Annotated in this window: 49 protein-coding genes, 1 tRNA gene and 2 pseudogenes (1 of these 52 only partly in view); 14 read left to right on the plus strand and 38 right to left on the minus strand. The window is 70.6% G+C overall.

The window, feature by feature from the left end; all coding sequences use genetic code 11:
* The 7 genes and pseudogenes from rplS to BT364_RS23590 all read right to left on the minus strand — a co-directional run.
* Nucleotides 1–108, minus strand: the 5' portion of a protein-coding gene (gene rplS, locus BT364_RS23560; protein ID WP_072487231.1) for a 50S ribosomal protein L19. Its footprint begins 243 nt before the window's first position; only the first 108 of its 351 coding nucleotides appear in the window; it begins with the start codon at nucleotides 106–108; its stop codon lies off the left edge, out of view.
* A gap of 128 nt (nucleotides 109–236) precedes the next feature.
* The gene (gene trmD / locus BT364_RS23565; RefSeq protein WP_072487232.1) at nucleotides 237–1,058 is read right to left on the minus strand and encodes a tRNA (guanosine(37)-N1)-methyltransferase TrmD; all 822 of its coding nucleotides are present in this window, start codon (nucleotides 1,056–1,058) and stop codon (nucleotides 237–239) included.
* On the minus strand, nucleotides 1,058–1,639 hold the full coding sequence (gene rimM, locus BT364_RS23570; protein ID WP_072487233.1) for a ribosome maturation factor RimM: 582 nt from the start codon (nucleotides 1,637–1,639) through the stop codon (nucleotides 1,058–1,060). Before rimM ends, trmD begins: the two co-directional genes overlap by 1 nt.
* A 79-nt stretch (nucleotides 1,640–1,718) precedes the next feature.
* Nucleotides 1,719–1,958, minus strand: coding sequence for an RNA-binding protein (locus BT364_RS23575; RefSeq protein WP_005311361.1), 240 nt, complete (start codon nucleotides 1,956–1,958; stop codon nucleotides 1,719–1,721).
* 2 nt (nucleotides 1,959–1,960) lie between these two features.
* The gene (gene rpsP, locus BT364_RS23580; protein WP_072487234.1) at nucleotides 1,961–2,404 is read right to left on the minus strand and encodes a 30S ribosomal protein S16; all 444 of its coding nucleotides are present in this window, start codon (nucleotides 2,402–2,404) and stop codon (nucleotides 1,961–1,963) included.
* A gap of 157 nt (nucleotides 2,405–2,561) precedes the next feature.
* Entirely contained in the window at nucleotides 2,562–3,155 is a 594-nt protein-coding gene (locus tag BT364_RS23585; protein ID WP_072487235.1) for a hypothetical protein, read from the minus strand.
* A 228-nt stretch (nucleotides 3,156–3,383) separates the two neighbouring features.
* Nucleotides 3,384–4,334 (minus strand): annotated as a pseudogene (locus BT364_RS23590) (hypothetical protein).
* Nucleotides 4,335–4,573: 239 nt separating this feature from the next.
* Here BT364_RS23590 and BT364_RS23595 point away from each other — a divergent pair.
* Nucleotides 4,574–5,434 (plus strand): class I SAM-dependent methyltransferase, encoded by an 861-nt coding sequence (locus BT364_RS23595; RefSeq protein WP_072487236.1) that lies wholly within the window; start codon nucleotides 4,574–4,576, stop codon nucleotides 5,432–5,434.
* A 16-nt stretch (nucleotides 5,435–5,450) separates the two neighbouring features.
* On the opposite strand, the gene ftsH is transcribed toward BT364_RS23595, so the two are convergent.
* The 6 genes from ftsH to nsdA form a co-directional block, all read right to left on the minus strand.
* Entirely contained in the window at nucleotides 5,451–7,364 is a 1,914-nt protein-coding gene (gene ftsH, locus BT364_RS23600) for an ATP-dependent zinc metalloprotease FtsH (RefSeq protein WP_072487237.1), read from the minus strand.
* A gap of 222 nt (nucleotides 7,365–7,586) precedes the next feature.
* Nucleotides 7,587–9,134, minus strand: a complete 1,548-nt coding sequence (ffh, locus tag BT364_RS23605) for a signal recognition particle protein (RefSeq protein ID WP_072487238.1) — start codon at nucleotides 9,132–9,134, stop codon at nucleotides 7,587–7,589.
* A gap of 117 nt (nucleotides 9,135–9,251) precedes the next feature.
* Nucleotides 9,252–11,708 carry a [protein-PII] uridylyltransferase gene (locus BT364_RS23610; protein WP_072487239.1) on the minus strand — a complete coding sequence of 819 codons (2,457 nt, stop codon included), beginning with the start codon at nucleotides 11,706–11,708 and terminating at the stop codon, nucleotides 9,252–9,254.
* 29 nt (nucleotides 11,709–11,737) lie between these two features.
* Nucleotides 11,738–12,076 (minus strand): P-II family nitrogen regulator, encoded by a 339-nt coding sequence (locus BT364_RS23615; protein ID WP_072487240.1) that lies wholly within the window; start codon nucleotides 12,074–12,076, stop codon nucleotides 11,738–11,740.
* Complete coding sequence (locus BT364_RS23620) at nucleotides 12,073–13,425, minus strand: ammonium transporter (RefSeq protein ID WP_072487241.1); 1,353 nt, start codon at nucleotides 13,423–13,425, stop codon at nucleotides 12,073–12,075. The genes BT364_RS23615 and BT364_RS23620 overlap by 4 nt, the downstream gene beginning before the upstream one ends.
* Nucleotides 13,426–13,793: 368 nt before the next feature.
* Nucleotides 13,794–15,269: a transcriptional repressor NsdA gene (gene nsdA, locus BT364_RS23625; protein ID WP_072487242.1), complete on the minus strand. Its 1,476-nt coding sequence runs from the start codon at nucleotides 15,267–15,269 to the stop codon at nucleotides 13,794–13,796.
* 431 nt (nucleotides 15,270–15,700) lie between these two features.
* On the opposite strand from nsdA, the gene BT364_RS23630 reads away from it, so the two are divergent.
* Entirely contained in the window at nucleotides 15,701–16,360 is a 660-nt protein-coding gene (locus tag BT364_RS23630; RefSeq protein WP_072487243.1) for a bifunctional DNA primase/polymerase, read from the plus strand.
* 98 nt (nucleotides 16,361–16,458) lie between these two features.
* Here BT364_RS23630 and ftsY read toward each other — a convergent pair whose 3' ends face one another.
* A complete protein-coding gene (gene ftsY / locus BT364_RS23635; protein ID WP_072487244.1) occupies nucleotides 16,459–17,670 on the minus strand; it encodes a signal recognition particle-docking protein FtsY in 1,212 nt (403 codons plus the stop codon).
* Nucleotides 17,671–17,779: 109 nt separating this feature from the next.
* Between ftsY and BT364_RS23640 the strand changes: the two genes are divergently transcribed.
* Both BT364_RS23640 and BT364_RS23645 read left to right on the plus strand, forming a co-directional pair.
* On the plus strand, nucleotides 17,780–19,195 hold the full coding sequence (locus tag BT364_RS23640) for a purine-cytosine permease family protein (protein ID WP_072487245.1): 1,416 nt from the start codon (nucleotides 17,780–17,782) through the stop codon (nucleotides 19,193–19,195).
* Between the two features lie 57 nt (nucleotides 19,196–19,252).
* Nucleotides 19,253–20,227: an LLM class flavin-dependent oxidoreductase gene (locus BT364_RS23645; RefSeq protein ID WP_072487246.1), complete on the plus strand. Its 975-nt coding sequence runs from the start codon at nucleotides 19,253–19,255 to the stop codon at nucleotides 20,225–20,227.
* Here the strand turns inward: BT364_RS23645 and BT364_RS23650 are convergent.
* The 4 genes from BT364_RS23650 to BT364_RS23670 form a co-directional block, all read right to left on the minus strand.
* Nucleotides 20,224–21,642, minus strand: a complete 1,419-nt coding sequence (locus tag BT364_RS23650; protein ID WP_072487247.1) for a sugar porter family MFS transporter — start codon at nucleotides 21,640–21,642, stop codon at nucleotides 20,224–20,226. The genes BT364_RS23645 and BT364_RS23650 overlap by 4 nt on opposite strands.
* Before the next feature lie 223 nt (nucleotides 21,643–21,865).
* Entirely contained in the window at nucleotides 21,866–25,450 is a 3,585-nt protein-coding gene (gene smc / locus BT364_RS23655) for a chromosome segregation protein SMC (RefSeq protein ID WP_072487248.1), read from the minus strand.
* Nucleotides 25,451–25,789: 339 nt separating this feature from the next.
* The gene (locus tag BT364_RS23660; RefSeq protein WP_018551753.1) at nucleotides 25,790–26,002 is read right to left on the minus strand and encodes a hypothetical protein; all 213 of its coding nucleotides are present in this window, start codon (nucleotides 26,000–26,002) and stop codon (nucleotides 25,790–25,792) included.
* A 440-nt stretch (nucleotides 26,003–26,442) separates the two neighbouring features.
* On the minus strand, nucleotides 26,443–26,724 hold the full coding sequence (locus BT364_RS23670; protein WP_072487249.1) for an acylphosphatase: 282 nt from the start codon (nucleotides 26,722–26,724) through the stop codon (nucleotides 26,443–26,445).
* 90 nt (nucleotides 26,725–26,814) lie between these two features.
* On the opposite strand from BT364_RS23670, the pseudogene BT364_RS23675 reads away from it, so the two are divergent.
* Nucleotides 26,815–27,150 (plus strand): annotated as a pseudogene (locus BT364_RS23675) (CAP domain-containing protein); the annotation flags it as partial.
* 74 nt (nucleotides 27,151–27,224) lie between these two features.
* On the plus strand, nucleotides 27,225–27,656 hold the full coding sequence (locus tag BT364_RS23680) for a winged helix-turn-helix transcriptional regulator (RefSeq protein WP_072487251.1): 432 nt from the start codon (nucleotides 27,225–27,227) through the stop codon (nucleotides 27,654–27,656).
* Here BT364_RS23680 and mutM read toward each other — a convergent pair.
* From mutM to BT364_RS23720, 8 genes are all read right to left on the minus strand, one after another.
* Complete coding sequence (mutM, locus tag BT364_RS23685) at nucleotides 27,590–28,471, minus strand: bifunctional DNA-formamidopyrimidine glycosylase/DNA-(apurinic or apyrimidinic site) lyase (protein WP_072487252.1); 882 nt, start codon at nucleotides 28,469–28,471, stop codon at nucleotides 27,590–27,592. The genes BT364_RS23680 and mutM overlap by 67 nt on opposite strands.
* A 93-nt stretch (nucleotides 28,472–28,564) precedes the next feature.
* Nucleotides 28,565–29,389, minus strand: coding sequence for a ribonuclease III (gene rnc, locus BT364_RS23690; RefSeq protein ID WP_072487253.1), 825 nt, complete (start codon nucleotides 29,387–29,389; stop codon nucleotides 28,565–28,567).
* A gap of 19 nt (nucleotides 29,390–29,408) precedes the next feature.
* A complete protein-coding gene (rpmF, locus tag BT364_RS23695) occupies nucleotides 29,409–29,582 on the minus strand; it encodes a 50S ribosomal protein L32 (protein ID WP_003965982.1) in 174 nt (57 codons plus the stop codon).
* Nucleotides 29,583–29,584: 2 nt separating this feature from the next.
* A complete protein-coding gene (locus BT364_RS23700) occupies nucleotides 29,585–30,259 on the minus strand; it encodes a YceD family protein (RefSeq protein WP_072487254.1) in 675 nt (224 codons plus the stop codon).
* A gap of 163 nt (nucleotides 30,260–30,422) precedes the next feature.
* Nucleotides 30,423–31,499 carry a cell division initiation protein gene (locus BT364_RS23705; protein ID WP_072487255.1) on the minus strand — a complete coding sequence of 359 codons (1,077 nt, stop codon included), beginning with the start codon at nucleotides 31,497–31,499 and terminating at the stop codon, nucleotides 30,423–30,425.
* Nucleotides 31,500–31,597: 98 nt separating this feature from the next.
* Nucleotides 31,598–32,077 carry a pantetheine-phosphate adenylyltransferase gene (coaD, locus tag BT364_RS23710; protein WP_218172450.1) on the minus strand — a complete coding sequence of 160 codons (480 nt, stop codon included), beginning with the start codon at nucleotides 32,075–32,077 and terminating at the stop codon, nucleotides 31,598–31,600.
* Nucleotides 32,078–32,103: 26 nt separating this feature from the next.
* A complete protein-coding gene (gene rsmD, locus BT364_RS23715) occupies nucleotides 32,104–32,688 on the minus strand; it encodes a 16S rRNA (guanine(966)-N(2))-methyltransferase RsmD (protein ID WP_072487257.1) in 585 nt (194 codons plus the stop codon).
* Nucleotides 32,689–32,795: 107 nt separating this feature from the next.
* Nucleotides 32,796–36,023, minus strand: a complete 3,228-nt coding sequence (locus BT364_RS23720; RefSeq protein WP_072487258.1) for a helicase-related protein — start codon at nucleotides 36,021–36,023, stop codon at nucleotides 32,796–32,798.
* Nucleotides 36,024–36,044: 21 nt separating this feature from the next.
* Between BT364_RS23720 and BT364_RS23725 the strand changes: the two genes are divergently transcribed.
* Entirely contained in the window at nucleotides 36,045–36,422 is a 378-nt protein-coding gene (locus BT364_RS23725; RefSeq protein WP_072487259.1) for a hypothetical protein, read from the plus strand.
* A gap of 10 nt (nucleotides 36,423–36,432) precedes the next feature.
* Here BT364_RS23725 and BT364_RS23730 read toward each other — a convergent pair whose 3' ends face one another.
* The gene (locus BT364_RS23730; protein WP_072487260.1) at nucleotides 36,433–38,052 is read right to left on the minus strand and encodes a DAK2 domain-containing protein; all 1,620 of its coding nucleotides are present in this window, start codon (nucleotides 38,050–38,052) and stop codon (nucleotides 36,433–36,435) included.
* A gap of 258 nt (nucleotides 38,053–38,310) precedes the next feature.
* Between BT364_RS23730 and rpmB the strand changes: the two genes are divergently transcribed.
* Complete coding sequence (rpmB, locus tag BT364_RS23735) at nucleotides 38,311–38,496, plus strand: 50S ribosomal protein L28 (protein WP_030928661.1); 186 nt, start codon at nucleotides 38,311–38,313, stop codon at nucleotides 38,494–38,496.
* Between the two features lie 86 nt (nucleotides 38,497–38,582).
* Here the strand turns inward: rpmB and thiD are convergent, their stop codons facing one another.
* Entirely contained in the window at nucleotides 38,583–39,389 is an 807-nt protein-coding gene (gene thiD / locus BT364_RS23740; protein ID WP_072487261.1) for a bifunctional hydroxymethylpyrimidine kinase/phosphomethylpyrimidine kinase, read from the minus strand.
* 10 nt (nucleotides 39,390–39,399) lie between these two features.
* A complete protein-coding gene (locus BT364_RS23745; protein WP_072487262.1) occupies nucleotides 39,400–40,371 on the minus strand; it encodes a thiamine-phosphate kinase in 972 nt (323 codons plus the stop codon).
* 324 nt (nucleotides 40,372–40,695) lie between these two features.
* On the opposite strand from BT364_RS23745, the gene BT364_RS23750 reads away from it, so the two are divergent.
* The gene (locus tag BT364_RS23750; RefSeq protein ID WP_072487263.1) at nucleotides 40,696–40,929 is read left to right on the plus strand and encodes an Lrp/AsnC family transcriptional regulator; all 234 of its coding nucleotides are present in this window, start codon (nucleotides 40,696–40,698) and stop codon (nucleotides 40,927–40,929) included.
* A 20-nt stretch (nucleotides 40,930–40,949) separates the two neighbouring features.
* The gene (locus BT364_RS23755) at nucleotides 40,950–41,432 is read left to right on the plus strand and encodes a DUF3515 domain-containing protein (protein ID WP_371268639.1); all 483 of its coding nucleotides are present in this window, start codon (nucleotides 40,950–40,952) and stop codon (nucleotides 41,430–41,432) included.
* Between the two features lie 48 nt (nucleotides 41,433–41,480).
* Here the strand turns inward: BT364_RS23755 and BT364_RS23760 are convergent, their stop codons facing one another.
* From BT364_RS23760 to BT364_RS23770, 3 genes are all read right to left on the minus strand, one after another.
* Nucleotides 41,481–42,638, minus strand: a complete 1,158-nt coding sequence (locus tag BT364_RS23760; protein ID WP_072487265.1) for a D-alanine--D-alanine ligase family protein — start codon at nucleotides 42,636–42,638, stop codon at nucleotides 41,481–41,483.
* A gap of 103 nt (nucleotides 42,639–42,741) precedes the next feature.
* Nucleotides 42,742–43,752, minus strand: a complete 1,011-nt coding sequence (locus BT364_RS23765; RefSeq protein ID WP_072487266.1) for an NAD(P)H-dependent glycerol-3-phosphate dehydrogenase — start codon at nucleotides 43,750–43,752, stop codon at nucleotides 42,742–42,744.
* Nucleotides 43,749–44,501 (minus strand): lysophospholipid acyltransferase family protein, encoded by a 753-nt coding sequence (locus BT364_RS23770; protein ID WP_072487267.1) that lies wholly within the window; start codon nucleotides 44,499–44,501, stop codon nucleotides 43,749–43,751. Before BT364_RS23770 ends, BT364_RS23765 begins: the two co-directional genes overlap by 4 nt.
* 149 nt (nucleotides 44,502–44,650) lie before the next feature.
* Here BT364_RS23770 and cofC point away from each other — a divergent pair, with 149 nt between their 5' ends.
* A complete protein-coding gene (cofC, locus tag BT364_RS23775) occupies nucleotides 44,651–45,388 on the plus strand; it encodes a 2-phospho-L-lactate guanylyltransferase (protein WP_072487268.1) in 738 nt (245 codons plus the stop codon).
* A 10-nt stretch (nucleotides 45,389–45,398) separates the two neighbouring features.
* Nucleotides 45,399–45,602 (plus strand): hypothetical protein, encoded by a 204-nt coding sequence (locus BT364_RS43210; protein ID WP_072487269.1) that lies wholly within the window; start codon nucleotides 45,399–45,401, stop codon nucleotides 45,600–45,602.
* 110 nt (nucleotides 45,603–45,712) lie between these two features.
* Here the strand turns inward: BT364_RS43210 and BT364_RS23785 are convergent, their stop codons facing one another.
* From BT364_RS23785 to leuC, 4 genes are all read right to left on the minus strand, one after another.
* On the minus strand, nucleotides 45,713–46,378 hold the full coding sequence (locus BT364_RS23785; protein ID WP_072487270.1) for an HU family DNA-binding protein: 666 nt from the start codon (nucleotides 46,376–46,378) through the stop codon (nucleotides 45,713–45,715).
* Between the two features lie 143 nt (nucleotides 46,379–46,521).
* A complete protein-coding gene (locus BT364_RS23790) occupies nucleotides 46,522–46,749 on the minus strand; it encodes an SCO5555 family protein (protein WP_072487271.1) in 228 nt (75 codons plus the stop codon).
* A 104-nt stretch (nucleotides 46,750–46,853) separates the two neighbouring features.
* Nucleotides 46,854–47,462, minus strand: coding sequence for a 3-isopropylmalate dehydratase small subunit (leuD, locus tag BT364_RS23795; protein WP_072487272.1), 609 nt, complete (start codon nucleotides 47,460–47,462; stop codon nucleotides 46,854–46,856).
* 5 nt (nucleotides 47,463–47,467) lie between these two features.
* Nucleotides 47,468–48,892: a 3-isopropylmalate dehydratase large subunit gene (gene leuC, locus BT364_RS23800; protein WP_072487273.1), complete on the minus strand. Its 1,425-nt coding sequence runs from the start codon at nucleotides 48,890–48,892 to the stop codon at nucleotides 47,468–47,470.
* 174 nt (nucleotides 48,893–49,066) lie between these two features.
* Between leuC and ndgR the strand changes: the two genes are divergently transcribed.
* The gene (gene ndgR / locus BT364_RS23805) at nucleotides 49,067–49,783 is read left to right on the plus strand and encodes an IclR family transcriptional regulator NdgR (RefSeq protein WP_072487274.1); all 717 of its coding nucleotides are present in this window, start codon (nucleotides 49,067–49,069) and stop codon (nucleotides 49,781–49,783) included.
* Between the two features lie 69 nt (nucleotides 49,784–49,852).
* Here the strand turns inward: ndgR and BT364_RS23810 are convergent, their stop codons facing one another.
* Complete coding sequence (locus BT364_RS23810) at nucleotides 49,853–50,350, minus strand: DUF4188 domain-containing protein (RefSeq protein WP_072487275.1); 498 nt, start codon at nucleotides 50,348–50,350, stop codon at nucleotides 49,853–49,855.
* 89 nt (nucleotides 50,351–50,439) lie between these two features.
* Here BT364_RS23810 and BT364_RS23815 point away from each other — a divergent pair, with 89 nt between their 5' ends.
* Nucleotides 50,440–51,081, plus strand: a complete 642-nt coding sequence (locus BT364_RS23815; RefSeq protein ID WP_072487276.1) for a MerR family transcriptional regulator — start codon at nucleotides 50,440–50,442, stop codon at nucleotides 51,079–51,081.
* A gap of 85 nt (nucleotides 51,082–51,166) precedes the next feature.
* On the opposite strand, the gene BT364_RS23820 is transcribed toward BT364_RS23815, so the two are convergent.
* A tRNA-Glu gene (locus tag BT364_RS23820) sits at nucleotides 51,167–51,239 on the minus strand.

Below are 51,239 nucleotides of genomic sequence, written 5' to 3' on the forward strand. Positions count from 1 at the left end.
GTTGCCCTCGATCACTCGGACGTGGACGTTGACGGTGTCACCGGGGCGGAACGACGGGATGTCGGTACGCAGCGATGCGGCGTTGACGCCATCGAGCAGGGAAGCCATGTTGTCTGCTTTCTTCGCCGATGCCACAGGTCATCGACGGGAGAGAGTGAGAAATGGGGGTGCTGATCGCGTCGGGCGGACGTCGTTCCCCCTGTGGCAGGGGCGTACACCGGACGTACAGCAGCGGCCTATTCTTCCACGGCCTCGGGCCTGCGCCAAAATCGGCCACCGGGCTCGGGTGTCCAGCCGAGGATGGAGAGCATCTCGCGGTCCTTCTTGTCGAACCCCGCGGCGTCGCAGCGCTCGATCAGATCGGGCCGGTTGAGGGCGGTACGACGGAACGCCTCGTCCCGGCGCCAGCGGGCGATCCGCCCGTGGTGACCGCTGAGCAGCACCTCGGGGATCTCCCGGCCGCGCCACTCGGGGGGCTTGGTGTAGACGGGCCCCTCCAGCAGATTGGCCATCGCGCCGGGGGCGAAGGAGTCGTCCCGGTGCGATTCGGCGTTGCCGAGCACCCCGGGCAGCAGCCGGGCGACCGCCTCCGTGATCACCAGTACCGCTGCTTCCCCACCGGCCAGCACATAGTCGCCGATGGACACCTCGATCACCGGCATCCGGGTGGCGTACTCGTCCATCACTCGCCGGTCGATGCCCTCGTAGCGGGCCGGCGTGAAGATCAGCCACGGCCGCTCGGAGAGCTCGACGGCGAGCTCCTGGGTGAACGGACGGCCGCTCGGCGTCGGCACCACGAGCACCGGCGAGTGCGCCCCGGCCTCGTATCCGCCGGCCAGGGCGTCGTCCAGCGCCTCGCCCCACGGCTCGGTCTTCATGACCATGCCGGGGCCGCCGCCGTACGGGGTGTCGTCGACGGTGTTGTGCCGGTCGTAGGTCCAGTCGCGCAGGTCGTGCACATGGACGTCGAGGCGCCCGCGTGCGCGGGCCTTGCCGACGAGGGAGACGTTCAGCGGTTCCAGGTACTCGGGGAAGATCGTGACGACATCGAGGCGCATCAGGCGTCCTTCCCGGCCGCGGGAGCCCCGTCGTCGCCCTCTTCGTCCCGCGCGGAGGCGATCACGGCCTGGCTCGCGTCGATCAGGCCGGGCGGCGGGGTGATCACCGCGCGCTGCTCCGCCAGATCGATCTCGGTGACGATCTCCTCGACGAACGGGATCATCACCTCGCTGCCGTCCGGCCGCTCGACGATGAAGAGGTCCTGGGACGGCAGGTGGGTGATCTCGGTGATCCGGCCGATCGCGGTGCCGTCGGCGAGGACCACGTCGAGGTCCATCAGCTGATGGTCGTAGAACTCCTCGGGGTCCTCGGGGAGTTCCGCCGGGTCGACCTCGGCGATCAGGAGCGTGTTGCGCAGGGCCTCGGCAGCCGTACGGTCGCGGACGCCCTCGAAGCGCAGCAGCAGCCGTCCGCTGTGCACCCGGCCGGTCTCGATCGTCAGCGGTCCGGCGCCGGCCGGTTCGGTGGCGAGCACGGCCCCGGGCCCGAGCCGCAGCTCCGGCTCGTCCGTACGGACCTCGACGGTGACCTCGCCCTTGATGCCATGGGCACGGCCGATCCGCGCGACTACCAACTGCACCTTGTGTCTCTCCTGTCGTACGACGACGGGCCGGGGCGGGCGCATGGCCCTCCCCGGCCCGTGCCGGTGTTCAACTCTGTCAGCGAACCTGATCCACATCGACGAGGTCGACGCGGATGCCACGGCCGCCGATGGCGCCCACGACGGTGCGCAGCGCGCGTGCGGTGCGGCCGTTGCGGCCGATCACCTTGCCGAGGTCGTCGGGATGGACCCGGACCTCCAGCACGCGGCCACGGCGCAGGTTGCGCGAGGCGACCTGCACATCGTCAGGGTTGTCGACGATGCCCTTCACGAGGTGCTCGAGAGCCTCCTCGAGCATGCTCAGGCCTCGGTCGACTCGGCGGGCGCAGCCGCGTCAGCAGCCTCGTCCGCCTTCTTGTCGGACTTCTTCGCCTTCTGCGTGATGGCCTCGCCCTTGGACTCGTCGCCGCCGTCCTTGGTCAGGGCCTCGAACAGGGCGCGCTTGTCGGCCTTGGGCTCCGGCTGCAGCAGCGGCGCGGGGGCCGGGAGACCCTTGTGGGCCTGCCAGTCACCGGTGAGCTTCAGGATCGCGAGAACCGGCTCGGTCGGCTGGGCGCCGACGGACAGCCAGTACTGCGCACGCTCCGAGTTGACCTCGATGCGCGAGGGGTTCTGCACCGGGTGGTACAGGCCGATCTCCTCGATGGCCCGGCCGTCACGGCGGGTACGGGAGTCGGCGACGACGATGCGGTAGTGAGGCGAACGGATCTTGCCCAGACGCTTCAGCTTGATCTTGACTGCCACGGAAGTGGTGTCTCCTGGTCTATGACGTGGTTGGGCACAACGAAGATGCCACGTGGGGTTGCGGTACTCGGGTGCCCGATGGACGCGTCAGCCGGAGGAGAGAGGGGTCCTGTGCGACTGTCGAGTACAGCTAGCCATTGTGCCACACCGCGTCGGGTCACCCCACCGCGACTGCGGCTTCCGGGATTCGGAAGGGCTTTCCGCAGCCTCCGCAGACGATCGGCGCCTGCGCCAGGACCGACGGGACGACCCGCACATTGCGCCCGCAGTCGCAGACGGCCTTGACGCGGACGCCGCCACCGGAGGAGCCGTGCCGGGCGGCCGGCCCGCGGAAGGAACGCTTGGTGTCGGCGGCGGTCGCGACCGTGTGCGCCTTGAGGGCGCGCTGCAGCCGCTCGATCGTCGGGCGGTACCGTCGCTTGGCCTCGGGGTTGAGGGCGACGAGCGAGAAGCCGCTGCTGGGGTGGGGCTCCTCGGCATGGTCGAGGCCCAACTCCTCGGCGATCGCGAGGAATCTGCGGTTGTGGTAGCGGCCGGCGCGCGAAGTGTCGCGGACGCCTCGCGCGGCGGCGATGCCGTGGACTGCCTCATGCAGCAGTCGCTCGAAGGAGAGCTCGGCGCCGCAGGCGGACGAGGACTCTCCGATCAGGGACTCGGGCGCGGCAAGATCCGGCAGCTCGGGGTGGTACCGCTGAATGTCGGCCCACGCCTGCGCCAGCTCTGCGGCAAGTACAGGTGGTGTCGTGCTCACGTCGTGACAACGAGCACGAGTGCCCCGGTGTTCCGATTCCGGGCCATCCCAAATAATTTGCACGTACCAGTCAGTTGCCCTTGATGCGCCCCGACGAGGGCGGGTGCGCAGAACTGCGGAGAAGCCTCACAGCTCGCACCAAGGTGGTACGTAGTGACGCGTACGCCGGGCGCGCAGGCGGCCACCGTACGCCGGGGCGCCGGACGTCCGGGGCGGCGGGGTGGGGCGTCAGTAGGCGCGTGCCACCAGGGCGACAGTACCGGGCGCGTCGTCGGAGTCGGGCACCGACCCGTCCCCGGCGACCAGGCACCGTACCGACACCCCGTGTTCCGCGAGCCGGGCCTCCCCCGCCGGGCCGAGGGCCGACCAGGCGATACGGGCCCAGCCGCCCGCGACCGCCGCCTCCACGGCCTCCTCCACGGTCGCGACCTCGCTGGTGGCCGACTCGCGCCGACTCCGGGACTCCCGCAGCAGCGCCGCCTGGTCCTCCTCCAGGACCGCCGGGAGCAGAGCGGGCAGGGCCTCGGCCGGGACCGGCTCCTTGCCGCCGGGAACGCGCCGGGCCAGCATCGCGGTGGTCTTGCGACCGAGGACCACGTCGATGCCCAGCACATTGACCATGAAGTCGGCGTACACCTCGCGGTGGATGTACGCGGCGAATTCCCGGACCTCCTCGTCGGTGGCATGGGCGGTGTGGCCCTCCTACCAGAGGAATTCCGTCGTACGGAGGAACACCCGCGGGCGCATCTCCCAGCACACGACGTTCGCCCACTGGTTGATCAGGAGCGGCAGATCGCGGTAGCTCTGCACCCACTTCGAGAAGTATTCATTGATGATCGTTTCGGAGGTCGGCCGCACCACCACGGGCTCTTCGAGCTCTTTCCCGCCGCCGTGGGTGACCGTCGCGAGCTCCGGTGCGAAGCCTTCGACGTGCTCGGCCTCGCGTGTCAGGTAAGACTGGGGGATGAAGAGCGGGAAGTAGGCGTTGCGGGCGCCGGCCTTTTTGATCCGGGCATCCATCTCCTGCTGCATCCGCTCCCACAGGCTGTATCCGTACGGCCGGATGACCATGGTGCCGCGCACCGGGCCGTTGTCCGCGAGTTCGGCCTTGTTGATCAGATCCTGGTACCAGCGGGGAAAGTCCTCGGCCTGGGGCGTGAGAACGGGTGCCTTTGCCATGGCGCGCATCGTACGGCGACACCGCCCACCGCACGGGGCGACGGGCCCCGGTGCCGGGCGCCTTCCCCACGGACGCACCACCGCGGCACACAACCATTGCCATCGGCCCCCTGGACGCGGCAGCGGATGCGCAGTTCTCTGACATACGGGGGAAGCGGGCACACATGTACACGGGGGAGCAACCATTCGGGCACTACCGATCGGACACGGCCGACCTTCGGCGGATTGGGGCGCTTTCCATGACACCAACGCTCGTCCGGCACCACAGCCACGCGGAGACGTCCACCCGAACGGACCCCGGAAACCGTGCCCGGGACTGGGCCGAGATCCAGGAGCGGATGCTGGCACCGCTGTACGAGGCGGTGTACGAGCGGCTCGAAGTGGGAGCCGGCACCCGGCTGCTCTCCCTCGGCTGCGGCTCCGGTCTCGCGCTGCTGATCGCGGCCGCCCGCGGGGCGCACGTCACCGGAGTGGACACCGACCTCGAACGGCTGGCGCTCGCCCGGGCCCGGCTGCTGCCCGATCCCGGGAGCGATGCCGGGCCCCCGGCCGGGCATCCGAGGCTGCTGGAAGGTGATCCGTCCGCGGCCCGGCCGGCCGACGGAACGCCGTACACCCTGATCACCGCGTTCACTCCGATCGGCTGCTCCTTTGACGACGGCGAGGGGCTGGTGGCCGCGCTGCGGTCCGCGGTGCCGCTGGCCGCGCGGGGCAGCACCGTGGTGCTCACCGGCTGGGGCCCGCCGGAGCGCTGTGCGACGGCGCCCGTGCTGCGGGTGGCGGGGCGGCTGCCCGACCGGGACCGGGCCCCGCGCACCGGCGGCTGGCGGCCGTCGGGCCGGGACGACCTGGAGGAGCTGGCGTTCCGGGCCGGCCTGAATCCCGACGGCTCGGGCCGGGTGGCCTGCCCGTTCGGGTACGCGGACACGGACAGCGCGGTGCGGGGGCTGCTCTCCACCCGGCTCTTCGACGCTGCGGTGCTGGCGACGGACCGGGCCCAGGTGGAGAAGGAGGTCGCACAGGCCCTTCATCCGCACCGGCGCCGGGACGGCACGATCTGGATGCCGAACGTCTTCCGCTATCTCGTGTGCACCACCTGAGCAACCGCGGCGTCCGCTACTTGGACAGGCGGGTGATGCCGGCCGCCCGGTAGGCCTCGGCCTCGTCCAGCGTCTCGTTGGCCAGGAGCGCGGCGGACAGCGAGTCCAGCCGGTCCCGGTTCTCGCGCAGGAGCCGGCAGGCCACCTCGTAGCACTCGTCGACGATCCGCCGCATCTCGCCGTCCACCGCGTCGAGCGTGGCGGGGGCCGCCGAGAGTCCGTACGCCTGCTGGGCGTCGCCCGGGATCGCCGTCAGCCTGCCCACCTTGTGACTCATGCCCCAGCGGCCGACCATGCCGCGGGCCAGGTTGGTGACCTGTTCCAGATCGCTCTCGGCGCCGGTGGTGATCACGTCGAAGACCACCTGCTCGGCCGCCATGCCGCCGAGCGCCCCGACGATGCGGCCGCGCAGGTACTCCTCGGTGTACGCGTACTTGTCGGCGTCCGGCGTCGAGAGCGTGACACCCAGGGCGCGGCCGCGCGGCACGATGGTGACCTTGCGGACCGGGTCGGCGCCGGGCTGGAGCATGCCGAGCAGGGCGTGGCCGCTCTCGTGGTACGCGGTCCGGCGGCGTTCCTCGTCGGACATGACCAGTGAGCGTTCCGCGCCGAGCTGGACCTTCTCCAGGGCGTCCGAGAAGTCGGGCTGGGTGACCTCGGACTGCTGCCGCTTGACCGCCAGGAGCGCGGCCTCGTTGGCCAGGTTGGCCAGATCCGCGCCGGTCATTCCGGGGGTCGTACCGGCCACCTGGGCCAGGTTCACATCCTCGGCGAGCGGGATCTGCCGGGTGTGGATCTCCAGGATCGCCTCCCGGCCGCTCCGGTCCGGCGGGCTGACCTGGACGATCCGGTCGAAACGGCCGGGCCGGGTGAGCGCGGGGTCGAGCACGTCGGCGCGGTTGGTGGCGGCGAGCACGACTACGCCCTCCGATCCGGAGAAGCCGTCCATCTCGGTGAGGATCTGGTTGAGCGTCTGCTCGCGCTCGTCGTGGCCGCCCATGCCGGAGCCGCCGCCGCGGGCCCGGCCGATGGTGTCGATCTCGTCGATGAAGACGATGGCGGGGGCGACCTTGCGCGCCTCCGCGAAGAGTTCCCGGACCCGGCTCGCGCCGACGCCGACGATCATCTCGATGAACTCGGAGGCCGACGCCGAGAAGAACGGCACTCCGGCCTCACCGGCGACGGCCCTGGCCAGCAGGGTCTTGCCGGTGCCGGGCGGTCCCGCGAGCAGCACCCCGCCGGGCATCCGGGCGCCCATCCTCCGGTACGCCTGCGGGTTCTTCAGGAAGTCCACGACGTCGTTGAGCTCGCCCTCGACCTCGTCGATCCCGGCCACGTCCTTGAAGGTGGTGCGCTTGGCGCCCTCCGGTTCGACGGGTTTGGGCGGGGTCTTGCGCCCGAAGCCGCCCATCCCGCCACCCATGCCCCTGGACATCCGCCGGGCGATGAACACCCAGAGCACGACGAGGAGCAGCATGGGCGCGAGCGAGATCAGCAGGTTGGCGAGGAAGCTGCGCTGCTGGACGACCGGCTCGGCGGTGACCGTGACGTCGTCCTTGACCAGTTCGGCCCAGAGGTTGTCGTCCGCGAAGGCCGGCCGCTGGGTGACGAACTTGGTGTACTTCTCGTCGCTCCCCGGGACCTTCGCCTCCTTCTTGAGCTGCCCCTCGATGGCGTCGCCCTTGGAGTAGATCTTGGAGACATTGCCCGAGGTGACCTGCTTGCTGAACTCGGTGTACGCGATCGTCCGCTCCTTCTCCCCGTTGAAGAAGGAGAGCACCAGGTTGGCGATCAGATAGACGGCCAGCGCGGTCAGCAGCAGTCCGCCCCAGCCACCCGGCATCTTCCGGCCCGGTGTCGGGGGCGGCGGGGCGCCCTCGGAACGCCAGGGCTGATCGGTCCGGTCGCGGGGCGGTACGGGGTTGGTCACGCGTGCTCCTCTGCCGACAGCCGTTGAAGCGACAGTAAGGGAGGAATGCGGGCAAAGCCCTCCCGGAGTCTGCCGGATGGGCTCTTGGAGGGACGGCGCACGACAGCCGTGGCCGCGGCGGTCGCTCCGGGGCCGTATACGCCGAAGGGGGCGCCCGCCGGAAAGCGGGCGCCCCTTCGGGACATCACCGGGCCGTCATGGCCCGTCGAACCACGGGCCGGTTCAGCCCATGAACTTCTTGAACTCGTCCGGCAGCTCGAAGTTCTTGTCGTCCTGCGCCGGCAGACCGAACGCGCCGCCCTGCGCCGCCTGCTCGCGACGGGCCGCCGCGGCCTGCTCCTCGGCCTTGCGCTTCATCGGGTTGCCGCTCTTGCGCTTGCCCTTGGCCTGCTTGACCTGCTTCTTCTGCCGGCCGGGCCCACCGCCCATGCCCGGCATGCCGGGCATCCCCGGCATGCCGCCGCCCTGGGCCATCTTCGACATCATCTTGCGGGCGTCGAAGAACCGCTCCACCAGGTTCTTCACCGCGCTGACCTCGACACCGGAGCCCTTGGCGATGCGTGCCCGGCGCGAGCCGTTGATGATCGTCGGCTCGGCGCGCTCCTTCGGGGTCATCGACTTGATGATCGCGGCGGCACGGTCCACGTCGCGCTCGTCGATGTTGTTGATCTGGTCCTTGATCTGCCCCATGCCGGGCAGCATGCCGAGCAGCTTGGAGATGGAGCCCATCTTCCTGACCTGCTCCATCTGGGACAGGAAGTCGTCGAGCGTGAAGTCTTTGCCCTTGCTGGACGCCAGCTTGGAGGCCATTTTGGCGGCCTCTTCCTGGCTGAAGGTCTTCTCCGCCTGCTCGATCAGGGTGAGCAGGTCACCCATGTCGAGGATGCGGGACGCCATGCGGTCGGGGTGGAAGGCGTCGAACTCGTCGAGCTTCTCACCGTTCGACGCGAACATGATCTGCTTGCCCGTGACATGGGCGATCGACAGGGCCGCACCACCGCGGGCGTCACCGTCGAGCTTGGAGAGCACCACGCCGTCGAAGCCGACGCCGTCGCGGAAGGCCTCGGCGGTGTTGACCGCGTCCTGGCCGATCATCGCGTCGACGACGAAGAGGATCTCGTCCGGGCTGACGGCGTCGCGGATGTCCGCGGCCTGCTGCATCAGCTCCTGGTCGATACCGAGGCGGCCCGCGGTGTCGACGACGACGACGTCGTACTGCTTGGACCGGGCGTGCTCGATCGAGTCCTTGGCGACCTGGACCGGGTCACCGACCCCGTTGCCCGGCTCGGGCGCGTACACCGCGACACCGGCGCGGTCGGCGACGACGCTGAGCTGGTTGACGGCGTTGGGGCGCTGGAGGTCACAGGCGACGAGCAGCGGGGAGTGGCCCTGGCCCTTGAGCCAGAGGCCGAGCTTTCCGGCGAGGGTGGTCTTACCGGCGCCCTGGAGACCGGCGAGCATGATCACGGTGGGCGGGTTCTTGGCGAACCGCAGCCGCCGGGTCTCGCCGCCGAGGATCCCGACGAGCTCCTCGTTGACGATCTTGACGACCTGCTGGGCCGGGTTCAGCGCCTGGGAGACCTCGGCGCCGCGCGCCCGCTCCTTGACGTTGGCGATGAAGGCGCGGACGACGGGCAGCGCGACATCCGCTTCGAGCAGGGCGATACGGATCTCGCGAGCCGTGGCGTCGATGTCCGCCTCGGACAAGCGGCCCTTGCCCCTGAGGTTCTTGAAAGTCGCGGCAAGGCGGTCGGAGAGAGTATCGAACACGGCGCTCGTCGGTCCTCAGGGTCGGGGGCAAAGTGGATTCGGTACCCCAGGGTATCCGGCTCGGAAGAAACGATGACCCCTGCCCGGGAAATCCCGGGCGCGGGGCACGGCCACGCCTCACGCCCGCAGCGCGGCCTCCACCGCGTTCGCCACGGCGAGTGCCCGCTCCTCGGGCAGCGGCTTCCCGTCCGTGTCCGTGACGTAGAAGGCGTCCACCGCGTTCGCCCCCAGGGTCGACACATGCGCGCTGCGCACCCGTACCCCGCTGCTCTCCAGCGCCCGGCCGATCCGGTGCAGCAGTCCCGGGGCGTCCTGGGCCCGCACCTCGATCACGGTGGCCAGCCGGGAGCCGGCCGCCGCGACGGTCACCCTCGGCGGCGGGGCCTTCATCCCGCGGCGGCGCGGATAGGCGGCCTCGCGCTCGGCGAGCCTGGCCCGGATGTCCAGGGAGCCGTCCAGGGCGCGTACGAGGTCGGCGCGGAGCCGGGCGGCCTGCGGCAGCGAGCCGTACTCGGCCGCGACCCGCCAGCTGAGCAGCAGCAGGTCCGCGCTCTCACCCAGCTCGGTGGGGAGCTCCACGGCGCGCAGGTCGGCGGCGCGCACGGTGAGGCGGTGCAGGGCGAGGACGCCGGCCGTCGCGGGCAGCACGCCGGGCCGGTCGGGCAGGGCGATCCGGAGCTCGACGCCGACGGGTTCCGGTTCGCCGTCCTCGTTCGGGGCCTCGCTCTGGGCGCGCAGGGCGAGTACGGGTCCGCCGGTGCGCAGGGCCTCGACGGCGAGGCGTTCCTGTTCGGCGCCGGGTGCGGCGGGTTCCGGTTCCTGCGGGGCCCGGCCGGCGAGCACGGCGGCGACCCGCCCCACGAGGTCGGCGACGAGGGAGGCACGCCAGGGGGACCAGGCGGCGGGCCCGGTGGCGAGGGCGTCGGCCTCGGTGAGCGCGTGCAGGAGCTCCAGGGTGGTGGTGCTCCGGACCGCGTCGGCGACGGAGCGGACGGTCGCCGGGTCGTCGAGGTCGCGCCGGGTGGCGGTCTCGACGAGCAGCAGGTGGTGGCGTACGAGGGTGGCGATGACGCCCACATCGTGCTGGTCGAAGCCGATCCGGGCGGCCATGTCCCGGGCGATGACCTCACCGGCCGCGGAGTGGTCGCCGGGCCAGCCCTTGCCGATGTCGTGCAGGAGTGCGGCGACGAGGAGAAGGTCGGGGCGCTGGACGCGGCGGGTGAGGGCGGAGGCGCGGACGGCCGCTTCGACGAGGTGGCGGTCGACGGTCCAGGTGTGGACGGGGTTGCGCTGGGGGCGGCAGTGGACGCGTTCCCAGTCCGGGAGCAGCCGGGTGATCAGCCCTTCGGCTTCGAGCGCCTCCCAGACGGGGACGGTGGCCTCGCCCGCGCCGAGGAGGGTGACGAGTTCCTCGCGGGCCTCGGCGGGCCAGGGCACCGGGAGCGGGTGCGCGGCGGTGGCGAGCCGGCGTACGACGTGGCGGGAGAGCGGGAGCTCGGACTGGGCGGCCGCGGCGGCGGCGCGGAGCACGAGCACGGGGTCGCGTTCGGGGCGGGCGGTGCGGGCGAGGACCACCTCGCCGTCGGCCTCGACGACGCCCTCGGCGAGCGGGGTGCGTTCCGGCGCGGTCCCCCGGCCGCCGCCCAGCATGGCGCGCAGCCGGGGGCGCACGGACCGGGCGCGCAGCACGCGTTCGACCTCGCGCCAGGTGACGTCGGTGGCGTACGAGATGGTGCGGGCGGCCTCGTAGACCTGGCGGAGCAGGGCGTCGGCGTCCAGCAGGCCGAGCTCGCCGGCGACCTGGTCCTGTTCCTGGAGGGCGAGGCGGTCGGTGGCGCGGCCGGTGGTGAGGTGGAGGGCGTCGCGGGCGTCGAGCAGGACGCGGCGGGCTTCGGCGAGCCCTTCGCGGGGGGCGTCGGCGACCCAGGACGCGGCGACGGCGCGCAGGGCGGTGGCGTCCCGCAGTCCGCCGCGGGCCTCCTTGAGGTCGGGTTCGAGGAGGAACCTCAACTCGCCCTGGCGTTCAGCGCGTTCGCGGCAGAGCTCATGGAGTGCGGGCAGGCGCTTGGCGGCCTGGTTGCGCCAGTCGGCGAGGATCGCGGTGCGCATCGCGGCGACGAGTCCGAGGTCCCCGGCGACGGGCCGGGCGTCGAGCAGTCCGAGCTGGACCTTGAGGTCCTCGCCGGCTGTCCTGCGGGCCTCGGCGGGGGTGCGTACGGAGTGGTCGAGGGCGAGGCCGAGGTCCCAGACGGGGTACCAGACGCTGTCGGCGAGGGCGGCGACGGCCGCGGGGGCGGCGTTCCCGTCGTGCAGGAGCAGCAGGTCGAGGTCGCTGCGCGGGGAGAGACCGGCGCGTCCGTAGCCGCCGACGGCGACGAGGGCGGCGCCCTGGACGCCGGTCTGCCGGGCGGCGGCGGTGAACAGCGCGGTGAGCCAGTCGTCGGTGAGCGCCGCGAGGGCCGCACGGCGCGGCGGCCCGGACCGCGCCTTCTCCTGGAGGAGGCGCAGCCGGGCCGCCGCGTAGCCGCCGGGCTGCGAGTCTGCGGATTCGGTGGTCGTTCCGGTGCTCGTCATCCGGCTGCCTTTCGTCTCGGGAGCGTCGGTCAGAGTGCGTCCGGGCCGCGTTCGCCGGTCCGTACCCGGACCGCGGTGTCGACCGGCACGCTCCAGACCTTGCCGTCACCGATCTTGCCGGTGCGGGCGGCCTTCACGACGAGGTCGATGAGCTGTTCGGAGTCCTCGTCCTCGACCAGGACCTCGATACGGATCTTGGGCACGAGGTCCACGGTGTACTCGGCACCCCGGTAGACCTCGGTGTGGCCGCGCTGGCGCCCGTATCCGCTGGCTTCCGTGACCGTGAGGCCCTGGACACCGAAGGCCTGGAGGGCCTCCTTGATCTCGTCCAGCCGGTGTGGCTTCACGACTGCGGTGATGAGCTTCATGCGTCCACCCTCTTCGTCTTCGCTGCTGCCGTGTTGCCCGGGGCCGGGCTCGTGGTGCGCGGGGCCGCGCCGCCGCCCGCTCCGCTGAAGTCGTACGCGGTCTCGGCGTGTTCGACCTGGTCGATGCCGGAGATCTCGTCGTCCTCGGGGACCCGCATCCCGATCGTCCGGTCCAGCAGGAAGGCCAGGACCGCGGAGACGACCAGAGAGTACGCGAGCACGGCGAAGACGCCGACGGCCTGCTTGCCGAGCTGTTCGAGGCCGCCGCCGTAGAAGAGGCCCTTGGCGTCGGACTGGACGCCGCCGGTGGCGAAGAGGCCGACGAGGAGGGAGCCCGCGATGCCGCCGACGAGGTGGACGCCGACCACGTCCAGCGAGTCGTCGTAGCCGAACCGGTACTTCAGGCCGACGGCCATGGCGCAGAGCACACCGGCGATCGCGCCGACCGCGATGGCGCCGAGCGGGCTGACCGCACCGCCGGACGGGGTGATGGCGACGAGTCCCGCGACCGCGCCGGAGGCCGCGCCGAGGGTGGTGAAGGAGCCGTGGCGGAGCTTCTCGTAGCCGAGCCAGGCGAGCATCGCGGCGGCGGTGGCGACCTGGGTGTTGACGAACATCACCGCGCCGACGCCGTCGTCGTTGCCGAGCCACGAGCCGGCGTTGAAGCCGAACCAGCCGAACCAGAGCAGACCGGCACCGAGCATGACGAGCGGCAGGCTGTGCGGCCGCATCGGGTCCTTCTTGAAGCCGACGCGCTTGCCGATGACGAGGATCACGCCGAGCGCCGCCGCACCGGCGTTGATGTGGACGGCGGTACCGCCCGCGAAGTCGATGACCCCCATCTCGTACAGCCAGCCGCCCGCGCCCCAGACCCAGTGGGCGACGGGGAAGTAGACGACGGTGACCCAGAGCGTGATGAACAGGGCCCAGGAGGTGAATTTGACCCGGTCGGCGAGGGCACCGCTGATCAGGGCCGGGGTGAGCACGGCGAACATCAGCTGGAAGACGGCGAAGACATAGACCGGGATGGTGTAGCCGTCCCAGAGCTGGGTGACGCCGATCCCGCTGAGGCCGAGGTAGTCCGAGCTCCAGCCGACGACGGAGCCGATGTCGGCGCCGAAGGCGAGGCCGAATCCGTAGAGCACCCACAGGATCGTGACGATCCCGAGGCTGATGAAGCTCATCATCAGCATGTTGAGGGTGCTCTTGACGCGAACCATGCCTCCGTAGAAGAAGGCCAGGGCCGGGGTCATGAGCATCACCAGGGCGGAGCAGATGAGCATGAACCCGGTGTTGGCGGCAGACAGGGTCGGGGTGTCTGCGGCAAGCGTCGTGATGCCTGGGGGCATCGGCGTCTCCTCGTCGTCGGTGCGGCCGCGTGCGGGCGATCGGGAGCGGCACCACGTGCGGGACCACTGGGGAAAAGGTGCGGGCCGGTTATGGCCACGAGATTCGCCCAGCGCGGTTTCCGCCGATGCCGCACGGTGTTTCACGGCGGTGACGAAGAGGTCGGGTGTGTTACGCCGCCATGAACCGACGGCGGCGCGACCGGTGCCGGGCCCATCCCGCGGCCGGGGCCGCATACGGTGCGGTTACGACTCTTGCGTACGGGCACGGCAACGCGAACCGGCCACGCCGACCACCCGCTGACCTGGCAGTTGGGGGAGCCGAAGTCGGTCTGTGCGGGGTGGTCGCCGTGGCCGGGGCCGGGGGCTGCTCAGACCGCTTCCGCGGTCTCCGGCAGCTGCTCGGTGAGGAGATCGGTGAGCCTGGCGACTTCGGCGATGTCCCCGAAGTCCCTGGCGGCGGTGTCGACGGTCTTGCGGAGCCGGGTGTTGACGCGCTCGGAGCGGATCTTCCTGGCTACGCGCAGGGCCTGCTCGGCCAGGATCGTGGACTGTTCGGGCTCGCGCTTGAGGAGGTGGACGGTGGCGAGGCCGATCAGGTTGAGCGCGTACGAACGCTGGTGCTCGTCGTCCTCGCCGAAGAGCCGGACGGCCTTCTCCATCAGGGGCTCGGCGAGCGTGGCGTACGTGGGGCTGCGGCCCGCCACATAGGCGAGGTCGCGGAAGGAGTGGGAGTTCTCGCCGTTGAGCTCGGCCTCCGAGAAGAAGCGGATCCAGTCGGGCTCGGGCTCGCCGTCGATCCCCACGTCGAGAAAGGTGTCCTCGGCCATCCGGACGGCTCGCTTGCACTTGCTGGGCTGGCCCATGTTGGCGTACGCGCGGGCCTCCATCGCATACAGCATGGCCTGGGTGCGCGGGGTGGCGCAGTCCCGGCTGCCGTACTGCGCGAGGTGGATCAGTTCGAGGGCGTCGTCGGGCCGTCCGAGGTGGATCATCTGGCGGCTCATGCTGGACAGGATGTACGAGCCCAGCGGTTTGTCACCGGCCTCCTTGGCGGCGTGGAGCGCGAGGACGAAGTACTTCTGGGCGGTGGGCTGGAGGCCGACGTCGTAGCTCATCCAGCCCGCCAGCTCGGCCAGCTCGGCGGCGCACCGGAAGAGCCGCTTGGCGGTGCCCTCCGGCTGTGGCTCCTGGAGCAGGTCGGTGACCTCGTGGAGCTGTCCGACGACGGCCTTGCGGCGCAGCCCGCCGCCGCACTGCGCGTCCCACTGGCGGAACATCGCGGTGGTGGACTCCAGCAGATCGAGCTCGGGGCCGGAAAGCCGGGAGGGGCGGCGGGCCGCAGCCGCGGGTTCCGGTTCCGCGGAGCCGGCGGTGGAGACGGGCACCAGCCAGCGCTGCATGGGCTCGATGAGCGCGGGTCCGGCGGCCAGGGCGAGCGAGGAGCCGAGGAATCCCCGGCGGGCGAGCATGAGGTCGCTGCGGGAGAACTCGCTGAGCAGGGCGACGGTCTGCGGGCCGGCCCAGGGCAGGTCGACGCCGGACACGGACGGCGACTGGTGCGCGGAGCGCAGTCCGAGGTCCTCCACGGCGACGACGGCGCCGAAGCGCTCCGAGAAGAGCTCGGAGAGGATGCGCGGGATCGGCTCGCGCGGCTGCTCGCCGTCGAGCCAGCGCCGCACCCGGGAGGTGTCGGTGCTGATGTGGTGGGCACCCATCTGGCGCGCCCGGCGGTTCACCTGGCGGGCGAGCTCGCCCTTCGACCAGCCGCTTCGCACGAACCATGAGCTCAATTGCCCGTTGGGGCGCTTGCCGGCATTCGAATCGCCTGCGCCGCTGCCACTCACTGGAACGCCCCCATCCCGCTGAATATCTGTCACGCGAACCATTACCCGAATGCCCTGAGCCGATGCCGCCCATGCGGCGGGTGCGCACCGCCGAACAGGAAATCGGGTTGCCTCCGGCATACCCACGGGCGCACATACTTCCATGGTTCGTGTACCGACGGTAATCCTACGATCACCCCCGGGCGAGGGCGATTACAGAAACGCCACCATTCGCCACCCCTTCGAATGAACGCCACCTCTGTCGGGCGCGATTCACTTGACACGCGGCGATCAGCAGGGGGCGCAGTGATGCGGAACGGGGCGCGCGAACAATGAACAATGATGTACGACCCCGAATGTCACCGGCGCACTCCGGATCGACGGCGACGACGGAGCGTCACGACTCAAGCCCGCGTCGTAACCACCGGCGAGTCGGACCCGTTGGAGGGGGCATGGGCTTCACGATCGGCGGCATCCGCGAGATGCGCACCGGCTCACGGCGCCGCGGCCGTGCGGCCGAGTGCACGGCAGTGGCCGAGTACACGGGACTGTGGGGCTGGGCCGTCGCGCCGGGGGCGCGGGCCGCGGCCGGCCGCTGCTCGTGCGGGCGGGCGGACTGCCCCTCCCCCGGCGCCCATCCGCTGGACTTCGCCCCCGAGGTCCCCGCGGGCGCCACGCTCGACGCGGCGGCCGGCACATGGGCCCAGGTGCCGGGCGCCTCGATGCTGCTGCCGGTGGGCCGCACCTTCGACGTCCTCGATGTCGCCGAGGCGGCCGGGCGCCGCGCCCTGGTGCGGATGGAGCGGATGGGGCTGCCGCTCGGCCCGGTCGCGGTGACCCCGGCCGGGCGGGCGCAGTTCTTCGTCGCCCCCGGGGCCGCCGCCGCGCTCCCGCAGCTGCTGTACCGGATGGGCTGGGACGACGCGGGGCTGGACCTGCGGGCGCTGGGGCCCGGCTGCCACATCACCGCCCCGCCGTCCGACGAGGGAGGTCTGGGCCCGGTCCGCTGGCTGCGTCCGCCGGTGCTGGACACGGCGGCCACGCCGCCGGAGGCCCGGCTGCTGCTCGGCACGCTGGCGTACAGCTGCCATCGCGCACCGCTGTGCGGCTGAGCGCGCCGACGCCGACGCCGGAGCCGGCCCCGTAACACCGAAGAGCCCGACCGCTGCTTGCGTCATGCGGTCGGGCTCTTCGGGTGCGGCGCGGGGTGTCAGTCGCCGATCAGGGCGTCCACGAATGCCTCCGGCTCGAAGGGGGCCAGGTCGTCCGGGCCCTCGCCGAGTCCGACCAGCTTCACCGGCACGCCCAGCTCGCGCTGGACGGCGACGACGATGCCGCCCTTGGCGGTGCCGTCCAGCTTGGTGAGCACGATGCCGGTGATGTCCACGACCTCGGCGAACACCCGGGCCTGCACCAGACCGTTCTGCCCGGTCGTGGCATCGAGGACCAGCAGGACCTCGTCGAGCGGTCCGTGCTTCTCGACGACCCGCTTGACCTTGCCGAGCTCGTCCATCAGCCCGGTCTTGGTGTGCAGCCGTCCGGCGGTGTCGATGAGGACCACATCGGCGCCCTCGGCGATGCCTTCCTTCACCGCGTCGAAGGCGATCGACGCGGGGTCGCCGCCCTCGGGGCCGCGCACGGTGCGGGCGCCGACGCGCTCGCCCCAGGTCTGGAGCTGGTCGGCGGCGGCCGCCCGGAAGGTGTCGGCCGCGCCGAGCACGACGCTGCGGCCGTCGGCGACGAGCACCCGGGCCAGCTTGCCGGTGGTGGTGGTCTTGCCGGTGCCGTTGACGCCGACGACCATCACGACGCCGGGGGTGTCGAGGCCGCTCTCCGTCTTGACCGCGCGGTCGAAGTCGGTGCCGAGCAGGGTGAGGAGCTCCTCGCGCAGCAGCGCGCGCAGCCCTTCGGGGGTACGGGTGCCGAGCACCCGGACGCGCTCGCGGAGCCGCTCCACCAGTTCCTGGGTGGGCGCGACGCCGACGTCGGCGGTGAGGAGGGTGTCCTCGATCTCCTCCCAGGTGTCCTCGTCGAGGTTGTCGCGGGACAGGAGGGTGAGCAGCCCCTTGCCGAGGGAGTTCTGCGAGCGGGCGAGCCGGGCGCGCAGCCGTACCAGACGGCCGGCAGTGGGCTCGGGCACTTCGAGGGCGGGGGCGGCGGCCGCCTCCGGCTCGACGGCCTCGGGGGCCTCCTCGGCGGGAGCCTCGGCCTCGGGCGGGCCGACCTCCTCGATGGTGCGGCGCGGTTCCTCGCGCGGCGTCTCGGCTTCCTCGCCGACATGGGGCTCGGCAGGAGGAGTGATGGTCGGCGTGCTCGACGGTGCCGGGGGCAGCTGCTTCTTCTTGCGGCTGCTGACCACGAGCCCGCTGATCACGCCGACCGCGACCAGGGCGATGACTACAGCAAGGATGACGAATTCCATAACCCACCCAGTATCAGTCACGTCCGCCCGAGAAGACCGCCCCGAAGGATCCCTCAGGCGTCCCCTTGAGCGTTATGCACCCTTTGGAGGTAAAGGTACGATCCTGCCCGTGGAGACTCGCGGCCTGGAGCCCGTCCCCGACAACGAGCGCACCGGCCGGGTCCGGACCCTCTTCCCCACCTGGGTCGGTGCGAACCTGACCGTGCTTCTTCTCAGCGTCGGCGCCGGGCTCGTCGTCTTCAACGGGCTGAATCTCTGGCAGGTGCTGACGGTCGCGGTCCTCGCCTCGGTCATCGGCTTCGGGCTGGTCGGTCTGGTCTCGATCGCGGGCAGCCGGGGCGGGGCGCCCGGCATGGCGCTCTCCCGGGCCGTCTTCGGACAGCGCGGCAATCTGCTGCCCGGCGCGCTGACCTGGGTCGCCCGCTGGGGCTGGGAGACCGTGAACGCGGTCACCGGCACCTACGCGGTGCTCGCCGTGCTGAGTCTGCTCTTCGGCATCACGGCCGGCCACCGCCTGACCCTGGTGACCCTGCTCGCCTTCGTGGGATGCAGCTGGCTGGTGTCGGGGCTGGGCGCGGGGGCGCTGCGGGTGTGCTGCACCTGGTCGGCGTACCTCTTCGGCGGCGTCAGCGTGCTGGTGCTGGTCCATCTGATCGGTGCGACCGACTGGCGGTCCGTGCTGGGCAGGCCCGCCGGGCCCCCGGCGCTGATGATCGCCGGGGTGGGCACCCTGGCGGCGGGCGGCATCAGCTGGGCCCCGTCGGGCCCCGACTTCGCCCGCTATCTGCCGCGCGACGCGTCCGGCCGGGCGATGACCGGGGCGATCGTGGGCGGCGCCGGGGTCGTGTACGTACCGATGGTGCTGATGGGGGCCGTGATGGCGGTCGCCGAGCCGGGTCTGGCCGTCACCCGCGACCCGGTCGCGTTCATCGGCCCCTTGCTGCCCGACTGGCTTTCGGTGCCCTATCTTCTGTTCATCGTGGCCGGCATGGTGCTGATCAACGCGATGTCGATGTACTCGGCCGGTTTCACCGCGCAGACGCTGGGATTCCCGGTCCCCCGCACCTGGGCGGTCGGGATGAATGCCGCCATCAGTCTGTTCCTGGCGGCGTCGCTGATGCTCACGGCCGCGGGTTTCCTGGATTCCTTCATCTCCTTCCTGACCCTTCTCGCCGTGACGTTCTCCGCGTGGATCGGGGTCTTCGGCGTGGATCTGCTGCGCGGCCGTACGTACGATCCGGCGGCGCTCCTGGACACCACGCCGGCCAGTGCCTACTGGTACACGGGAGGCTTCGCCGTACCGGCCGTGGCCGCGTGGGCCGCGGGCCTGGCGACGGGCCTGCTCTTCACCGGGGTGCGGTGGTTCACCGGCCCGCTCGCCACCACCTGGATCGGGCGCCAGGGACTGGGCTGGGCGGCCACGATCGCCATCTCCGCCGCCCTGTACGCGATCCTGCCGCGTCCCACCGGACTGGCCCGGGGCGACGGCGGCGAGCCCGGCGAGGGCGCACCCCTACACTTCTGACGCTGCATCAGCTACTGTCCCGCCCGCCGAGTCCGCCCGACGATGGGGACAAGTCGCATGGCCTTCACAGTGGTCCGGTTCAATCTCGTCGATCCCGACGCCACCCCCGAGCCGCTCTCGGCCCGCTACCGCGCCGCGCTGGAAATGGCCGCGTACGCCGACGGGCACGGCATCGACACCGTGCAGACCGAGGAGCACCACGGCGCCACCAACTCCTGGCTGCCCTCCCCCTTCGTCTTCGCCGGCTCGGTCTTCGGCGCCACCCGCCGGATCGCGGTCACCGTCTCGGCGATCATCGGCCCGCTGCACGACCCGCTGCGGCTGGCCGAGGACATCGCGGTCCTGGACCTGCTGAGCGCCGGCCGGCTGGTGACGGTGGCGGGGATCGGCTACCGGCCCGAGGAGTACGAACAGGCGGGCGTCGAGTGGGGCCGGCGCGGCAGGCTCCAGGACGAGCTCCTGGAGACGCTGCTGCAGGCGTGGACCGGTGAGCCGTTCCCGTACCGGGGCCGTACGGTGCGCGTCACGCCGCGCCCGTACACCCGGCCCCACCCGCTGCTGCTGGTGGGCGGCAGTTCGCGGGCGGCGGCGCGGCGGGCGGCCCGGTTCGGGCTGCCGTTCTTCCCGAGCGCGCATCTGCCGGAGCTGGAGGCGTACTACCAGGAGCGGCGTGCCGAGTTCGGGACGGACGGCTTCTGCATGATGCCCGCCGCCGAGACACCGCTGCTGCACGTCTCCGAGGACCCGGACCGTACCTGGGCGGAGTACGGCGAGTACTTCCTGCACGAGGCGCGCACCTACGCCTCCTGGCAGTCCAAGGACATCCGCTCCGCCGTGCGTTCGGCGGCGACGACGGTGCCGGAACTGCGGGCCGAGGGGGTCTACCGGGTCGTCACCCCCGGGGAGTGCGCCGCGGCGGCAGCGGAGCTGGACAGCCTGGTGCTGCATCCGCTGTGCGGCGGGATGCCGGTCGAGGAGGGATGGCGCAGCCTGCGGCTGTTCTGCGAGGCGGTCGCACCGGATGCGCCCTAGCCCATCTCCTCCAGCGCCTTGCCCTTGGTCTCCTTCACGAACTTGAGCACGAAGGGGATCGAGAGCGTGGCGAAGCACGCGTAGATGATGTACGTGCCCGACAGGTTCCAGTCGGACAGGCTCGGGAAGCTCGCGGTGATCGCCCAGTTGGCGATCCACTGCGCGGACGCGGCGACGCCGAGCGCGGCGGCACGGATCTTGTTGGGAAACATCTCGCCGAGGAAGACCCAGACGACGACACCCCACGACAGCGCGAAGAAAAGCACGAACACATGGGCCGCGACGAGCGCCACGGCGCCCTGGGTGCTGGGCAGTTTGCCGTCGACCAGGTCGGCGGAGAAGGCCCAGGCCTCGAAGGAGAGGGCGATGGCCATGCCGGTGGAGCCCACCAGGGCGAGCGGCTTGCGGCCCACCCGGTCCACCAGGACCATCGCGATGACAGTGCCGATGATGTTGATGATGGACGTGGTGAACGACCAGAAGAACGAGGCGGTCGGGTCGATGCCGACGGACTGCCAGAGCGTCGCCGAGTAGTAGAACGCCACGTTGATGCCGACGAGTTGCTGGAAGACCGAGAGCCCGATACCGACCCAGACGATCGGCAGGAAGCCGAAGCGGCCGCCGAGCAGGTCCGTGAACTTGGACTTGTGCTCGCGGTGCATCGCGGTCTCGATCTCGGTCACCCGGGCATCGAGGTCGACGCTCCTGCCCTCGACCTCCTCCAGGATCTTCCGCGCCCGGTCCTTCTTGCCGACCGAGATCAGGAACCGCGGCGACTCGGGGATCGCGAAGGACAGGAGCCCGTACAGGACGGCCGGGACGACCATCACGCCGAGCATCCACTGCCAGGCTTCGAGGCCGCCGATCTTTCCGCGCTGGTCGCCGTCGGCGAGCTGCAGGATGCCGTAGTTGACCAGCTGGGAGATGGCGATGCCGACGACGATCGCCGCCTGCTGGAAGGAGCCGAGCCGGCCGCGGTAGGCGGGCGGCGAGACCTCCGCGATGTACGCGGGGCCGATCACGGAGGCCATGCCGATGGCGAAGCCGCCGATGACGCGCCACATCGCCAGGTCCCAGAGCGCGAACGGGAGCGCGGAACCGACGGCGCTGATGGTGAAGAGCACGGAGGCGATCTGCATGCAGCGGATACGGCCGATGCGGTCGGCGATGCGCCCCGCGGTGGCCGCGCCGATCGCACAGCCGATCAGGGCGATGGCGATCACCTGGGCGAGCGTTCCCGAGCCGATGTCGTAGCGACTGCGGATCGCCTCGACGGCGCCGTTGATGACGGAGCTGTCGTAGCCGAACAGGAATCCGCCCATGGCGGCGGCCGCGGTGATGAAGATGACATGGCCGAGGTGGTCCGGGTGGGCCGCTCGGGCTCCGGACGCCGGTCCCTGCGATGTGTCGGTCACATGAGCTCCTGATGCCTGGCCGCTTCGTCAGGTGTGGGGGCGAACTCTTCCAAGTGGCGCATACCTTCCCCACTGCCACCACTTGAAGGTAAAACCGACGCCGCAGAGATCATTCACCCTGTTTCGAAGCAAATATTCGAAACCGTGTGCAGATCTGCCGAGGAATATCCGGAGAGCGCATTGAAGCCTTGAAGATTGAAGCCTTGGGGGTGGAGCAAAGGCTTCAGCGCAGGCGCTGGCTGATGACCTTCGAGACTCCGTCGCCCTGCATCGATACGCCGTACAGGGCGTCGGCGACCTCCATCGTCCGCTTCTGATGTGTGATCACGATGAGCTGCGAGCTCTCCTGGAGCTCCTCCATGATCCGGATCAGCCGCTGCAGATTGGTGTCGTCGAGCGCCGCCTCGACCTCGTCCATCACATAGAACGGGCTCGGCCGGGCCTTGAAGATGGAGACCAGCAACGCCACCGCCGTGAGCGAGCGTTCGCCGCCGGACAGCAGCGAGAGCCGCTTGACCTTCTTGCCGGGCGGCCTCGCCTCCACGTCCACACCGGTCGCGAGCATGTTGTCCGGGTCGGTCAGGACGAGCCGGCCCTCGCCGCCCGGGAAGAGCCGCGAGAAGACGCCCTCGAACTCACGGGCCGTGTCCCGGTACGCCTCCGTGAACACCTGCTCGACCCGCTCGTCGACCTCCTTGATGACCTGTATCAGGTGGGCCCGGGTCTTCTTCAGGTCCTCGAGCTGCTCGGAGAGGAACTTGTGCCGCTCTTCCAGCGCCGAGAACTCCTCCAGGGCGAGCGGATTCACCTTCCCGAGTTGCTGATACGCCCGTTCGGCCGACTTCAGCCGCTTCTCCTGCTCGGCCCTGACGAACGGCTTCGGCCGGTTGCGCGGATGCTCCGGGTCCTGCGGCAGCTCCTCGCCCTCCGCGGCCGGCGACGGCGGTACGAGCTGGTCGGGGCCGTACTCGGCGGCCAGCCCGGCCGGCTCGACGCCCAGTTCCTCCAGCGCCTTCGCCTCCAGCTGCTCTATCCGCAGCCGCTTCTCGGCACCGAGCACCTCGCCGCGGTGGACGGAGTCGGTGAGCTTGTCCAGCTCGCCCTTGAGCTCGCGGCCCCGGCCGCGCTCGGCCGCCAGCTCCCGCTCCCGCTCCGCCTTCGCCGCCTCGGCCACCACCCGCTCCCGCTCGGCGCGTACGACGGACACCTCGACGTGCGCGAGCAGCTGACGGGCCCCGGACGCGACGGCGGAGGCCACCGCCGCCTCGTGGCGCAGCCTGGCCCGGCGCTGCTCGGCGCGGGTGCGGGCCTCCCGTTCGGCGCGGGCGCCCCGGTCGAGGGAGTCGGCCCGGCCCGCCAGCGCCTTGACCCGCTCCTCGTGGGTACGCACCTGGAGCCGGGCCTCCATCTCGGTCTGGCGGGCGTTGGCACCGTCGGCGGCGAGCCGGTCGCGCACGGAGGTGTCCGGCTCCTCCTCGACCGGCGTCTCCTCGGCGACCAGCAGCCGCTCGGCCAGCTCCTCGGCCTCCTCGGTCGCCCGTTCGAGGGCCTCCTGGGCGCGGGCGGCCGACGCGGTCATCCGCTCGGCCTCACCGGCCGCGCCACGGGCCTGCCCGGCCAGCCGCCCCAGTTGCTGGGACACCCCGGACTTCTCCCGCTCGGCCGCCCGGCGCCGCTCCCCCAGCTCCTCGACCAGCCCGGCGGCGGCCCGGCGCCGCTCCCCCGCGAGCCGCTGCTCCTCGGTCAACCCGGCGCACCGCACCGCCAGTTCCTCCAGCTGGGCGGCGGCCTCGTCGACCGAGGCCTGCACTTCGAGGAGGCTCGGCGCCCCGGCGGAACCGCCGTGCGCGAAGTGGGCCGAGAGGATGTCCCCCTCGGCGGTCACGGCCGTCAGCTCCGGGTGTACGGCGACGAGGTCCTCGGCGTCCTCCAGCGTGCCGACGACCACCATGTCCCGCACCAGCCTGCGTACGGCGTCCATCAGTTCGACGGGCCCGCGGACGAGATCGGCCACGGCGCGCGGCCCTCCGGCACCGGCACCACCACCGGCATCATCGGCACCCCCCTGCCCGGGGTCCTCGGCGCGCCGCACCGCACCCAGCAGCAGCGCCGCCCGCCCCGCGTCCTGCTTGCGCAGCAGCCGGATCGCCTCCGCCGCCGTGGCCGGGTCCGTCACCGCGACCGCGTCCGCCGCCGCGCCCAGCGCCGCCGCCACCGCCACCTCGTGCCCCGGCGCCACCGTCAGGAGTTCCGCGGCCGGACCGACCAGGCCGGACAGCCGGTCCCGCGCGCCCAGCAGCGCGCCCGTGCCGTCCTTGCGGCGCAGACCGAGGGCCAGCGCCTCGTGGCGGGCCGCGACCGCCGCCCGCTTCCGCTCCGCGGCGGTGGCCGCCTCCCGGGCCGCGGAGAGCGCCGCCTCCGCCTCCGCCAGCTCCGCCTTGGCGGCATCGTGCCGCTCGCCGAGCTCCTGGTCCCCGGCGTCCAGGCCCTCGACCTCGGCCTTGAGCTGTTCGTACTCCTCCTGGGCGGCGACCGCCCGCTCCCGCGCCTCGTCCCGTGAGGCGGCCAGCCGGTCGATCTCGGCCTGCGCCGAACCGGCCCGGCTGCGGGCCGCGTTGACCTGCCCGCTGAGCCGGGCGAGCCCTTCGCGGCGGTCCGCGATGGCGCGGGCGGCGTCCTTGAGCCTGCGTTCCTCGGCCGCCAACTCCCGTTCCAGGTCGGCACGGTGGGCGGCGGTGTCCTCCAGCGCGTGCTCCGCGGCCGTCAGCGCGGCGGCCAGCTCCGCCTCCTGCTCACGGATCCGGGCCGCCTCCCGCTCCATGTCCTCGGGGTCGCGGCCGCGCCGCTCCTCCTCCGGAACGGCGGAGGCGCTCTTCACCCGGGCGTCGGCCAGCGAGATCGTGCCGCGCACCCGTTCGGCCAGCTGGGACAGCTCGTACCAGGTCTGCTGGGCGCGCTGGAGCCGCGGCGCCAGCCGCCGCACCTCGTCCTCCAGCTCCGCCTCGCGGGCCAGGGCCGTCTTGAGTTCCGCCTCCGCGGCCTCCCGGCGCTGCTTGAGCGCCGCCTCGTCGGCGATCTCGCTGCGCAGCGCCGTGCGCAGCCGCACCAGGTCGTCGGCGAGCAGCCGCAGCCTGGCGTCGCGCAGATCGGCCTGGATGACGGCGGCCCGGCGCGCCACGGCCGCCTGCCGGCCGAGCGGTTTCAGCTGCCGGCGCAGTTCGTCGGTGAGGTCCTGGACGCGCGCGAGGTTGGCCCCCATCGCGTCCAGTTTCCGCAGCGCCTTCTCCTTCCGCTTGCGGTGCTTGAGCACACCCGCGGCTTCCTCGATGAACGCGCGACGGCCCGTCGGATCGGCGTGGAGCACGGAGTCCAGCTGGCCCTGACCGACGATGACATGCATCTCGCGGCCGATGCCGGAGTCCGAGAGGAGTTCCTGGATGTCCAGGAGCCGACAGGTGTCGCCATTGATCTGGTACTCGCTGCCGCCATTGCGGAACATGATCCGAGTGATCGTCACTTCGGCGTACTCGATGGGCAGTGCGCCGTCGGAATTGTCGATGGTCAGCGATACTTCGGCCCGTCCGAGCGGCGGCCGGCCGGTGGTGCCGGCGAAGATAACGTCTTCCATCTTGCCGCCGCGCAGGGATTTGGCGCCCTGTTCCCCCATGACCCAGGAGAGCGCGTCCACCACATTGGACTTGCCGGACCCATTGGGGCCGACGACGCAGGTGATGCCGGGTTCGAACCGCAGCGTCGTGGCGGAGGCGAACGATTTGAAACCACGCAGGGTCAGGGCCTTGAGGTGCACGCCGCCGGACTCTACCTTTCGCTCTCGGTTTCACTGATGAAGGTGCAGGGCACATCAGACGTTAAGGGAAGGGGTGCAACGCCGGGGGCGGGTCCCGCACAGGTCCGGGCGGAAAAGGACCGGACGGAAAAAGAAAGAAGGGACGCCGAAGCGCCCCTTGTAAATCTTGTGCGGTGTTACGTGCGGTGTTGCTGGTGCAGCGGCGCATGACGGATCAATGACATGTCACAAGGGTGACAGATCAAGAGCAGTGATCTTCAATGATCCGGCGACGATCCGGGTGATGATCTCGGACGGCTGACGCGTACGGCAGCCCGACCGGCCCCTGGGGGCCATCGGTCAGGTCAGCGCCGGCTCCGCCTGAGGTACGTCGATGTCGATGCTGTCGAGCAGCGACTCTTGGTGCTGGGCGGCGGCATTCAGCGCGTCGTTCTCGTCCTGAATCCGTACGAGCTCGGATTCGAGATCCTGGACGCGCTGCTGGAGCCGTCGCATCTCGGCGAGGAGTCGCGGGTCGGAACCGCCGACGTAACCGAGAAGCGCCTTTGCCATGATGGATGGTCCTCCACACTGAGTGACCGACCGATGCGGTGTGGGTCGTGAGGGATTCGCACCCGCGGTGCTCGGCAGCGCTCTGTCGTCACTGCTGTTCTGCTGCCAAACAGCTCTGCCAAACAGCTAAGGTGCGCGGGGATTTCAGCGTCTCACCAAAAACTTTGACGGTCAACACGATCACGCCCTGTAGAGGCGGGCAGCCCGGGGGCGCGCGGCTCGGCGATCATGCGGCGCGACTCTCCTGCGGGGCCCTGCGGGGCGTGGAGATCATCCTTACTGCCGCAGCCTGGCACGCCAACCGAATCTTGGCAACCACCCGGTCATTCCGCAGGTCATTTCATGTGTACGCAGACGAGCACCCCGCCCGACAACCCCCGGCAGCGCTTCGAACACGGCCCGAACACAGACCGCTCCGCACCCCCCGGACCGGACCCGGATCAGCGGATCGCGAAGCCCTCGTAACCGCCGCGCGGGGTGTCCCATATCTCAGTGACTCCGTCCACGCGTCCGGGTGTGTCGTCCGAGCGCAGCCAGTCCAGCAGGCGGTGGCAATTCTCACGTCGCCCCTCGGCGACGACCTGCACCCTGCCGTCGTCGAGGTTCAGGGCGAAACCGGTGAGACCACCGATCTCCAAGGCGTTTGCCCTGGTGAACCAGCGGAACCCCACTCGCTGCACTCGGCCGCGTACCCATGCGGTGAGTCGTACATCTTCGTTCATGCCCGAACGCTAACCGGCCGATTGCTCTTGGAGCACGTCCTGCCTTGGGGCATGGCGTACAGTCCCGACGCAATGACCTCACTCGAACCGGAGTGCGCCAAGGTCGGATGCAGCCCGCTGACCGCCAGTGCCTCGCTCGCTTCGCTCGCCCAGGACTTCAGCAAGGACATGGCAGCCCGCGGCTTCTTCGACCACACCGACCCCGACGGCCGGACCCCCTGGGACCGCGCCTCGAAGGCCGGTGTGCGGGGCCTCGCCGCCGAGAACACAGCCCGCGGCCAGGCCGACGCGCAGGCCGTGATGGACTCCTGGATGAACAGCGACGGCCACCGGGCGAACATTCTCAACTGCGACTTCAAGACGCTCGGCGTCGGTGTCCACTACGGCTCCGGCGGCCCCTGGTGGACCCAGGACTTCGGCTTCTGACCCGCGCCCCACAGCGCTCCCCCGGAGAAAGCGCGCTCCAGCGGTGAGCGCTGTGCGGGCGTACGCTGCTCGGCATGGACGAGAACACCCGTCTGGACGAGCTCGCCTTCGATGTGTTCTCCAGACAGTGCCCCTCACGCGGCACGCTGGAGCATGTCACCGGGCGCTGGGGCAGCCTGACGCTGGGCGCGCTGTACGAAGGCGGTTTCCGCTTCAACGAGCTCCGTCGCCGGGTCGACGGGGTGAGCGAGAAGATGCTTTCCCAGACGCTCCACGCCCTGGAACGGGACGGCCTGGTCCACCGCGAGGCCCAGCCGACCAATCCACCGCGCGTCGACTACGAGCTGACGCCCCTGGGCCGACAGGTGGCCGAGCGGCTGCTCGCGCTGATCCAGCTCGTCGAGGGCCGGATGCCCGAGGTGCTCCGGGCCCGCGACCACTACGACGGGACGCACCCCGGCCGGGCGGTCGGGCGCGGTGGCCGCTGGCAGCGCGGGCAGAAGTAGCTGGAGCGGTTCATCCAGGGACGGCGGCGCATCTGCGTGCCGCAGCGGTGACAGGGCTCGTCCTCGCGTCCGTAGGCGTCGAGCGAGCGGTCGAAGTAGCCGGACTCGCCGTTCACATTGACGTAGAGGCTGTCGAAGCTGGTGCCGCCCTGGTCGAGCGCCTCGCTCATCACGTCGCGGACATGGCCGAGCAGTTCGGCCGACTTGGGGCGGGTGAGGGTCGCGGTCGGCCGGTCGTAGTGCAGCCTGCTGCGCCAGAGCGCCTCGTCCGCGTAGATGTTGCCGACGCCGCTGATCAGCGACTGGTCGAGCAGGGCCCGCTTGACGGTCGTACGGCGCAGGCGCAGGGCCGCGTGGAAGGCGGCGTCGTCGAACGCCGGGTCCAGGGGGTCGCGGGCGATGTGCGCGATGGTGTCGGGCAGCCCGTCGGGGGTGTTCTCGTGGAGCGAGAGCCCGCCGAAGGTCCGCTGGTCGACGAAGCGGAGCTCGGTGCCCAGGAAGTCGTCGAAGCGGATCCGGATGCGCAGGTGCTTCTCGTCGGGTGCGTCCTGCGGCTGTACGAGCAGTTGGCCGCTCATGCCGAGATGGCCCAGGAGCGAGCTGGCCGCGTCGTCCAGCGGCACCCAGAGGTACTTGCCCCGGCGCATCGCCGTGCCGAAGCGGGCGCCGCCGAGCCGGGCCGCGAAGTCCACGCCACCGGCGAGATGGCGGCGGACGGCACGCGGGTGCAGCACCTCGACATCGCCGACCGTCCGGCCGGTGACCCAGCGTTCGAGACCACGTCGTACGACTTCGACCTCGGGCAGCTCGGGCACGGTGTCGCTCCTGAAGGGATGATCTGAGAAAAGGGTACGTTTTCGGGCAGGACGAACCCCCCGGCGCGCGGGGGCACCGGGGGGTTCTGGGGGTCAGGCCGGAGCCGCGTCCGTGGACTGCGACGGGCCTGCAGGGGTGTCGGCGGCCCCTCCATCGGCAGCGGCCTTCGCCGCCGCCGCCCGTTCCTCCGCGGCGGCGCTGATCTCGCGCCAGGCGGACTCCGCCGCCTGCTGCTCCGCTTCCTTCTTGCTACGACCGGTGCCGGTGCCGTACGAGACACCACCGACGCGAGCAGCAGCAGTAAAGGTCTTCTCGTGGTCCGGGCCGGTCTCCGTGACGATGTACTCGGGGACTCCGAGGCTCTCGCCGGCGGTGAGCTCCTGGAGGCTGGTCTTCCAGTCCAGGCCGGCACCGAGGTTCGAGGACCTGTCGATCAGCGGGTCGAAGAGCCGGTGGACCAGCTCCGAGGCCGCGCCGAGGCCCTGGTCGAGATAGACCGCGCCGATCACCGCTTCAAGGGTGTCGGCGAGGATGGACGCCTTGTCCCGGCCTCCCGTGCCCTCTTCGCCCCGGCCGAGCCGGATGAAGGAGCCGAGTTCGAGGCCGCGGCCCACTTCCGCAAGCGCACGCGAGTTGACCACCGCGGCCCGCAACTTGGCCAGCTGGCCTTCGGGCAGGTCGGGGTGGGTGCGGTACAGCGTGTCCGTGACCACCAGGCCGAGCACCGAGTCCCCGAGGAATTCGAGCCGCTCGTTGGTGGGCAGACCGCCGTTCTCGTACGCGTACGAACGGTGGGTCAGCGCACGCACCAGAAGGGCGGTCTCGAGTTGATACCCGAGCCGCCCTTCCAGAAGCGTGTGGGACGAGGCTGTGTTGACGTTGTCTGCCTTCTTCTTGGCGTTGGACAACTCAGACATCGGGCCTCTCACCAGCCGCTCAGACCTCGAGGACCTGGCGCTTGTTGTACGTGCCGCAGCTGGGGCACGCGATGTGCTGCAGCTTCGGCTCCTGGCAACGCTCACACGAAACCAGGGTGGGGACCGCAGCCTTCCACTGCGACCGGCGGTGGCGCGTGTTGCTGCGCGACATCTTCCGCTTCGGAACAGCCACGGCTACTTCTCCTGCTTCTCGTCGACGCCCGCTTCGGCGCCGCCCATGTTGTCCTTCTCGCCGTCCTGAACGGTGTCGGCGAGTCCCTGCAATGCCGCCCAACGAATGTCGACGGCATCATGGTGATGACCGGGGTTCTCGTCCAGCCTGATTCCGCATTCGGAACACAGACCGGCACAGGACTCCCGGCACACCGGCTGCATCGGCAGTGCGAGCACCACCGCATCACGCAGCACTGGTTCGAGGTCGAACAGGCCGTCCTCGATGAAGAGCCTGTCCTCGTCGTCCTCAACGTCGTCGGCCGGCTCCGCCTTGCTGCTGCGGCCCCGGTCATCGGCGTCAGGGTACGAGAACATCTCCTGGAAGTCCGCCGCAACCTCTAGGCGCAGCGGCTCCAGACACCTTACGCACTCCCCCTCGGCCGACGCACGGGCGGTGCCTGTGACAAGCACCCCTTCCATGACCGATTCGAGGCGGAGATCCAGCTCCACAGGCGCGCCTTCCGGCACACCGATGACCCCTTCGATGCCGAGGACAGCCGGCGGACCAGGTGCGTCCACCGTGCGGGAGAGCCGCTGGAGGGCACCGGGACGCCGGCCCAGCTCGTGCGTATCGAACACGAGGGGGTTTCGGTGGTCGAGGTGGCCGTTCAGGGCTTTTCCTGCTTTCGAGATCATGTGCAACGCACACTGTGGGGAGGGCCGACCGGATTCGGAGTCGAAACGGGCAGCCGGGATCGCGGACATACGCGCGACCGAGGAGCCAGGATACTGGACGCGCCGCCCAGCTCCCAATCCGGGCGATCGGGGCCGCCCGGACGCGGGCCCCGGCCCCGTCCGGTCAGCGTTCCTGTTCGTACCGGCGGAGCTGGTCCAGGTCGATCATGCTGGTGTCGAACAGGCTGGTCTCGTCGAGGGCGCTCTCGCCCTGCTGCTGGAGGGCCTGCTGGGGCTGCTGCTGGGGCCAGCCGTCGTACCCCTGGACGGGGACCTGGGCCTGGGCCTGGCTCTGGTCGTAGCCCTGCGGCTGATAGGCCGCGGCGTACGGGTCCGGCTGCTGCTGGTACCCGTAGACGTCCTGCTGCGGCTGTTCCTGGTACGCGTAGGTCTCCGCGTAGCCGGGCTGTGTCTGGGCGGGGAAGTGCGGCTGGGCCTGCTGGTGCACCGGCTGCGGCGCCGGGGTGGCGAGCTCGGCCAGGCCGGCCCAGTGGTCCTCGTCGCTGATGCGCCCCTGGTCGCCCGCCGCGTCCTGGGCGGCCACGTGCGCGCCGAGGTCGTCGGTGGGGATCCTTCCGTGCAGTTTCTGCCGGCCGCGGCCGACCGCCTCCAGGGTCTTGGCGAGCACGGCCTCGAAGGCGCCCAGCTTGGTGTCGACGTACTCGTCCGCCCGGCGCTGGAGGGTGGCCGGGTCGGTGCTGCGCTCGGGGGCCTCGGCGAAGTCCGGGTCCTCGTAGCCCTGCTCGTCGAAGGGCCGGCCGCGGCCGAGGAGCTTCTCGCGGCCCCGGTCGACGGAGCCGATCGTCTTGGTGAGGACGACCTCGAAGTTGGCCAGCTTGCTGTCCACGTACTCGTCGGCCTCGGCGCGGACCTCGTCGGCCTCGCGGCGGGCCTCGTCGAGGATGCGGTCGGCCTCGCTGCGGGACTGCCTGGCGATCTCGGTGTCGGCGATCAGCGAGGTGCGTTCGGCGCGGGCGGCCCCGATGATCCGCTCGGCCTCCTGGCGGGCCTGCTCGGCCAGCTGCTCCTGGCCGCCGATGAGCTCCTGGGCGTGGGCGAGCGAGCCGGGCAGGGCCTCACGCACCTCGTCGAGCATCGCGAGCAGCTCGGCGCGGTTGACCACGCACGAAGCCGACATGGGCATCGACCGGGCGTTCCCGACCGCTTCGACGATCTCGTCGAGCTTCTTCTGCACGTCCACCGTGTGCTCGCCACTCTCTACAGCCGATTGGAGACGGACGGGACGACTGTAAGGCCAGTCGGCGCCCGTCCGACACCTGGTGACGGCCCGTCAGCGGCTCAGCGCTGGGAGAGACGCTCGGTGAGGGCCTCGTGGACCACCGGAGGGAGCAGATGGGAGACGTCGCCGCCCCAGGTGGCGACCTCCTTGACCAGGGAGGACGACAGGAAGCTGTAGGTGGGATTGGTCGGCACGAAGAGCGTCTCGACGCCGGAGAGGCCGATGTTCATCTGGGCCATCTGGAGCTCGTAGTCGAAGTCGCTGACGGCCCGCAGGCCCTTGACGATCGCCGGGATGTCGCGCTGCTTGCAGAAGTCGACCAGGAGGCCGTGGAAGGACTCGACCTTGACGTTGCCGAAGTCCGCGGTGACCTGGCGGATCAGATCGATCCGCTCGTCGACCGTGAACAGGCCCTTCTTGGACTGGTTGATCATCACCGCGACGTGTACGACGTCGTACAGCTTCGAAGCGCGGCCAATGATGTCGAGGTGTCCATTGGTGATGGGGTCGAACGACCCCGGACAGACGGCGCGGCGCAACTTGGTTCCCTCGCTCTCCGGTGCGGTCATCGTGCGTCTTCGCACGTAGAGGCGGCGCGACCGTACCAAAGCGTTCCTTCGCCGTAACGACGGGCCCGCAATGCTTCGAATCCCTCGGGCCAGTCGAAATTTCCGCCTCTGGTGCTGCGTTCCACGGTGACGAGGGCATCGGCCGTGAGCCACCCCTGGGCACGGAGTGTGAGCAGTATCTCGCCAAGATCGTCGTCGGTGACGGCGTACGGCGGGTCCAGGAACACCACGTCGTACGGCTGGGCCGGTGCCGGTCCCGTCACGATCTGCTCGGCCTTGCCGGTGCGGACCTCGGCGCCGGGCAGGCCGAGCGTGCGGACGTTGTCCCGGACGGTGCGGACGGCCCTGGGGTCGGCCTCGACGAGCAGGGCGTGCACCGCGCCCCGGGAGAGCGCCTCCAGACCTACGGCCCCGGAACCCGCGTACAGATCGGCGATACGGGTGCCCTCCAGGCTGCCGAGGAGAGCTTCCCAGGTGGAGAAGAGGCCCTCGCGCGCACGGTCGGAGGTGGGGCGGGTGCCGGTGCCGGGCGGAACGGCCAGGCGGCGTCCGCCGGCCGAGCCGGCGATCACGCGGGTCATGAGTGTCTGGTCCTCGGTTCGTGGGCGGCCCGCGGGGTGCCCCGGCGCCGTGCCACCCACGATATGGCGTCGTGGCCGATCGGGCCCGCGCACCCTGTGCCCCCCGGTCAGCCCTTGTCGAGGTACTGCTCGCGCTCCTTGTCGAGCAGCGCGTCCAGCGCGGTCCGCAGCTCCGGCAGGTGTTCGAGCTCCGGGTCGGCGGCGACGATCGCGACGGCCTCCTCCCGCGCGGCGACGATGACCTCCTCGTCGTCGATGACGGTCAGCATCCGCAGCGATGAGCGGACCCCGGACTGGGCCTGGCCGAGGACATCGCCCTCGCGGCGCTGTTCGAGGTCGATCCGGGAGAGCTCGAAGCCGTCGAGGGTGGCGGCGACGGCGGAGAGCCGGGCGCGGGCGGGACTGGCCTCGTGGGCCTCGCTGACCAGCAGGCAGAGTCCGGGGGCGGAGCCCCGGCCGACCCGGCCGCGCAGCTGGTGCAGCTGGGAGACCCCGAAGCGGTCGGCGTCCATGATCACCATGGCGGTGGCGTTGGGGACGTTGACGCCGACCTCGATGACGGTGGTGGCGACCAGGACATCGACCTCGCCCGCGGCGAAGCGGCGCATCACGTCGTCCTTGTCGTCCGGGTTCATCCTGCCGTGCAGCACCTCGACGCGCAGGCCGGCCAGCGGGCCCTTGGCGAGCTGTTCGGCGATCTCCAGCACGGCGAGCGGCGGGCGCTTGTCGCCCTCGTCCTCGGGCGCCTTCTTCTTCGTCTTCTTCCCCGCCGCCTCGTCGTCGGCGTCGTCACCGATGCGGGGACAGACCACGTACGCCTGGTGTCCGTTCTCCACTTCTTCGCGCACCCTTTCCCAGGCGCGGCTGAGGAAGTGCGGCTTGTCCTTGGCGGGGACGACATGGCTGGCGATCGGCGAGCGGCCGGCCGGGAGCTGGTCCAGTACGGAGGTCTCCAGGTCACCGAAGACGGTCATGGCGACCGTACGCGGAATGGGGGTGGCCGTCATGACCAGCAGATGCGGCGGCTGCTTCCCCTTGGAGCGAAGGGCGTCGCGCTGTTCCACGCCGAAGCGGTGCTGTTCGTCGACGACGACCAGGCCCAGGTCGTGGAACTGCACCTTGTCCTCGATCAGGGCATGGGTGCCGATCACGATCCCGGCCTCGCCGGTGACGAGGTCGAGGAGCGCCTGGCGGCGGGCCGCAACGCCCATCGAACCGGTGAGCAGCACCACCTTCGTCCCCTGCTCGGAGCCGCCCAGCATGCCGCCCTCCGCCAGATCTCCCATCATTTCCGTGATGGAGCGGTGGTGCTGCTGGGCGAGCACCTCGGTGGGCGCGAGCATGGCGGCCTGGCCGCCCGCGTCGACGACCCCGAGCATGGCCCGCAGCGCGACCATGGTGTTGTGCGTGACCGTGAAGTGATCCGTGATGTACGCGTGACTCGAGTGGGCGACACTGATGCACTGGACCGGTTTGCGACCGACGTACTCGACCGCACGGATCCCGCGCCGGAACGTGTTGCACTTCGGCCTGGGCTGGATCCGAGCAACCTTGCGAGTGAGCCGAAATGGCACGTAATCGGCAGGCAGGGAAATCGACACATTGACGGCCGCTTTCTTGGACAGCACCCTGGCGCGCCCGCCGAGGGAACGAACAAGCCACGCCACGTCCTCGGCCAGTCTCCGGGATGCGGAGCAGAACGAAATGCTCATCCCTTGAGCATCCAAAGCCCCGTCCGTGTCCATGAGCCCCTGCAACACAGCGAGCCGGTTCTTGATCGACGTGTTCTTGAACACGGGTGGGATGAACTTGTCGTGCGACGTGGCCCCCCACAGCCCCAGCGCACGCAGTGCACTGATCACTGGGTTCTTTTGTGATCCGGACTTCGGCCTCGTCATCCGGATTGTGTAGTCGCAGGGGGAACCTGGCACGGGCACGAGTTCGCAGTCGGGCGCCACTGCGGTTCGGACGGCAGCCAGGATCTCGTCGTCGACCGTGGACAGACGAAGGTTGTGCCGGAACGAGCCATCTCCCAGCAACAGTCCGAAAACGTAAGGATCGAGGGGTGGTTCGGAACCGCAACTGAGATCCACTGGTGTGACCGCTGGCACATACCATTTCGACGAACCGTTGGCCTTGAACGTGTCCATCCTGATCTCGCGGGTTGTCATCACCTTGGGTGCTTGCTCCCGGTCCCAGGCGCAGCTGGTCCCGACGATCCACAGATGCTCGTCATCGCATTCGACAGCCGTGTCGTCGGACAGAACAAGTCGCCATACATCTCGCACTCCCTGAGGGAAGACCCCGTCCACTACGGCAACTTCCCCCTCGGGAACCACTACCTCGTCGCCTTGCCGGATGTCGCCCATGGGCTTGTAGCCCTGAGGGGTCAGGACCAACGAATCGAGTGGCTGGGCCTTCCCCGATCCGACTTCGCCCTGGAGCAGCCGGTGCATCGGGTGTTCGGTCGCGAGGTCGTCGAAGATCTCCTTGGAGACCTTCTGCTGCCCGTCGGTGAGGGTGAAGGGCAGCCTGGTGTCGAAGGCGTCGAGCAGTCCGCCGGGCACGGGTCTGCGGGCGACGGCCGGGAGCTGGGTGTCGGCGTATCTGCGGCGGGCCAGCGCGACCTGGAGGACGAAGGCCTCGTCCCACTTCAACCGGTCCCTGGCCTGGGCGATGTCCGCCTTGGTCTGCGGGCGGTGGACCTTCAGCAGCGCTTCGGGGAGCGCGGTGAACCCGCGCCCTTCGCGCAGGCTCGGCGGCAGCGGGTCGACCGCCTCCTGGGCGCTGGGCAGCACCGCGTCGACGGCCTTGGCGATCCGCCACGAGTCCAGCTGCTTGCAGGCCGGGTAGATCGGCAGCAGCCGCCCGGCGAAGGCGTCCACCGCCTCGGTGGCCTCGTCGGTGTCTTTGGTGTCCAGCAGCTGGTACGTCGGGTGGGCGAGCTGCATCTTCCGGTTGAAGACGGAGACCTTGCCCGCGAACATCGCCCGCCGGCCGGGCAGCAGCTCCTTGTGCGGCTTGTGGACGCCGTGGCCGAAGAAGACCAGCTGGAGGCGGCCACTGCCGTCGGTGAGGGTCACTTCGAGGCGCTTGCCTCGGCCGTTGTTGAACATCAGGACGCGGGCGTCGGCGACCTGGGCGACCACCGTCACGTGCTCGTCCAGCGGGAGGTCCGTCAGCGCCGTGAGCCGGCCGCGCTCCTCGTAGCGCCGCGGGTAATGATGGAGCAGATCACCGACCGTGTGCAGGTCGAGGTGTTCGGCCATCACCTTCGCGGTGGCTCCGCCGAGCAGCTTCTTGAGGGGTTCGTCGAACGCAGACACGCGATCCATTGCACACCACACCACTGACAGATGTCGGCGGGCACCACCCGGATCGTTGGAATCCCCTGGTCAGAATCGTCGCCGCGCCCCACCGGCGAGCTGCTGATCGCCCATGTCCGCCCGGGTGAGCCGGGCGAGGCGCCGGAGTACGAGGAGGCGCTCGGGTACGTGGACCGGGCGGTCGCGGGCTTCGCGGAGGCCGGCGCCGGTTTCGTCGGCCTGCGCACGGCCGCCGAGCTGATGGCCGCCTGGCTGGAGGCCGACCTGGGCCGTCCGGACGCGGCCCGGGAGCGGGCCCGGAGGGTCCTGGAGATCCACGGGCCCGGGGAGCCGGACGAGACGGACGAGGAGCGCCACGCGGAGGCCGAGGCGCTGCTGGACTACGTGGGCCGGCGAACCGGCGCTTGAGACGGCTCCGCTACTCCACCCCGATGAGCAGCGGAGCACTCTGGTGGCCGCCCCGGTACACCACCGTGTCCACCGCCAGATAGCCCTCGCGCACGTGCTGCTCCAGCGCGTGCGCGAGGCTGTCCGGGACGTCCTCGCCCAGGATCAGGGTGACCAGTTCGCCGCCCGCCGCCAGCATGCGGTCCAGCACGTCGCGGGCGGTCTGCGGTACGTCTTCGCCGATGACCGCGACGTCGCCGTCGATCAGGCCCAGGATGTCGCCGGCCTGGCAGATGCCCGCCATGGTCCAGGACTGCCGTTCGGCGACGGCGAGTTCGGCGTAGCGGGTGGCACCGGCGGCGGCGGTCATCGCCACCACGTCCTCGTCGAAACTGCGGTCGGGTTCGTGGACGGCGAGGGCGGCAATGCCCTGGACGGCGGCCCTGGTCGGGATCAGGGCGACCCGGACGCCCTCCGCGCGGGCCTGTTCGGCGGCGGCAGCGGCGGTGTGGCGCAGCTCCGCGTCGTTGGGCAGCAGGACCACCTCGCGGGCGTGCGCCCGGCGGATCGCGTCGACCAGTTCGCCGCTGGCCGGCGGCTCCCCGGGGCGGGCCAGGACCGTCGTGGCCCCGGCCTCCTTGCACAGGCCGCGGAGCCCGTCGCCGGGGACCACGACGACGACCGCGCGCTGCACGGGCTCGGTGTGGGGGTGCACCCGGTCCGCGCCGAAGTGGGTGATCCGGATGCGGTACGGCCGCCCCGCCTCGACCCCGGCCTCCACGGCCGCACCCGCGTCGTCGACATGCACATGGACGTTCCACAGCCCGTCGCCGCCCACCACCACGAGCGAGTCGCCGAGCCGGTCGAGCCGGGTCCGCAGCCGGTCCACCGCCTCGTCCGTGGCCTCCAGCAGGTAGATGACCTCGAAAGCCGGTCCGCCTTCCGCCTCGTCCGCCACGCAGTCGTCCGGCACGGGAAGGGCGGGCACGGCCACGTGGGTGCGCTCGGGGGCCTGCCCGCAGACCGCTTCGACGAGCGCCGCGAGCACCGTCACCAGGCCCCGTCCCCCGGCGTCCACGACGCCCGCCCGGCCGAGGACGGCGAGCTGTCCGGGGGTCGCTGCCAGGGCCGTCCGCGCCCCTTCGTACGCCGCCCGTGCGACCGCGGCGGTTCCGGCGTCGTGCCCGGTACGCGCGGCGGCCTCGGCGGCCACGGTGGCCACCGTCAGCACGGTGCCCTCGACAGGGTGCGCGACGGCCTGCCGGGCCGCCTCGGCGGCGACGGCGAGCGCCCGGCGCAGATGGTCCGCGTCATGGCCGACGGCCAGCACCTCCGCCATCCCGCGCAGCAACTGGGCCAGGATCGTGCCGGAGTTCCCGCGGGCGCCGATCAGGGCGCCGTGCGCCATGGCCCGTACCACGTCGGCCGCGACCGGTGTGGTCACTCCGGTCTCATGGGCGGCGAAGACCGCCTCGACGGCCTGGGCCGCCGATTCCACGGTCAGATAGAGGTTCGTACCGGTGTCCCCGTCGGCGACGGGGTACACATTGATCGCGTCGATCGCCTCGCGCTCCCGGCCCAGCGCCTCCAGGGCCAGTGAGCACCAGGTACGCACCGCGACGGCGTCCATGTCGTCGTCGGTCTGCGGCACCTGTCGGCCCTCCTCGGATTCGGCCGTGGGCGGCCGGCTGCATCGCAGAGTAGCCCCGCGCACCGGGTCCGGCGGGGACAGGGGGCGGGACAAGGCCGGTGGAACCCATGGTAGTTTCGTTCTACCGACGCAGCCGTTGTATGCTGCTTCGGTTGCCCGATGAGAGTCGGGCCATCCCTCCGGCACCGCCACTTCAGTCAAATGAATCCGGCGCGCCGGATTTCACTGTAAGTGCATCTGAAGTCTTTGGAGTGACCCGTGGCTGCCAACTGCGACGTCTGCGGCAAGGGGCCGGGCTTCGGCAACAACATTTCGCACTCGCACCGCCGTACGTCCCGTCGCTGGAATCCCAACATCCAGCGCGTGCGTGCCGTGGTCGGTCGGACGCCGAAGCGGCTCAACGTCTGCACCTCGTGCATCAAGGCCGGCAAGGTCGCGCGCTGACGTTCCCGTCGTAGCGCAGCCTTCCGGTTGCCCAAAAGGCCGGTCCACCTCGGTGGACCGGCTTTTTGCTGTGCGCCGGGGCGCCCTCACGCGGTGCGCGTCCGCCAGCCGTGGTCGACCGGGCCGATCCCGGCGCCCAGCGGGAAGCCCGCCGTGATCGCCCCGGTGACATAGGCCTTCGCGTCCCGGACCGCCGCGGGTACGTCCTGGCCCAGGGCCAGCCGGCAGGCGATGGCCGAGGCGAGGGTGCAGCCGGTGCCGTGGGTGTGGCGGTTGTCGTGCCGGGGGGCGCGCAGCCAGTGCTCCTCGGTGCCGTCGGTCAGCAGGTCGACGGGGTCGCCCGGCAGATGGCCGCCCTTGACGACGACCCAGCGCGGCCCGAAGTCCAGTACCGCGGCGGCGGCCCGCCGCATCCCCGCCTCGTCCTCGACGTGGACGCCGGTGAGCTGTGCCACCTCGTCCAGGTTCGGGGTGGCGACCGTGGCGGCCGGCAGCAGTTTCGTCCGTACGGAATCGAGCGCCTCGGCAGCCAGCAGCGGGTCGCCGTGCTTGGAGACGCCGACCGGGTCGACGACGGCCGGGGCGCCGGTGCCGGCGAGGAGTTCGGCCACGGTCTCCACGAGGACGGCCGACGACAGCATTCCGGTCTTCACCGCCTGGACCCCGATGTCGTCCACCACGCTGCGGTACTGGGCGCGCACGGCCTCGACGGGCAGTTCCCAGGAGCCCTGCACGCCCAGCGAGTTCTGGGCGGTGACAGCGGTCAGCACGCTCATCCCGTGCACACCGTGCGCCAGCATCGTCTTCAGGTCGGCCTGGATGCCCGCACCGCCGCCGGAGTCGGATCCGGCAACGGTGAGCACACGGGCGGGTACAGCAGCAGATATGGGCATACGCCGAAATCTACTGGGCGTCCTCGATGTCCCCGAAGTGGTCCCAGCCGCCCTTGACGGTCCACGGCGCCCCGTCGACGGTCACCTGCGGCAGTGCGGAGGGGTTGAGGACCTCGCCGATCACCTTCCAACGGGCGGGCAGCTTCACGTCCGGCGGGAAGGTGGCGACGATCGCGTGGTCCTCACCCCCGGTCAGCACCCACTGGAGCGGGTCGACGCCGACGGCCTGCCCGATGTCGGACATCTGCGAGGGGATGTCGATGAGCCCGGAGCGCAGATCGATCCGGACCTTGCTGGCCTCGGCGATGTGCCCGAGGTCGGCGACGAGCCCGTCGCTCACGTCCGTCATCGCGGTGGCGCCGAGCCCGGCGGCCGCGGGGCCCGCGTGGTACGGCGGTTCGGGGCGCCGGTGGGCCTCGACGAAGGCGCGGGGCGAGCGGAAGCCCCGGGAGAGCACCGCGTACCCGGCGGCGGACCAGCCGAGCCAGCCGGTGACGGCGACGACGTCGCCGGGCTGGGCGCCGGAGCGGGTGACCGGCTCGTGGTTGCGCAGATCGCCCAGCGCGGTGATCGAGACGGTGATCGTCTCGCCACGCACCACGTCTCCGCCGACCACGGCCGCTCCCGCGACCTGGCACTCGTCACGAATGCCGTCCATCAGCTCGCCGGCCCAGGTGACCGGGAGTTCGGCGGGGACGACCAGACCGAGCAGCAGCGCGGTGGGCACCGCGCCCATGGCGGCGATGTCGGCGAGGTTCTGGGCGGCGGCCTTGCGGCCGACGTCGTACGCCGTCGACCAGTCGCGGCGGAAGTGCCGTCCCTCCAACAGGATGTCCGTACTGGCCACGACCCTGCGGTCGGGAGCGGTCACGACCGCGGCGTCGTCGCCGGGGCCGAGCCGTACCGCCGGAGTGGTGGTGAGCCGGGAAGTGAGCTCCCTGATGAGCCCGAACTCCCCCAACTCGCCCACGGTTCCCTTCACCGAGTCTCACCTCTCATCTATCGCGCCGGACGGTCGTCCGGGCTGCTTCGGCGGCCGGGGGTCCGGACCCTGGACCGGCCGCCGCCGCAGGGAGCAGTCTGCACCGCTCGTCACCGCCATGCCCGTCCCCCTTCCGGACCGCTGCGCTTGCGGTCGCGGGCCGTCACTGCTGTCGGTACTGTCAAGAGATACGTCAACTTGTGTCTTGCGTACGCCACGCTGTGGGCGTCAACGGTCCGCAGGTCTCCCCGCGGCACGCGGCAACGCGATACCGTGGCGTCCCTTTCTCCCCCACATGATCCTCGTGGCCGCCCTGGAGGTTCCGTGGTACAGGCGTACATCCTTATTCAGACCGAGGTGGGCAAGGCGTCGACCGTCGCCGAGACCATCGCCCGAGTTCCGGGAGTGATCCAGGCAGAGGACGTCACCGGCCCCTACGACGTGATCGTGCGCGCACAGGCCGACACGGTCGATGAACTCGGCCGCATGGTGGTCGCCAAGGTCCAGCAAGTGGAAGGCATCACCCGAACCCTGACCTGCCCGGTCGTTCATCTGTAGCCCCCGTCTACGCTGGGCCGGTGAGATCTTCGCGCCGACTTCGCCATTCCGTGTTCCTCGGCCCGTCCGTTGCCGCGCTGCTGCTGGCCGCGGCGGGCTGTTCCTCGACGGACGCCGCGGTGTCGATCACGGTTCCCACGCCGTCCCCGGAAGCCGCGGGCTACTGCCGTGCGCTGCACAAGGAGCTGCCGAGGACCGTTGCCGGTCTCGACCTCGGTGATGCCGGGCCGAAGTCCGAACTGACCGCCGAGTGGGGGGACGGGGAGATCGTACTGCGCTGCGGTGTCCCCCGGCCCGCGAAGATGGACGACCCCATGGCGAAGGGGATCGACGCGAACGGCGTCAACTGGCTGCTGGAGCAGCCCGACGATGCCGGTCCGCGCTTCACGACGACATACCGCAAGGCGTACGTCGAGGTGACGCTCTCGGAGGCGTACGCCCATGACGCGAGCCCGTTGGCCGCTTTCGGCCCCGCCGTCCGCAAGACGGTACCCGGACTGTAGGGCGTGCGCTCCCGCCCGGGAGCGCACGCCGTGCGGCGCGGGGCCGGCTCAGCGCAGGCCGGTCGGGCGGCTCAACGCGGCCTGGATCAGCCGGTCCACCAGCTCCTGGTAGCTCACACCGCTCTCCTGCCACATCCGCGGGTACATGGAGATCGGGGTGAAGCCCGGCAGGGTGTTGATCTCGTTGATCACGAAGGTGCCGTCCTCGGTGAGGAAGAAGTCGGCACGGACCAGCCCCTCGCAGGACGTGGCCTCGAAGGTCTCGACCGCGAGCCGCTGGACCTCGGCCGTCTGCTCCTCGGTGAGCGGGGCGGGCACGATCCCGGAGGCCGAGTCGATGTACTTGGCCTCGAAGTCGTAGAAGTCGTGCGAGGTCACCGGGGGGATCTCGGCGGGCACGCTGGCGCGCGGCCCGTCCTCGAACTCCAGCACCCCGCACTCGATCTCGCGGCCCCGCAGCAGCGACTCGACCAGGAACTTGGGGTCGTGGCGGCGGGCCTCCTCGATCGCCTCGTCGAGGCCGGAGAGGTCGTCGACCTTGGTGATGCCGATGGACGAGCCGGCCCGGGCGGGCTTGATGAAGAGCGGCCAGCCGTGCTCGCCGGCGAAGTCCACGATGCGCTTGCGGGCACCGGAGGGATCGTTGTCCCACTCGCGGGGACGCACCACGAGGTACGGGCCGACCGGCAGCCCGAAGGAGGTGAAGACCCGCTTCATGTACTCCTTGTCCTGGCCGACCGCCGAGGCGAGCACCCCGGCGCCGACGTAGGGCACACCGGAGAGCTCCAGGAGCCCCTGAAGGGTGCCGTCCTCGCCGTACGGGCCGTGCAGCACGGGGAAGACGACATCGACCTCGCCGAGCGCCTTGGGGACCGAGCCGGGCTCGCTGTACACCACTTCGCGGCTGCCGGGGTCGACGGAGAGCACCACGGCGCCCTCGGTGGACTCGGCCAGCTGGGCCACTTCCGGCATCTTCCGGTCCGTGATGGCCATGCGTTCGGGTTCGTCGGCGGTGAGCGCCCAGCGGCCGTCCGTCGTGATGCCGATCGGCAGGACGTCGTACTTGGTCCGGTCGATGGCGTTCAGGACGGCGCCGGCCGTGACGACCGAGATGCCGTGTTCGGAGCTGCGGCCGCCGAACACGACGGCCACGCGCGGCTTGCGGAGCTGCTGCTCCGGGCTCTGGGGGAGGTTCTCGCTGCTCATATCGCGTTGAGCGTACCTGCTGGTACCACTCGCGTCAGCGCGGCCGGGGGCGGCCGCAGCGGTGACCATGGACGTTCACCGCTCCGGCCGCCCCCGGCCGGCTTCAGCGCCGCTCGGGCTTCGCGCTGCGCGACATCAGCTCGCCCAGCGCGACCATCGGCGGCTTTCCCTCGTGGACGATGCCGACGACCGTCTCGGTGATCGGCATGTCGACGCCGTGCCTGCGCGCCAGATCGAGCACCGACTCACAGGACTTGACGCCCTCGGCGGTCTGCTTGGTGACGGCGATGGTCTCCTGGAGCGTCATGCCGCGGCCGAGGTTGGTGCCGAAGGTGTGGTTGCGCGAGAGCGGCGAGGAGCAGGTCGCCACCAGGTCGCCCAGGCCCGCGAGTCCGGAGAAGGTCAGCGGGTCGGCGCCCATGGCCAGGCCGAGGCGGGTCGTCTCGGCGAGGCCCCGGGTGATCAGCGAACCCTTGGCGTTGTCGCCGAGACCCATGCCGTCGGCGATGCCGACCGCCAGGCCGATGACGTTCTTGACCGCGCCGCCGAGTTCGCAGCCGACCACGTCGGTGTTGGTGTACGGGCGGAAGTACGAGGTGTGGCAGGCGCTCTGGAGGCGTTGGGCCACGGACTCGTCCTGGCAGGCGACGACGGCCGCCGCGGGACGGCGTTCGGCGATCTCCTTGGCCAGATTGGGCCCGGTGATGACGGCGACCCGGTCCGCGGAGACCTTGGTGACGTCCTCGATGACCTCGCTCATCCGCTTCGCGGTGCCGAGTTCGACACCCTTCATCATCGAGACGAGAACGGTGTCGGAACCGAGGTGCGGGGTCCATTCGGCGAGGTTGGCGCGCAGGGTCTGCGATGGCACCACGAGCACGGCGAAGTCGGCGCCGTCCAGCGCCTCGACGGCGTCGGTGGTGGCCCGGACCGAGGCGGGGAGCTCAATTCCCGGCAGGTAGTCCGGGTTGGTACGGGTCGTGTTGACGGCCTCGGCGATCTCGGCGCGACGGCCCCAGAGGGTGACCTCGCAGCCGGCGTCGGCGAGGACCATGCCGAAGGCCGTACCCCATGAGCCGGTTCCGAAGACGGCCGCCTTTGCGGGGTGCGTCACTTGGTTCCCTCTCCTTCGGCCTTGCGGCGCTGCTCCTCGCGGGCCTTGCGGTGGTCGTAGGGCTGTGCGGGGGCCTGCTCGCCCCGCACGATCTCCAGTTGCTCGGTCACCGCGGCCATGATGGCCTCGGTCGCCTCGCGCAGGACGTCGGGCGTCGGTTCCTTGTCGTGGAACCGGGAGAGGTCCACGGGCGGTCCGGCCTGCACCTGAAGGGTCTTGCGGGGGAACAGCCGGAGCTTGTTCTCCTTGGCGTAGGGCGGCATCACGAGATTGGCGCCCCACTGCGCGACGGGGATGACCGGGGCCTTCGTCATCAACGCGACGCGGGCGGCACCGGTCTTGCCGGCCATCGGCCACATGTCGGGGTCGCGGGTGAGCGTGCCCTCCGGGTAGAAGGCGACGCATTCGCCGCGCTCGATGGCGTTGACGGCGGCCCGGAAGGCGTCCAGCGCGTTGGTCGTCTCGCGGTACACCGGGATCTGTCTGGTACCGCGCAGCATCATTCCGACAAAGGGGGTCTTGAACAGGCCCGCCTTGGCGAGAAGCCGCGGCACCCGTCCGGTGTTGTACTGGAAGTGGCCGTAGGAAAGCGGGTCCAGATAGGAGTTGTGATTGACCGCGGTGATAAATCCGCCGTCGGCCGGAATGTGTTCCATCCCCCGCCAGTCACGCTTGAACAGAACCACCAACGGCGGTTTTGCGATGACCGCCGCCAGGCGGTACCAGAAGCCGATTCTGCGGCGGGACACTCGGACACCTTCCTCTAAGGACCTGAACTCTGCCTGGCTACCGACGGTCAAGTCTCGCCCCAGGCCCCTGCTCTGTCGAGAACACCGTACGCCCCGCTTTCGGGACCGACCCTCCGGGTTCTCGCACCGGCAGGCGAGAATAGGCGGCGATGCGCACCGAGGGGGAGATCGCCACGAACACCGACCCGACCGGTTCTTGGTCCCTGGTCGTCCCGTTGAAGCCCCTGGCGCGGGCCAAGAGCAGGCTGACGCCCGCGACGGGCCCCGAACTGCGCCCCCGGCTCGCCCTCGCCTTCGCCCGGGACACCGTGGCCGCCGCCCTTTCCTGCCCGGCGGTGCTGGATGTGGTGGTGGTCACGGACGACCCGGAGGCCCGGGCGGCCCTCACCGCGATCGGGGCGCGCGTCGTCCCCGACGAGCCCGACCGCGGGCTCAACGCCGCGCTGGCACACGGCGAGCGGGCGGTACGGGCCCGGCGTCCCCGGGCCGCGGTCGCCGCGCTCAACGCGGATCTGCCCGCGCTGCGCCCCGCAGAATTGACCCGGGTACTCAACTATTCCGCCGAATTCCCTCGCGCATTTGTTACCGATGCGGCAGGAATCGGGACGACATTTCTGTCGGCTGCGCCGGGAGTGGAATTGCGTCCGGCTTTCGGCGGCCCTTCCCGGGCCCGGCACCTGGACTCCGGCGCGGTGGAAATCGATCTGACCGGCATCGATTCGGTCCGCCAGGACGTGGACACCGGCGGTGATCTGCGGGCGGCGCTGACACTGGGCGTGGGCGCACACACCGCGGGACACTGGGACATGGGGGCCTCCCGGGCCGCCGCGGCTCCCGCCCGGGCCTGCGGCGGTGAACCTTCAACGACTGTCCCACCGGACCGATAGGCTTCCGCCCATGCAGGCGACCTCGTACACCTACGACCCCGAGACCCGCACCGGCAGCGTGCTGCTCGACGACGGCACCCCGGTGGATTTCGACGCCCAGGCCTTCGACGCGGGCGGTCTGCGGCTGCTGCGTCCGGGGCAGCGGGTGCGGATCGAGGGCAGCGGCGAGGGTGCGGAGCTGCGGATCACCCTGGTGACGCTGCAGACGTTCTGAACGCGGACATTCCGGGCAGCGCGCACGGCGCCCGTGACAGCCCGCGGGCCGGGCTCCCCGAGGGGAGCCCGGCCCGGCGCGTGTGAGTAGTAGCCCTGCGCGGCTCGGTCTCACTTCTTCCGTGCAGTGGCCTTCTTCGCCGTGGTCTTGCGCGCGGTGGTCTTCTTCGCGGGCGCCTTCTTCGCCGTGGCCTTCTTCGCGGGCGCGGTCTTGCTGGCGACAGCCTTCTTGGCGGCCGTCGTCTTCTTCGCCGCAGCGGTCGTCTTCTTCGCGGCCGCCGTGGTCTTCTTGGCCGCCGCGGTGGTCTTCTTCGCGGTGGTCTTCTTGGCCGCCGCGGTCTTCGCCGCGGTGGTCTTCTTGGCGGTGACCTTCTTCGCCGTGGCCTTCTTCGCCGCGGCCTTCTTGGCGGCGGCCTTGGTCGTCGTACGGGTGGAAGGACCGCCCGAGAGGCTGCCCTTGGGCGCCTTCTTCACGGCCACTTCGCCGCCCTTGGGGAGCTTCTTCGAGCCGCTCACCAGGTCCTTGAAGCCCTGGCCCGCACGGAAGCGGGGAACCGAGGTCTTCTTGACCCGCACGCGCTCACCCGTCTGCGGGTTGCGGGCGTAACGGGCGGGGCGGTCGACCTTCTCGAACGAGCCGAAGCCGGTGACCGAGACACGGTCCCCCGCGACAACCGCACGGACGATCGCGTCGAGTACCGCGTCGACGGCGTCGGCGGCCTGCTGGCGGCCTCCGACCTTGTCGGCAATCGCTTCTACGAGCTGCGCCTTGTTCACGTCTTCCCCTTCGGAGACATTGCCAGAACGAAAGTGTTCAAGCGTTTTCGCACGTTAGGCAGATATATACCGCAAATCAAACACGAAACGGGCTAATCACCCTAGTGCCGCAACGAAGTCGACCGCTGCACAGTTCCGCAGAGTCAGTCACCTTCGGGGAATCGGCCCTCATCGAGGTCCTTCATCAACCGGTCCAGACGCCTTGCCGCATCCGGGAGATCGTGCTTAGCCGCGGCCGTGATGACCAACAGCTTCCGGGACAGCGCCATCCTTACGCCCTCCGGGACTTGCAGTGCGCGCACTCTTGTGTGCGCTTCCTTCAATCGGTCGGCGACTTGGCCGTAAAGCTTGAGTTGGCTGTCGCGTTCCATGCACCGATTGTGCCATCTGGGGCGAGTTGTCGCCCGACGGGGTCTCAACAAGCGACTGCGCCCCCTACCAGATGGCAGGGGGCGCAGTCCTGGAAACGTGCTGCTCAGGCGTTAATTGTACGTGGCTTGAAGGTCGGCCTTGCCGCCTCATAAGTCGCGATGTCCGCTTCGTTCTGAAGGGTGAGGCTGATGTCGTCCAGCCCGTTGAGCAGTCGCCAACGGGAGTTCTCGTCGAGCTCGAAGTCGGCGGTCAGCTGCGATCCGTCGGTGGCCTCGGCGCGGACCTGGCGCGCCTCCAGGTCGACGGTGATCTCGGCCGTGGGGTCGGCCTCGGTCAGCTCCCAGAGCGCGTCGACCACCTTCTGGTCGAGCACGACGGTCAACAGCCCGTTCTTCAGCGAGTTGCCGCGGAAGATGTCGGCGAACCGGGAGGAGACGACGGCCTTGAAACCGTAGTTCTGCAGCGCCCACACGGCGTGTTCGCGGGACGATCCGGTACCGAAGTCGGGCCCGGCGACCAGGACCGTGGCACCCTTGCGCTCCGGGCGGTTGAGGACGAAGTTCTCGTCCTTGCGCCAGGCCTCGAAGAGCCCGTCCTCGAAGCCGTCCCGGGTGACCTTCTTCAGCCAGTGGGCGGGGATGATCTGGTCGGTGTCGACGTTGCTGCGGCGCAGCGGGACGGCCCGGCCGGTGTGCGTGGTGAAAGCTTCCATGATTCTCAGACTCCGGCGGGCGTACGGGCGTCGGACAGGTCGGCGGGCGAGGCCAGGTGGCCCAGCACGGCGGTGGCGGCGGCGACCTGCGGGGAGACCAGGTGCGTACGGCCGCCCTTGCCCTGCCGGCCCTCGAAGTTGCGGTTCGAGGTGGAGGCGGAGCGCTCGCCGGGGGCCAGCTGGTCGGGGTTCATGCCGAGGCACATCGAGCAGCCGGCGTGCCGCCATTCGGCGCCCGCGGCGGTGAAGACCTTGTCCAGGCCCTCCTCGACGGCCTGCAGGGCGACCCGGACGGAGCCCGGGACGACCAGCATCCGTACCCCGTCGGCGACTTTGCGTCCGTCCAGGATCGCGGCCGCGTTGCGCAGGTCCTCGATCCGGCCATTGGTGCAGGAGCCTACGAAGACGGTGTCCACGTTGATCTCGCGCAGCGGCTGGCCGGCGGTCAACCCCATGTACTCCAGGGCCTTTTCGGCGGCATTGCGCTCCGAGGCGTCCTCGTACGAAGCAGGGTCGGGGACGTTGGCCGACAGGGGCGCGCCCTGGCCGGGGTTGGTGCCCCAGGTGACGAACGGGGCCAGCTCGGCCGCGTCGATGACGACCTCGGCGTCGAAGACCGCGTCGTCGTCGGTGCGCAGCGTCTTCCAGTACGCGACGGCGGCGTCCCAGTCCTCGCCCTGCGGGGCGTGGTCGCGGCCCTTGAGGTAGTCGAAGGTGGTCTCGTCCGGGGCGATCATGCCCGCCCGGGCACCGGCCTCGATCGACATGTTGCAGATGGTCATCCGGGCTTCCATCGAGAGCTTCTCGATGGCGGAGCCGCGGTACTCCAGGATGTAGCCCTGGCCGCCGCCGGTGCCGATCCGGGCGATGATCGCGAGGATCAGGTCCTTGGCCGTGACGCCGTCGGGCAGTTCGCCGTCGATGGTGATGGCCATGGTCTTCGGGCGGGCCAGCGGCAGTGTCTGGGTGGCCAGCACGTGCTCGACCTGGCTGGTGCCGATGCCGAACGCCAGCGCGCCGAAGGCGCCGTGCGTGGACGTGTGGGAGTCGCCGCAGACCACGGTGGTGCCGGGCTGGGTCAGGCCCAGCTGCGGGCCGACCACGTGCACGACGCCCTGCTCGACGTCGCCCAGGGGGTGCAGCCGTACGCCGAACTCCGCGCAGTTCTTGCGCAGGGTCTCCAGCTGGGCGCGGGAGACCGGGTCGGCGATCGGCTTGTCGATGTCGAGGGTCGGGGTGTTGTGATCCTCGGTGGCGATGGTGAGATCGAGGCGCCGCACCCGGCGTCCGGCCTGCCGGAGGCCGTCGAAGGCCTGGGGGCTGGTCACCTCGTGCAGCAGGTGCAGATCGATGAAGAGGAGGTCGGGCTCACCTTCGGCGCGCCGGACGACATGGTCGTCCCAGACCTTCTCCGCGAGTGTCCTACCCATCGCTTTCCCTCCGGCCGGCGTCTTCGCCGGCCCAACTAGAGATTCGGTGCGCCGCCGTCCGGACCCCCGTGCGGGGCGGTGACTGCGGGCCGTTGTGTGGCCGCCCGTACAGGTTCGCAACTTTCGCCGAATATTGAACTTGCGTTTCACAGAGTGAGACGGGAGTATCGTCGTATGGACAACTCTAGCGGCGTCGGCGTTCTCGACAAGGCAGCTCTGGTATTGAGCGCCCTGGAGTCCGGTCCGGCCACCCTCGCCGGGCTGGTCGCGGCGACCGGGCTCGCACGACCCACGGCCCACCGGCTGGCCGTGGCACTGGAACACCACCGGATGGTGGCGAGGGACATGCAGGGCCGTTTCATTCTCGGCCCCCGGCTGGCGGAGCTCGCGGCGGCAGCGGGCGAGGACCGCCTGCTGGCCACTGCGGGCCCGGTGCTCACGCACCTGCGCGACATCACCGGCGAGAGCGCGCAGCTCTACCGCCGGCAGGGCGAGATGCGGATCTGCGTGGCGGCGGCGGAGCGGCTGTCCGGCCTGCGGGACACCGTGCCGGTCGGCTCCACGCTCACCATGAAGGCCGGCTCGTCGGCCCAGATCCTGATGGCCTGGGAGGAGCCGGAGCGCCTGCACCGCGGCCTCCAGGGCGCCCGCTTCACGGCGACGGCGCTCTCGGGCGTACGGCGCAGGGGCTGGGCCCAGTCGATCGGCGAGCGCGAGCCGGGCGTGGCCTCGGTATCGGCCCCGGTGCGCGGCCCCTCGAACCGAGTGGTCGCCGCCGTCTCGGTCTCCGGACCGATCGAGCGGCTGACCAGGCACCCGGGCCGGATGCACGCCCAGGCGGTCATCGATTCGGCGGCCAGACTCAGCGAGGCCCTGCGCCGTAACGGCTGACGCATCCGGCAAGTCCCCGGCCGCCCCAGCGTCGTGGCGGCACCCTCTCAGAACCTCACTCGCGAAGCCTCACTTCGCGGACGAGCGGTGTGCGAGACGGTCGGCCCCCCGACGACCGCGCACCTCCAGCGGCAGTACGCCGGTCGCCCCTGCCAGCCCGTGGGCCGGCATGTCGGCGTAGATCGATTCGTAACCGCCCTCGGGCACCATGTACGCCTCGTGCCACAGCCCCACGTGCCGCCGGGACTTCTTCTCCTTGCGGTTCATGATCGCCCAGGCCTTGCGGTGGAACATGTCGGGAGCGCTCGCGTACGCGTAGAGCTTCTCCTTCGACTCCCAGTACTGGACGACGTAGTACGTCCGCGGCGAGCCGGTCAACAGCGTGTGGCCCAGCAGGCCGCGCCCCTTGTCCTTGCCCAACTCCCGCAGCATGCGCCCCATCGCCAACAGCACGGGCAGCCAATGGTGCACGCCCCAGAAGTGGTTGATGCGCATCCCGATGAGCAGCACGACCACCTCACCCTCGGCCGCGGCAGTGGTCCGTCCCGGATTCGGCTTCGCGAACATGCCTACCCCTTCGCCTGTTGGAGAGTTTCACTATCCAATGATTGGATAGTGGCACTGCCCAAGAGGTGGCGCAAGGGAAGGCACGGAACATGCGGCTCTCGGAACTGAGCGAGAAGAGCGGCGTCAAGACCGCGACGATCAAGTACTACCTGCGTGAGGGGCTGCTGCACCCCGGCCGGCGGATCACCGCGACGCAGGCCGATTACGACGAGAGGCATGTGCGCCGACTGCGTCTGGTGCGGGCCCTGATCCAGGTGGGCCGCCTTCCCGTGGCCACGGCGCGCGAGGTCCTCTCCCACATCGACGACGACTCCCTGGGCCGGACGATCCGGCTGGGCGCGGCGCTGTGGTCGCTCCCGCACGGCCCCGACCCCGACGAGGAGGCCCCGGAGACCGCGACCGCCCGCGCGGAGGTCGAGCGGCTCCTGGACCGGATCGGCTGGGCGACGTCGCAGGAGATCGGCTCCCTCTCCCCCACGTATCGCGCGCTGGTGTCCTCGGTGGCCACCCTGATCCGCCTCGGCTACCCATGCGACATCGATTACCTGGCCGAGCAGGCCGGTCTGATGCATCAAGTCGCCGTCCAGGACCTGGACATGATGGAGACGCACCCCACGGAGTCGGAGCAGGTGGAGATGGCGGTCGCGTCGGCCGTGCTCTACGAGCCGTTGCTGATGTCCCTGCGCCGGATGGCCCAGGAGGAGGAGTCGGCCCGGCGCTACGGCCTCTGAACGGGGCCGCGGCCCGAACGGGCCTCGCAGGCCAACAGCAAAGGCCCTTCACCGAGGTGAAGGGCCTTTGTCTGTCCTGCTGTTGTACCCCCGACCGGATTCGAACCGGCGCTACTGCCGTGAGAGGGCAGCGTGCTAGGCCGCTACACAACGGGGGC

This window comes from Streptomyces atratus (genome assembly GCF_900119365.1).
In the GTDB taxonomy this organism is placed as follows: domain Bacteria; phylum Actinomycetota; class Actinomycetes; order Streptomycetales; family Streptomycetaceae; genus Streptomyces; species Streptomyces atratus_B.

What these genes read in the sequence shown, in the direction of transcription:
- BT364_RS23645 (WP_072487246.1), top strand. Translation starts at nt 19,253, where the DNA reads ATGGCCTTCACAGTGGTCCGGTTCAATCTCGTCGATCCCGACGCCACC.
- BT364_RS23810 (WP_072487275.1), bottom strand. Translation starts at nt 50,350, where the DNA reads ATGTTCGCGAAGCCGAATCCGGGACGGACCACTGCCGCGGCCGAGGGT.
- BT364_RS23760 (WP_072487265.1), bottom strand. Translation starts at nt 42,638, where the DNA reads ATGAGCAGCGAGAACCTCCCCCAGAGCCCGGAGCAGCAGCTCCGCAAG.
- leuC (WP_072487273.1), bottom strand. Translation starts at nt 48,892, where the DNA reads ATGGGTAGGACACTCGCGGAGAAGGTCTGGGACGACCATGTCGTCCGG.
- rnc (WP_072487253.1), bottom strand. Translation starts at nt 29,389, where the DNA reads ATGTCTGAGTTGTCCAACGCCAAGAAGAAGGCAGACAACGTCAACACA.
- BT364_RS23630 (WP_072487243.1), top strand. Translation starts at nt 15,701, where the DNA reads ATGGGCTTCACGATCGGCGGCATCCGCGAGATGCGCACCGGCTCACGG.
- BT364_RS23790 (WP_072487271.1), bottom strand. Translation starts at nt 46,749, where the DNA reads ATGGAACGCGACAGCCAACTCAAGCTTTACGGCCAAGTCGCCGACCGA.
- BT364_RS23680 (WP_072487251.1), top strand. Translation starts at nt 27,225, where the DNA reads ATGGACGAGAACACCCGTCTGGACGAGCTCGCCTTCGATGTGTTCTCC.
- leuD (WP_072487272.1), bottom strand. Translation starts at nt 47,462, where the DNA reads ATGGAAGCTTTCACCACGCACACCGGCCGGGCCGTCCCGCTGCGCCGC.
- BT364_RS23720 (WP_072487258.1), bottom strand. Translation starts at nt 36,023, where the DNA reads ATGGATCGCGTGTCTGCGTTCGACGAACCCCTCAAGAAGCTGCTCGGC.
- BT364_RS23725 (WP_072487259.1), top strand. Translation starts at nt 36,045, where the DNA reads ATGTCGGCGGGCACCACCCGGATCGTTGGAATCCCCTGGTCAGAATCG.
- BT364_RS23575 (WP_005311361.1), bottom strand. Translation starts at nt 1,958, where the DNA reads ATGCTCGAGGAGGCTCTCGAGCACCTCGTGAAGGGCATCGTCGACAAC.
- BT364_RS23610 (WP_072487239.1), bottom strand. Translation starts at nt 11,708, where the DNA reads ATGACGAGCACCGGAACGACCACCGAATCCGCAGACTCGCAGCCCGGC.
- BT364_RS23815 (WP_072487276.1), top strand. Translation starts at nt 50,440, where the DNA reads ATGCGGCTCTCGGAACTGAGCGAGAAGAGCGGCGTCAAGACCGCGACG.
- BT364_RS23660 (WP_018551753.1), bottom strand. Translation starts at nt 26,002, where the DNA reads ATGGCAAAGGCGCTTCTCGGTTACGTCGGCGGTTCCGACCCGCGACTC.
- BT364_RS23670 (WP_072487249.1), bottom strand. Translation starts at nt 26,724, where the DNA reads ATGAACGAAGATGTACGACTCACCGCATGGGTACGCGGCCGAGTGCAG.
- cofC (WP_072487268.1), top strand. Translation starts at nt 44,651, where the DNA reads ATGCGCACCGAGGGGGAGATCGCCACGAACACCGACCCGACCGGTTCT.
- trmD (WP_072487232.1), bottom strand. Translation starts at nt 1,058, where the DNA reads ATGCGCCTCGATGTCGTCACGATCTTCCCCGAGTACCTGGAACCGCTG.
- BT364_RS23615 (WP_072487240.1), bottom strand. Translation starts at nt 12,076, where the DNA reads ATGAAGCTCATCACCGCAGTCGTGAAGCCACACCGGCTGGACGAGATC.
- BT364_RS23700 (WP_072487254.1), bottom strand. Translation starts at nt 30,259, where the DNA reads ATGATCTCGAAAGCAGGAAAAGCCCTGAACGGCCACCTCGACCACCGA.
- ftsY (WP_072487244.1), bottom strand. Translation starts at nt 17,670, where the DNA reads ATGGAATTCGTCATCCTTGCTGTAGTCATCGCCCTGGTCGCGGTCGGC.
- ndgR (WP_072487274.1), top strand. Translation starts at nt 49,067, where the DNA reads ATGGACAACTCTAGCGGCGTCGGCGTTCTCGACAAGGCAGCTCTGGTA.
- BT364_RS43210 (WP_072487269.1), top strand. Translation starts at nt 45,399, where the DNA reads ATGCAGGCGACCTCGTACACCTACGACCCCGAGACCCGCACCGGCAGC.
- BT364_RS23595 (WP_072487236.1), top strand. Translation starts at nt 4,574, where the DNA reads ATGACACCAACGCTCGTCCGGCACCACAGCCACGCGGAGACGTCCACC.
- thiD (WP_072487261.1), bottom strand. Translation starts at nt 39,389, where the DNA reads ATGCCCATATCTGCTGCTGTACCCGCCCGTGTGCTCACCGTTGCCGGA.
- rsmD (WP_072487257.1), bottom strand. Translation starts at nt 32,688, where the DNA reads ATGACCCGCGTGATCGCCGGCTCGGCCGGCGGACGCCGCCTGGCCGTT.
- BT364_RS23620 (WP_072487241.1), bottom strand. Translation starts at nt 13,425, where the DNA reads ATGCCCCCAGGCATCACGACGCTTGCCGCAGACACCCCGACCCTGTCT.